Source organism: Streptomyces sp. 8N616 (assembly GCF_052246385.1).
Classification (GTDB): Bacteria; Actinomycetota; Actinomycetes; order Streptomycetales; family Streptomycetaceae; genus Streptomyces.
In genome coordinates this window covers 57,672-115,342 of sequence record NZ_JBQQBY010000024.1, presented here as the reverse complement: position 1 = coordinate 115,342, position 57,671 = coordinate 57,672, and the positions used below count along the sequence as shown (strand labels likewise).

Annotated in this window: 46 protein-coding genes and 1 pseudogene (2 of these 47 cut by a window edge); 32 read left to right on the top strand and 15 right to left on the bottom strand. The window is 72.9% G+C overall.

All coding sequences use genetic code 11. The annotated features are described in order from the left end of the window. From ACTWQC_RS22425 to ACTWQC_RS22415, 3 genes are all read right to left on the bottom strand, one after another. Window positions 1–789 carry the 5' portion of a SulP family inorganic anion transporter gene (locus ACTWQC_RS22425; protein WP_443317593.1) on the bottom strand. It extends 666 nt beyond the left edge of the window, so only the first 789 of its 1,455 coding nucleotides appear in the window; it begins with the start codon at window positions 787–789; the stop codon falls past the left edge of the window. A gap of 518 nt (window positions 790–1,307) precedes the next feature. Beyond that, window positions 1,308–1,901 carry a carbonic anhydrase gene (locus tag ACTWQC_RS22420; RefSeq protein WP_443317568.1) on the bottom strand — a complete coding sequence of 198 codons (594 nt, stop codon included), beginning with the start codon at window positions 1,899–1,901 and terminating at the stop codon, window positions 1,308–1,310. A 110-nt stretch (window positions 1,902–2,011) separates the two neighbouring features. Beyond that, window positions 2,012–2,413, bottom strand: a complete 402-nt coding sequence (locus ACTWQC_RS22415) for a hypothetical protein (RefSeq protein ID WP_443317567.1) — start codon at window positions 2,411–2,413, stop codon at window positions 2,012–2,014. A 326-nt stretch (window positions 2,414–2,739) separates the two neighbouring features. On the opposite strand from ACTWQC_RS22415, the gene ACTWQC_RS22410 reads away from it, so the two are divergent. Then, window positions 2,740–3,546, top strand: a complete 807-nt coding sequence (locus ACTWQC_RS22410) for a uracil-DNA glycosylase (protein ID WP_443317566.1) — start codon at window positions 2,740–2,742, stop codon at window positions 3,544–3,546. Window positions 3,547–3,703: 157 nt separating this feature from the next. On the opposite strand, the gene ACTWQC_RS22405 is transcribed toward ACTWQC_RS22410, so the two are convergent. Beyond that, on the bottom strand, window positions 3,704–4,792 hold the full coding sequence (locus ACTWQC_RS22405) for an MGDG synthase family glycosyltransferase (RefSeq protein WP_443317565.1): 1,089 nt from the start codon (window positions 4,790–4,792) through the stop codon (window positions 3,704–3,706). A 212-nt stretch (window positions 4,793–5,004) separates the two neighbouring features. On the opposite strand from ACTWQC_RS22405, the gene ACTWQC_RS22400 reads away from it, so the two are divergent. From ACTWQC_RS22400 to ACTWQC_RS22390, 3 genes are all read left to right on the top strand, one after another. Then, entirely contained in the window at window positions 5,005–5,799 is a 795-nt protein-coding gene (locus tag ACTWQC_RS22400; RefSeq protein WP_443317564.1) for an SDR family NAD(P)-dependent oxidoreductase, read from the top strand. 277 nt (window positions 5,800–6,076) lie between these two features. Continuing rightward, window positions 6,077–6,946, top strand: coding sequence for a DMT family transporter (locus ACTWQC_RS22395; RefSeq protein WP_443317592.1), 870 nt, complete (start codon window positions 6,077–6,079; stop codon window positions 6,944–6,946). After that, a complete protein-coding gene (locus ACTWQC_RS22390; protein WP_443317563.1) occupies window positions 6,940–7,683 on the top strand; it encodes a polysaccharide deacetylase family protein in 744 nt (247 codons plus the stop codon). The genes ACTWQC_RS22395 and ACTWQC_RS22390 overlap by 7 nt, the downstream gene beginning before the upstream one ends. 113 nt (window positions 7,684–7,796) lie before the next feature. Here ACTWQC_RS22390 and ACTWQC_RS22385 read toward each other — a convergent pair whose 3' ends face one another. Next, window positions 7,797–9,878, bottom strand: coding sequence for a PQQ-dependent sugar dehydrogenase (locus ACTWQC_RS22385; RefSeq protein ID WP_443317562.1), 2,082 nt, complete (start codon window positions 9,876–9,878; stop codon window positions 7,797–7,799). 363 nt (window positions 9,879–10,241) lie between these two features. Between ACTWQC_RS22385 and pqqA the strand changes: the two genes are divergently transcribed. From pqqA to ACTWQC_RS22345, 8 genes are all read left to right on the top strand, one after another. Continuing rightward, complete coding sequence (gene pqqA / locus ACTWQC_RS22380; RefSeq protein WP_443317561.1) at window positions 10,242–10,388, top strand: pyrroloquinoline quinone precursor peptide PqqA; 147 nt, start codon at window positions 10,242–10,244, stop codon at window positions 10,386–10,388. 10 nt (window positions 10,389–10,398) lie between these two features. After that, window positions 10,399–11,328, top strand: a complete 930-nt coding sequence (pqqB, locus tag ACTWQC_RS22375; RefSeq protein WP_443317560.1) for a pyrroloquinoline quinone biosynthesis protein PqqB — start codon at window positions 10,399–10,401, stop codon at window positions 11,326–11,328. Window positions 11,329–11,462: 134 nt separating this feature from the next. Continuing rightward, entirely contained in the window at window positions 11,463–12,125 is a 663-nt protein-coding gene (gene pqqC / locus ACTWQC_RS22370) for a pyrroloquinoline-quinone synthase PqqC (RefSeq protein WP_443317591.1), read from the top strand. Next, the gene (gene pqqD, locus ACTWQC_RS22365) at window positions 12,122–12,418 is read left to right on the top strand and encodes a pyrroloquinoline quinone biosynthesis peptide chaperone PqqD (RefSeq protein WP_443317559.1); all 297 of its coding nucleotides are present in this window, start codon (window positions 12,122–12,124) and stop codon (window positions 12,416–12,418) included. The genes pqqC and pqqD overlap by 4 nt, the downstream gene beginning before the upstream one ends. Next, window positions 12,415–13,551, top strand: a complete 1,137-nt coding sequence (gene pqqE, locus ACTWQC_RS22360; RefSeq protein ID WP_443317558.1) for a pyrroloquinoline quinone biosynthesis protein PqqE — start codon at window positions 12,415–12,417, stop codon at window positions 13,549–13,551. The genes pqqD and pqqE overlap by 4 nt, the downstream gene beginning before the upstream one ends. A 110-nt stretch (window positions 13,552–13,661) precedes the next feature. Beyond that, window positions 13,662–14,849, top strand: coding sequence for an acyl-CoA dehydrogenase family protein (locus ACTWQC_RS22355; RefSeq protein WP_443317557.1), 1,188 nt, complete (start codon window positions 13,662–13,664; stop codon window positions 14,847–14,849). Between the two features lie 81 nt (window positions 14,850–14,930). Continuing rightward, the gene (locus tag ACTWQC_RS22350) at window positions 14,931–15,857 is read left to right on the top strand and encodes an oxygenase MpaB family protein (protein ID WP_443317556.1); all 927 of its coding nucleotides are present in this window, start codon (window positions 14,931–14,933) and stop codon (window positions 15,855–15,857) included. After that, entirely contained in the window at window positions 15,839–18,151 is a 2,313-nt protein-coding gene (locus ACTWQC_RS22345) for a tetratricopeptide repeat protein (RefSeq protein WP_443317555.1), read from the top strand. Before ACTWQC_RS22350 ends, ACTWQC_RS22345 begins: the two co-directional genes overlap by 19 nt. Window positions 18,152–18,175: 24 nt before the next feature. On the opposite strand, the gene ACTWQC_RS22340 is transcribed toward ACTWQC_RS22345, so the two are convergent. Next, window positions 18,176–20,155, bottom strand: a complete 1,980-nt coding sequence (locus tag ACTWQC_RS22340; protein WP_443317554.1) for a sulfatase — start codon at window positions 20,153–20,155, stop codon at window positions 18,176–18,178. A gap of 190 nt (window positions 20,156–20,345) precedes the next feature. Between ACTWQC_RS22340 and ACTWQC_RS22335 the strand changes: the two genes are divergently transcribed. From ACTWQC_RS22335 to ACTWQC_RS22310, 6 genes are all read left to right on the top strand, one after another. Further along, the gene (locus ACTWQC_RS22335) at window positions 20,346–21,902 is read left to right on the top strand and encodes a phytoene desaturase family protein (protein WP_443317553.1); all 1,557 of its coding nucleotides are present in this window, start codon (window positions 20,346–20,348) and stop codon (window positions 21,900–21,902) included. Window positions 21,903–22,166: 264 nt separating this feature from the next. Further along, window positions 22,167–23,273, top strand: coding sequence for an NAD(P)H-dependent flavin oxidoreductase (locus ACTWQC_RS22330; RefSeq protein WP_443317552.1), 1,107 nt, complete (start codon window positions 22,167–22,169; stop codon window positions 23,271–23,273). A 43-nt stretch (window positions 23,274–23,316) separates the two neighbouring features. Then, on the top strand, window positions 23,317–24,867 hold the full coding sequence (locus ACTWQC_RS22325; RefSeq protein WP_443317551.1) for an acyl-CoA synthetase: 1,551 nt from the start codon (window positions 23,317–23,319) through the stop codon (window positions 24,865–24,867). 72 nt (window positions 24,868–24,939) lie between these two features. Then, entirely contained in the window at window positions 24,940–26,466 is a 1,527-nt protein-coding gene (locus ACTWQC_RS22320) for an acyl-CoA synthetase (protein WP_443317550.1), read from the top strand. Between the two features lie 219 nt (window positions 26,467–26,685). Next, a complete protein-coding gene (locus ACTWQC_RS22315; protein ID WP_443317549.1) occupies window positions 26,686–27,237 on the top strand; it encodes a VOC family protein in 552 nt (183 codons plus the stop codon). Window positions 27,238–27,404: 167 nt separating this feature from the next. Then, window positions 27,405–27,956, top strand: coding sequence for a type 1 glutamine amidotransferase domain-containing protein (locus ACTWQC_RS22310; protein ID WP_443317548.1), 552 nt, complete (start codon window positions 27,405–27,407; stop codon window positions 27,954–27,956). A 3-nt stretch (window positions 27,957–27,959) separates the two neighbouring features. Here ACTWQC_RS22310 and ACTWQC_RS22305 read toward each other — a convergent pair whose 3' ends face one another. Beyond that, window positions 27,960–29,579: an acyl-CoA synthetase gene (locus ACTWQC_RS22305; protein ID WP_443317547.1), complete on the bottom strand. Its 1,620-nt coding sequence runs from the start codon at window positions 29,577–29,579 to the stop codon at window positions 27,960–27,962. A 194-nt stretch (window positions 29,580–29,773) separates the two neighbouring features. Here ACTWQC_RS22305 and ACTWQC_RS22300 point away from each other — a divergent pair, with 194 nt between their 5' ends. From ACTWQC_RS22300 to ACTWQC_RS22280, 5 genes are all read left to right on the top strand, one after another. Continuing rightward, window positions 29,774–30,574 carry a crotonase/enoyl-CoA hydratase family protein gene (locus ACTWQC_RS22300; protein ID WP_443317546.1) on the top strand — a complete coding sequence of 267 codons (801 nt, stop codon included), beginning with the start codon at window positions 29,774–29,776 and terminating at the stop codon, window positions 30,572–30,574. A gap of 33 nt (window positions 30,575–30,607) precedes the next feature. Further along, on the top strand, window positions 30,608–31,588 hold the full coding sequence (locus ACTWQC_RS22295) for an OB-fold domain-containing protein (RefSeq protein ID WP_443317545.1): 981 nt from the start codon (window positions 30,608–30,610) through the stop codon (window positions 31,586–31,588). Then, a complete protein-coding gene (locus tag ACTWQC_RS22290) occupies window positions 31,585–32,676 on the top strand; it encodes a thiolase domain-containing protein (RefSeq protein WP_443317544.1) in 1,092 nt (363 codons plus the stop codon). Before ACTWQC_RS22295 ends, ACTWQC_RS22290 begins: the two co-directional genes overlap by 4 nt. Continuing rightward, complete coding sequence (locus ACTWQC_RS22285) at window positions 32,673–33,839, top strand: thiolase domain-containing protein (protein ID WP_443317543.1); 1,167 nt, start codon at window positions 32,673–32,675, stop codon at window positions 33,837–33,839. Before ACTWQC_RS22290 ends, ACTWQC_RS22285 begins: the two co-directional genes overlap by 4 nt. Window positions 33,840–33,914: 75 nt before the next feature. Continuing rightward, window positions 33,915–34,154 carry a DUF397 domain-containing protein gene (locus tag ACTWQC_RS22280; RefSeq protein WP_443317542.1) on the top strand — a complete coding sequence of 80 codons (240 nt, stop codon included), beginning with the start codon at window positions 33,915–33,917 and terminating at the stop codon, window positions 34,152–34,154. Between the two features lie 15 nt (window positions 34,155–34,169). Here the strand turns inward: ACTWQC_RS22280 and ACTWQC_RS22275 are convergent, their stop codons facing one another. Beyond that, window positions 34,170–34,898: a leucine-rich repeat domain-containing protein gene (locus tag ACTWQC_RS22275; RefSeq protein ID WP_443317541.1), complete on the bottom strand. Its 729-nt coding sequence runs from the start codon at window positions 34,896–34,898 to the stop codon at window positions 34,170–34,172. 146 nt (window positions 34,899–35,044) lie between these two features. Between ACTWQC_RS22275 and ACTWQC_RS22270 the strand changes: the two genes are divergently transcribed. Next, window positions 35,045–35,443, top strand: coding sequence for an ACT domain-containing protein (locus ACTWQC_RS22270; RefSeq protein WP_443317540.1), 399 nt, complete (start codon window positions 35,045–35,047; stop codon window positions 35,441–35,443). A gap of 116 nt (window positions 35,444–35,559) precedes the next feature. Further along, entirely contained in the window at window positions 35,560–36,060 is a 501-nt protein-coding gene (locus tag ACTWQC_RS22265) for a hypothetical protein (protein ID WP_443317539.1), read from the top strand. Between the two features lie 78 nt (window positions 36,061–36,138). Here the strand turns inward: ACTWQC_RS22265 and ACTWQC_RS22260 are convergent, their stop codons facing one another. Together ACTWQC_RS22260 and ACTWQC_RS22255 are read right to left on the bottom strand one after the other, a co-directional pair. Then, window positions 36,139–38,145 (bottom strand): N-acetylmuramoyl-L-alanine amidase, encoded by a 2,007-nt coding sequence (locus tag ACTWQC_RS22260; protein WP_443317538.1) that lies wholly within the window; start codon window positions 38,143–38,145, stop codon window positions 36,139–36,141. 292 nt (window positions 38,146–38,437) lie between these two features. Continuing rightward, window positions 38,438–39,562 carry an aminoglycoside phosphotransferase family protein gene (locus tag ACTWQC_RS22255; RefSeq protein ID WP_443317537.1) on the bottom strand — a complete coding sequence of 375 codons (1,125 nt, stop codon included), beginning with the start codon at window positions 39,560–39,562 and terminating at the stop codon, window positions 38,438–38,440. Window positions 39,563–39,796: 234 nt separating this feature from the next. Between ACTWQC_RS22255 and ACTWQC_RS22250 the strand changes: the two genes are divergently transcribed. Further along, window positions 39,797–41,278, top strand: coding sequence for a DNA-binding protein NsdB (locus tag ACTWQC_RS22250; RefSeq protein WP_443317536.1), 1,482 nt, complete (start codon window positions 39,797–39,799; stop codon window positions 41,276–41,278). A gap of 129 nt (window positions 41,279–41,407) precedes the next feature. Here ACTWQC_RS22250 and ACTWQC_RS22245 read toward each other — a convergent pair whose 3' ends face one another. Next, complete coding sequence (locus ACTWQC_RS22245; protein ID WP_443317535.1) at window positions 41,408–42,925, bottom strand: PP2C family protein-serine/threonine phosphatase; 1,518 nt, start codon at window positions 42,923–42,925, stop codon at window positions 41,408–41,410. Between the two features lie 329 nt (window positions 42,926–43,254). Between ACTWQC_RS22245 and ACTWQC_RS22240 the strand changes: the two genes are divergently transcribed. From ACTWQC_RS22240 to ACTWQC_RS22220, 5 genes and pseudogenes are all read left to right on the top strand, one after another. Further along, a complete protein-coding gene (locus ACTWQC_RS22240; RefSeq protein WP_443317534.1) occupies window positions 43,255–44,682 on the top strand; it encodes a HEAT repeat domain-containing protein in 1,428 nt (475 codons plus the stop codon). 100 nt (window positions 44,683–44,782) lie between these two features. Continuing rightward, a complete protein-coding gene (locus ACTWQC_RS22235) occupies window positions 44,783–45,931 on the top strand; it encodes a glycosyltransferase family 4 protein (protein ID WP_443317533.1) in 1,149 nt (382 codons plus the stop codon). An 80-nt stretch (window positions 45,932–46,011) separates the two neighbouring features. After that, window positions 46,012–47,139 (top strand): annotated as a pseudogene (locus ACTWQC_RS22230) (glycosyltransferase); the annotation flags it as partial. A 932-nt stretch (window positions 47,140–48,071) separates the two neighbouring features. Continuing rightward, the gene (locus tag ACTWQC_RS22225) at window positions 48,072–49,031 is read left to right on the top strand and encodes an SGNH/GDSL hydrolase family protein (protein WP_443317532.1); all 960 of its coding nucleotides are present in this window, start codon (window positions 48,072–48,074) and stop codon (window positions 49,029–49,031) included. Between the two features lie 115 nt (window positions 49,032–49,146). Beyond that, on the top strand, window positions 49,147–52,758 hold the full coding sequence (locus ACTWQC_RS22220; RefSeq protein ID WP_443317531.1) for a hydantoinase B/oxoprolinase family protein: 3,612 nt from the start codon (window positions 49,147–49,149) through the stop codon (window positions 52,756–52,758). A 196-nt stretch (window positions 52,759–52,954) separates the two neighbouring features. Here ACTWQC_RS22220 and ACTWQC_RS22215 read toward each other — a convergent pair whose 3' ends face one another. The 4 genes from ACTWQC_RS22215 to ACTWQC_RS22200 form a co-directional block, all read right to left on the bottom strand. Further along, on the bottom strand, window positions 52,955–53,821 hold the full coding sequence (locus tag ACTWQC_RS22215) for a biotin-dependent carboxyltransferase family protein (protein WP_443317530.1): 867 nt from the start codon (window positions 53,819–53,821) through the stop codon (window positions 52,955–52,957). Next, window positions 53,818–54,438, bottom strand: coding sequence for a 5-oxoprolinase subunit B family protein (locus tag ACTWQC_RS22210; protein ID WP_443317529.1), 621 nt, complete (start codon window positions 54,436–54,438; stop codon window positions 53,818–53,820). The genes ACTWQC_RS22215 and ACTWQC_RS22210 overlap by 4 nt, the downstream gene beginning before the upstream one ends. Window positions 54,439–54,511: 73 nt before the next feature. After that, window positions 54,512–55,348 (bottom strand): LamB/YcsF family protein, encoded by an 837-nt coding sequence (locus ACTWQC_RS22205; protein ID WP_443317528.1) that lies wholly within the window; start codon window positions 55,346–55,348, stop codon window positions 54,512–54,514. After that, window positions 55,345–56,004 (bottom strand): GntR family transcriptional regulator, encoded by a 660-nt coding sequence (locus ACTWQC_RS22200; protein ID WP_443317527.1) that lies wholly within the window; start codon window positions 56,002–56,004, stop codon window positions 55,345–55,347. The genes ACTWQC_RS22205 and ACTWQC_RS22200 overlap by 4 nt, the downstream gene beginning before the upstream one ends. A gap of 175 nt (window positions 56,005–56,179) precedes the next feature. On the opposite strand from ACTWQC_RS22200, the gene ACTWQC_RS22195 reads away from it, so the two are divergent. After that, a protein-coding gene (locus ACTWQC_RS22195) for a hypothetical protein (protein WP_443317526.1) crosses the window boundary here: on the top strand, window positions 56,180–57,671 show its 5' portion. 80 nt of this gene lie beyond the right edge of the window; the window shows 1,492 of its 1,572 coding nt (coding positions 1–1,492); it begins with the start codon at window positions 56,180–56,182; the stop codon falls past the right edge of the window.

Genomic DNA, 57,671 nt, shown 5'->3' with positions numbered 1-57,671 from the left:
GCCGCTGTGCAGCCGGTCGACCGCGGCGGCGCTGAACAGGCTCTCCGCCGACGCGATGAGGGTGATCGCGACGACGGTGCCGACCGCCCCGACGATTCCGGCCTCCATGATCCCGTCGAGGTCGTCGAGGCCCGGCGGCTGGATCGCGCCCAGGAGGCCCTTGACCTCCACCCGCTTCACGGGCAGCTGGAACAGCCCCACGGCGGCGGTGGTGAGCGCGACGGCCGCGAGCGGTGCGGGGAGCACGCGGACCTTCTCCGGCATGTGCTTCCAGCAGGCCATGATCACGACGGTGCCCACGCCGAGCGCGAAGGCCGTCAGCGCCGGCGGCGAACCGGCCGTCTTGGCGAACATCCCGGGCAGGCCCGCGATGTTGGCCGGCCCCGAGCCGGGCGCTTTCGCGTCCGCCATCGCGTAGAGCTGACCGGCGATCAGCACCAGACCGATGCCACCGAGCATGCCTTCCACGACGGCAATGGAGATGGCGCGGAACCAGCGGCCGAGGCGCAGCGCGCCCATCACCAGCTGGAGCACGCCCGCCGTCACGACGAACACGCCAAGGGCGCCGATACCGAACTCGGTGACGGCTTCGAGCATGAGGACGGTCAGGCCCGCGGCGGGGCCGCTGACCTGCAGGCTGCTCCCCGGGAGCATCCCGGTGACGATACCGCCCACGATGCCCGTCACCAGGCCGAGTTCGGCCGGGACTCCGGACGCGACGGCCACGCCCACGCACAGCGGTAGGGCGACGAGGAAGACGACGACCGACGCGGTGATGTCGGTCCGCAGGGTGGAGGTGGAGGGGCGGTCCCCGCGCTGCTGCGCCGCCCGCCGGTGGCGTCCGCGGTTGCCTGATCCCCGAGACCCTGGCCCGCCCCCGGGCCCGCTGCTTTCGCGCCTGCGGCTTTCCGGTTCGGGGCTTACGGTGCCGTGGGTTCCGGTGTCGTAGGTCGGCCGGCTGTGGGTTCCCGTGTCGTAGGCCGGGTGGCCGTGGGGCCCTGTGTCGTAGGTCGGGCGGCGGTGGGCTCCCGTGCCATCGGTTGCGGTGCCGTGGGTTCCTGTGTCGTAGGCCGGGTGGCCGTGGGGCCCTGTGTCGTAGGTCGGGCGGCGGTGGGTTCCTGTGCCATCGGTTGCGGTGCCGTGGGTTCCTGTGTCGTAGGCCGGGTGGCCGTGGGGCCCTGTGTCATAGGTTGCGTGGCCTTGGGCCTCCGTGTCGTAGGTTCCTGGGTCATAGGTCCCGGGGGCGTAGGTTCCCGGTCCGCGACTCTCCTGCTCGGGTATCCCGCTCACGCGGGTGGTCTCCGCGTTCATAGCGGAAGGAAGGCGTCGTCGTCGGCCCGGTGCGCGAGCACAGACCCCGTGGCTATCTCGTAGAACCAGCCGTGCAGGCGCAGCCGACCCTCGGCCATCCCCCGCGCGACGCACGGATAGTCGCGCAACTGCCGGAGCTGCCGGAGTACGTGGTCCTGGACGGCCTCGGCGATGTCGGGCGCCGAGGGGTCGACGAAGACCGGCGGAGGCGATGCGCTCTCCAGCCAGCCGCGGACGGCGGGGACGCCGGAGAGGTCCTCGCGGCGCACCATGGCGCCGACGGCCCCGCAGTGGGAGTGGCCGCAGACGACGATGTCCGCGACGCCGAGGACCTCGACGGCGTACTCGATCGTGGCCGCCTCGCTCGATGGTCGGTCCGGCCGGTGAGCGGGGATGATGCTGCCCGCCGTGCGGAGTTCGAAGAGCTCGCCGGGGCGGGCTCCGGTGATCAGCGAGGGGATCACCCGCGAGTCGGAGCAGGTGATGAACAGCGCTTCCGGGGACTGGCCTTCCGCCAGGCGGCCGAACTCGTCGGCCTGCGCGGCGGCCCGGTCCCGGAAGGCACGGGCGTTCTTCATAAGGGTGTGCATGGGGGTGTTCCTCCGGCGCGCCCGGTGAAGGGCGCGCAGTGGGGGTGGTCGTCCTGGTCGGATCGCAGGTACGCAGTGGGGGAAAGCCGTGCGGGAGCCGACTGGCCCGATCAGAGGCGGAACACCTGCAGTACGGCGGGGCGTGCTGCGGGGCCGAGGCCTGGTTGGCCGTGGGGAGGGCCGTGCGCCGTGGGCCGGGGAATGGAGCGGGCGGCTGGGCCGCCGTCGCTGGTGAAGACGCTGAGGGTGCGGCCGCCGGTGGGCGGCGGGAGCGCAATGGGCCGGTTGTACGGCCGGGTGGCGCTGGGATGCGGATGCGGCCCGTCGGCGGGATGGGGGTCGTCCCAGGACGGGCCGCCGGCTAAGGAGTCGGCTTCCTTCGGGGCTCCGCCGGCGCGGATGTCCCCGGCCTCCGCGGGAGTTGCGGCTGCCTGGCAGAACATCAGGACCGCGAGCAGAAGGGTGCTCAGCATGGCGAGAACGTCCGCTGCGGTCGCTCTGCGGAGTGCCATGGCACCTCCCAACTCTTTGGTCCAACCGGTCAGTAACTGCATCCTCGTGAGCAACTGTGACATCAAGAGGCTCAAAAATCAGCGATTCGTTAAACATTCGTGAGCGTCACGCCACTTGACACCTGTCACATGCGTCGCTACCGCCGGTCACACCTGCCGAGGCGTCAGCGCCCTTGGGCCCACAGGCGGGCCGGATCGCGCGATGATCGGAGTGGAGCCACGGATCCGTACGGAGCGCTCAACGGCGCGGCGTACGGAGCCGGTGCAGGGAGCCGGGGTAGGGAACCGGCGCAGGCATCCGGCCAGGTCTGCGAGGAGGCGGCGTCGTGCAGGGTGAGCAGCGGAAGCGAGGGACCGGGGGAGCACCGGGCCCCGATGCGCCGGACTTTCCGTCCCGCACGGCACCCCGGGCCGGTGACCTCGCCGCCCTGGACGACGAGCTGATCCGCTGCCGGGCCTGCCCGCGCCTGGTGGAGTGGCGGGAGGAGACCGCCCGGGTCAAGCGGCGGGCGTTCCAGGAGTGGGACTACTGGGCGCGCCCGGTGCCGGGGTTCGGGCCGCCCGATGCCGCACTCGCCGTCGTCGGGCTCGCCCCGGCGGCGCACGGCGGCAACCGCACCGGCCGGATCTTCACCGGCGACCGCTCGGGCGATGTCCTCTTCGCCGCGCTGCACGCCGTAGGGCTGGCGTCGCAGCCGGAATCGACGGCGCGCGGCGACGGCCTCGAGCTCTACGGGGTACGGGTGACCGCGCCGGTGCACTGCGCGCCGCCCGCCAACAAGCCGACGCCACAGGAGCGGCTCACCTGCCGTCCGTGGCTGGCCCGGGAGCTCGAGCTGCTGCGGCCGACCCTTCGGGCGGTCGTGGTGCTCGGTGCGTTCGGCTGGCAGGCGCTGCTGCCGGTGCTCGAGGAGGCCGGGTGGCAGGTGCCGCGCCCGCGCCCGCGGTTCGGCCACGGCGTGCACATCGAACTCCCCGACGCGGGCGGCGGGTCCACGCTGCACCTCCTCGGCTGCTACCACGTCAGCCAGCAGAACACCTTCACGGGCAGGCTCACGCCCGCCATGCTCCGCGAGGCGCTGGCGGAAGGTGCGGCGCTGGCCGGACTCGAGCCGTCCGGGAGCGGCGCCTGAACACCCCGGCGGATCACGCCATCGTCGAGGCCTGCCGACCGGGCTTACGCCTGACCCGGCTCTCCATCCGGCCGGCCTCGCCCCCGGTGGCCGTCACTCCCGTAAGGTCCCGTTCGGAGCCGTTGCCGGACGTCGTCAGCGACGCTGACGATCCCGGTCATCCGGCCAGATCGCAGAGGAGCTGGGCGGCGTCCGCTCTGAAGGCCGCCCTTCCCTCGGCGATACGCCGACTGCGCCCAGGACCGTCGAGGGCCAGTCGACCGACGGTGGCGAGCAGCTCGCCCGGCGACTCGGCGTACGCGGAGAGGCCGGCCGCCGCCATCTCCCGTACCCCTTCCGCCCCATGGCCGGGGATGGGGCGGTAACCGATCACGGGGAGTCCGGCAGCGAGCGCCTGCACCGCGGTCTGGCCCGCCGCGTTGTCGACCAGGACCCGGGCTGCCGACATCAGACCCGCCAGGTCGCCCACCCAGCCCAGCGCCAGCACACCCGGCAGCCGGGCCGCCCGTTGCCGCAGCCGCTCGTCCCGGCCGCACAGCAGCACGGGCAGGCAGCCGTGGTGGGACAGCGCCTGCGCCGTGGACTTCAGCCCCGAGCCGACTCCCCACGCACCCGCGGAGAGCAGGACCGCGGGACGGTCCGGCGCATGGCGGGTGAGCGTGGCGCGCCACCGCGCGTCCGGGGCGCCGGCGGCCGCGAGGAACTCCGGGGGCACCACGGGACCTGGCGCGGCGGCGGGGCGGCCGGTCCCCCGGCGCGCGGCCTCGGCCGCGGCCTCGGTGACGCAGAGGTGGAGGTCGTTGCCGGGATGCAGCCAACCCCGGTGCACGGCGAAGTCGATGACGACCACAGCGCTGGGGATCTCCAGGACCTTCCGTTCACGCATCCGACCGGTGATCTGCGCCGCCAGGTGGAAGGTGGACACCACGGCGTCGGCGCCTCGGCGCTCCACCAGGTCCGTCAGCCGGCGCTCGGCCAGCGCGGCCAGGGGAGAGGTGCCGGGCCGAGGCCCCTCGCCGGGCGACAGGAAGGCCGCGTAGATCCCCGCGTACAGCTGCGGGGCATAGCGGACCGAGGCGCGGTAGAAGGAGCGCAGGGCCGCCCCGGCGCCCGGCGGCAGCAGCGCGAGCACGTCCCGTACCAGGACGTCGTGGCCCCGGGCCCGCAATCGGCGCGCGAGTTCGCCGGCCACCGCGTCGTGGCCCGCGCCCATGCTCGCGCTGAGCACCACGAAACGCCGCTCCATGAGACTCCAGGGTCGAGGTCGGTCGGGACCGGGCTGGGGCCGCGGCTTGGGTGAGGCCGGGGCCGAGGGTCGTGCCGAAGGGCTGAATGCCGCACGGGCGGCGGCCTGAATCGAGCTGTTCGGGTGGATCGGACCGTGGGCTGTGAGGAGGCGGCCCAGCCGGGTAGCCAGGATGCTGGAAGCGCAGCTTCTGAAGACCCGGAGGACCCACGATGCCCCACAGGCCCCGGCGCCGTGCCGCTTCCGGCGCTGAGCGACCCGTAGCGCTCATCACGGGTGCGTCCTCAGGGATCGGCGCGGCGGTCGCCGAGCGGCTGGCCTCCGAGGGCGGCTGGCAGCTGCTGCTCAACGGGCGCGACGAGGAGCGGCTCGCCGGGGTGGCCAAGCTGACGGACGGCACCCCGCTGCCCGCCGACGTCACCGACAGCGGCGGCCGCGAGCGGCTCGCGGAAGAGGCTCTGGAGCGCGGTGGCCGGGTCGACGCGCTGGTCGCGGCCGCGGGGATCGGCTGGGCCGGACCGTTCACCGGGATGCCGCGGGAGGCCATCGACCGGGTCCTGTCGGTCAACCTGTCCGCCGTGGTCCACCTGGTGCGGCTCTTCCTGCCCGGGATGGTCAGCCGGGGAGCGGGGCGCGTGGTGATGCTCGGCTCCATGGCCGGGTGTGTGGGGGTGCGCGACGAGGCGGTGTACGCCGCCACGAAAGGGGGACTCATGGCCTTCGCGGACAGCCTGCGCTATGAGCTCCACGAGCTCGGCCTCACGGGCGTACGGGTGTCGATGGTCATGCCCGGCGCCGTGGACACCCCCTTCTTCAGCCGCCGGGGGGTGCCGTACCACCGCAGCAGGCCGCGGCCCGTGCCCCCGGGGCGGGTGGCGGACGCCGTGTGGCAGGCCCTCGTCACCGGGCGGGAGGAGGCCTTCGTACCGCCCTGGCTCGGCCTGCCCGCGCGCGTGCACGGTGCCGCACCCGGCGTCTTCCGTGCGCTCGCCAAGCGCTTCGGCTGAGGCGCGCTGCGAGGTCCGGAGAAGCCATGGACGGGACGAGGACGACTGAGCGAGCCAAGGGGCGCGCCGCCCGCGCCGGAGGCGCTATAAGACGCTGTGAAAGTGACGAGATCAAGCGAGGAACGAGCGCAGGTGTCGTGGGGGCACTCCCCCTGGCTTCGCCGGGGGCATCGCCACCCGGCCGAAGGCTGAGGGAGAGCGTCGGCACCGCCCGCGGCCGGAAGCCGCTGATCGAACACAGCAAGCGCCCGGAGGCGAGCGAGGTGGGCGTCGAGTGCTGACCGCCCTCTCGGTCGCCCTGGCGCTGCTCGGCGCGCTCGCCAACGCGGCCGCGTCCGTGCTGCAGCGCCGTGCCGCTGCCGAGGAGCAGCCCGCGGCCGCGGCCCGGCGGCTCGGCTGGCTGCTGCCCCTCCTCCGCCACCCGGTCTGGCTCTGGGGGGCGGGCACGCTCGTCCTGTCGGGGATCTGCCAGGCCGGCGCCCTCGCCGCCGGGCCACTGGCCGTGGTGCAGCCCGTGATGACCACGGAACTGCTGTTCACGCTGGTGGTGGGCAGCATGGTCTTCCACCACCGGCCGGATGTCCGCACCCGGTGGGCCTTCCTCGCCATGGCCGCGGGACTCGCCGCCTTCCTGCGCCTGGCCGAGCCCGCGGAGGGCAGCTCGACCGTGCCGGACGGCAGGTGGCTGCCGGTGGCCCTGTCGGTGCTGGTCGGGGTGGCCGTGCTGATCGCCGTGGGTCTCCGGCTGCCGTCCGCGCCGAAGGCCGCGGTGCTCGGTACTGCGACGGCCATCGGCTTCTCCTGCACCGCGGCGCTGATGAAGGACGCCATCGGGCGGCTGGCCGAGGGGGTGGGGGACTTCCTGACGGCGTGGCAGACGTATGCGGTCGCGGTCGTCGGGCTCGCCAGCTTCTTCCTGCTCCAGGTGACCCTGCACGCGGGCACGCTCGTGGCCTCGCAGCCCGCGCTCACCCTGGGCGACGCGCTCCTCAGCGTGATCCTCGGCGTCGTGCTCTTCGACGAGCACATCACCCTGGGACTGCGGATACTGCCGGAGGCCGTGGCACTCGCCGTGCTGGTGCTGGGCAGTGTGCAACTGGCCAGGTCACCGGTGGTCTCGGGGAAGAACGGGGAGCAGATGTGGTGACAGCGCGTACCACCGCCACGGTGACAGCCGTCGCGGCACTGGCCACCGCCGGCTGGCACTTCGGACCCGCGGCCACCTGGCTCCCGGCCCTGCGCCGGGCGGTGAGCCCCGCCCTCGACGGTCAGGGGGACCCGCGCCATGTGGCCCTCACCTTCGACGACGGGCCCGACCCGCGGAGCACCCCGCACTTCCTGCGGGAACTGGACCGGCTCTCCGTGCGGGCCACGTTCTTCGTCCTCGGCGCGGAACTCGAGCGGTACGCGGGGCTCGGCCGCCGGATCGTCGCCGAGGGCCATGAACTGGCCGTCCACGGCTGGCGGCACGAGTGGCCGTGGTACCCGAGGCCCCGGCGCGACCTCCGCGATGTGTCGCGCGCCGCGGATGCCGTCCTGCGCATCGGCGGCGTGCGGCCGCTGTGGTACCGGCCGGCGTACGGCGTCCTCACCGGAGGGCGCTGGGCCGCCGCCCGGCGGGCCGGGCTGCAGCCGGTGCTCTGGTCGGTCTGGGGCCACGACTGGACGGCGGAGGCGAATCCGGCCGGTGTGCTGTCCGAGATGACGCGGTCGCTGCGCGGCGGAGCGACCGTCCTGCTGCACGACTCCGACCGTACGAGCGCCCCGGACGCGTGGCGGGCAGCGCTGGGCGCCCTGCCCGGCCTGGTCACGGTCTGCCGGGAGCGCGGCCTGGAGGTCGGGCCGCTCGGCGGGCACGGGCTCCAGGCGCGCCGGATGCGGTAGTACCGCGGGCCGCGCCACTCCCGGACGAGAGGTCCGCCTGAGGCGGGGCGGGCCCGCGAGGGCCCGCAGGGGCGCGCTCGGCGAGAGCGCGCCCCCAGCGGACAGGCCGTGCGCTACTTCAGCTCGACCTGGAACACCTTGTCCGCACCGTCCGGTTCCCCTCCGTTGTTGTCGGCGTTGGTCGTGGACAGCCACAGGGCGTTCTTGCCCGGGACCTTCTCCACCGTCCGCAGCCGCCCGTACTGGTTGACGTAGTACGCGGCCGGGGTGCCCGCGTTGGAGCCGTCGACCGGTATCCGCCACAGCCGCTCACCGCGCAGCGCCGCCATGTAGATGGCGCCGTCTGCGTAGGCGACGGCGCTCGGCGAGGCCTCGCTCACGGCCCACTGCCGCTTGGGGTTGGTCATGCCGGAGTTGTCGCAGCTGCCCTCGCAGACCGGCCAGCCGTAGTTCTTGCCGGACTCGATCAGATTGAGCTCGTCGTACTTGCTGTTGCCGAACTCGGCTTCCCAGAGCCTGCCTTCCGGGTCCCAGGTGATGCCCTGCGGGTTGCGGTGGCCGAGGGAGTAGACGAGCGTGCCGAACGGGTTGCCCGGCGCGGGCTTTCCGTCCTTGGTCATCCGCAGGATCTTGCCGTTGAGGGAGTTCTTGTCCTGCGCGAGGTCCGGGGTCTGGCCGTCGCCCGTGGTGGCGTAGAGGTAGCCGTCGGGGCCGAACTTGATCCGGCCGCCGTTGTGGTACTTGTTCTTCTTGATGCCGGTGACCAGCACCGTGTAGTCGCTGAGCGAGGAGCCGTCGTACGTCATCCGCACGATCCGGTTGTCGCCCGAGGCCGAGTGCATCAGATAGATGTGGTGGTCGCTGTTCCAGTCCGGCGACACGGCGACGCCGAGCAGCCCGCCCTCACCCCCGGTGGTCACCACGTTGGGCACCTTGCCGACCTCGGTCTTCTGGCCTGCCTGGGTGAGCTTGTGCACCAGATACGTATCCCGCTCGGTGAAGAGCGCCGAGCCGTCCGGGAGCCAACTCAGTCCCCAGGGGATCGACCAGCCGGACGAGATCGTCTTGATGCCGGAGGGAACCGAGTCACCTCCGCCGGCCGGCTTCGTCTTCGCGCTGACCTCGTTGCTCGGGTCCGAGACGTTGCCCGAGGTGTCCTTGGCCCGGACGGTGAACCTGTACGTCGTGTCGGCCGCGAGACCGGTCACCTTCGCCGTCGTGCCCGCGACGTCGGGGGCGACGACGGTCGAGCCGCTGTAGACGTCGTAGCCCGCCACGGCCTCGTCGTCCGTCGCGGCGGTCCACTTCAGCGAGGCGCTGTCGGCCGCGGTGCCGGCGACGGTCAGGCCGGACGGCGTGGACGGCTTCGTGGTGTCGGAACTCGGCGGGGTGGTGACCGGCACCGCGTTGCTGGCCTGGGAGACATTGCCCGCCGCGTCGCGCGCGAAGACCGTGAAGCGGTAGTCGGTGCCGGGCTTCAGCCCGGTGACCTTCTTGGCCGTGGCGCTGCCCGCCGCCTCGGCGACCTTGTTGCCGTCGTGGTAGATGTCGTACGCCACGACGCCCACGTTGTCCTCGGCCGCCTCCCAGGCCAGCTCGACGCTGGTCGCGGTGGAGCCGGTGGAGCGCAGGTTCTGCGGGGTGGAGGGTGCCTGGCTGTCGCTGCCGCGGGTGCCGAAGACCTGGAACTCCTGCAGGGAGTAGCCCATGGCGGGGCGGCAGCGCACGGACCCGGTAGCCCGGACGTAGCGGGCGGTGCCCGAGGCGTCGATCTCGTCGGTGCCGCCGTCGCCCGCCGTCGTCGAATGCGCCGTCTTCCAGGTGGAGTTGTCGGTCGAGAACTCCACCTTGTACGACGAGGCGCAGGACTGGTCCCAGACGAGCTTGACCCGGCTGACGGTGGCCGTCTCGCCGAGGTCGACCTTGATCCACTGCGGGTCGGCATTGCGTACGCTCGCCCAGCGGGTGGCGGTGTCGCCGTCGACGGCGAACTTCGTGGCGTGACCGGCGCCGCCCTCGGAGGAGGCGGTCGCCGGCTTGCCCTGGCTGAGCAGCACGGGCGCCGCGTTCCCCGGCCCGGCCACCGCGACGAGCAGCCCTGCGGCGAGGGCGGTCGCGGCCGCGGCGGCGGTGAGCGCGTGCGGCGAGAGTCTTCTGGAGGTGCGCTTTGCGGAGGTGTGGGGGGTTGTTGCCATGGGGCGGTCCTCCTAGGAACAGCCTGGGTATGGCGGGCCCAAGTGGGGTTGTGGGGCAGGGGGTTGCGGAGAAGGGGGTGTGGAGCACGGGGGTTGTGCCGGTGCCGGTGAATGTAAGGAAACCTTCCTAACTCGTCAATAACTTGGTCCACACCATTGACCGAGGCTCGCCAGGTCCGCGATTCTGCGACCGATGTCAACCTGAACAGATGAACTCCCGCCGCTGTGACAGCTCCTGCATCAAGAGCACGCCGGGCGGGGAGTGATCCTTATGACCCCTGATAACCCTCATGGCCCCCGAGACGCCTCCCGGCACAGTTCCCGCAACGGGAAACCCCCCACCAGGAAAGGCAGGTATGGCCCATGACCGAATCCGTACAGCAGGCCGTGGAGCAGGCGCAGCACGCGGGACCCGGCGGTGAGGAGGCCGCGGCGGCCTGGCAGACCCCCGACTACGAGGTGGTCGAGACCGGACTCGAGGTCACCGCGTACTTCCTGAGCGACCGTTAGTCCCGCCGCCATGCTGCTGCAGGTGCTCGGCACCGCGGCGGGCGGCGGCGTACCCCAGTGGAACTGCGCGTGCCCCGGCTGCACCGGGGCACGCGCCCACCCGCGGTGGCGCCGCCGCCACGCCTCGCTCGCCGTACGGGCCTCGGACAGCCGCTGGTACGTCGTCAACGCCACCCCCGACATCGGCGATCAGATCGAGGACACCCCCTCGCTCCGCCCCGGGCCCGGCGCGCGGCGCACCCCGCTGGCGGGCCTGGTGCTGACCGACGCGGAGCTCGACCACACGCTGGGCATCGCGCGCCTCCGCGAGGCCCGTGGCCTGGAGGTGCTCGCCACGGGTGCCGTACGCGAGGCCCTGCTCACCGGGCTCCACCTGGGCGCGGTCCTCGGTCCGTACACCTCCCTCAACTGGCGGGAGTTGCCGCACGAGCCGCATGAGTCATCTGGGCCCCATGAGCTGCCCGAGCCGCTCGCCGCGGACTCCGCGATCGAGATCAGCGCCGTCCCCGTCTCCGCCAAGCGCCCCCGGTACGCGGCGGACATGACCGGTCCGGACGACCGGACCTGGGTCGTGGCGCTGCGCCTCACCGACCGCGCCACCGGTGCCACCGCCATCTACGCCCCGGCGCTCGCCTCCTGGCCCGATGCCCTCCAGAAGGCCGTCACCGACGCCGACTGCGTGATCGTCGACGGCACGTTCTGGGACGACGAGGAGCCCCGGCGCACCGGTGTCTCCGAGCGCACCGCGACCGGCATGGGGCACCTCCCGATCGACGGGCCCGGCGGCACTGCGGAGCGCCTGGCCCCGCTCGCCGCCCGCTGCCTCTACACCCATCTCAACAACACCAACCCCCTGGTCGACCCGGGCGCCTCGCAGTACGAGCTGCTGGCCGAGCGGGGCATCGAGGTCGCCGCCGACGGAATGGTCATCGAGCTGTGAGCACGCCAACGGAATCAGCGGCATCAACCGCACCCACCGCACCAACCGCACCCACCGCACCCACCGCACCCACCGCACCCGCCGCATCCACCGCACGGACCGCATCCCCCGCGTCAGCCGCCTTCGAGGACCGGCTGCGGGCCGTCGCACGGGAGCATTACCACGACCGGCACCCCTTCAACCTCCGTATGCACCAAGGAGACCTGACCCCCGACGAGCTGCGGCGCTGGATTCTCAACCGCTTCCACTACCAGCGCCATATCCCCGTCAAGGACGCCCTGATCACGGCCAAGTTCGGGACTCCGGAGCTGCGCCGCATGTGGCTGCGGCGGATCGAGGACCACGACGGGCGGGCCGCGGGGGAGGGCGGCATCGAGCGGTGGCTGCGGCTCGGCGAGGCCGCCGGAATCGACCGGGCCCGGCTCCTGTCGGGGGAGGGCGTCCTGCCCGGCGTGCGGCTCGCCGTGGACGGCTACGTCAACTTCTGCCGCCTGCACTCCCCGCTGGAGGCCGTGGCCGCCTCGCTCACCGAGCTGTCGGCCCCGGACATCATGCGCACCCGCATCGGTGCCTTCGAGCGCCACTACGGGTGGATCGCCCCTGAAGGACTCGCCTACTTCCGCACCCGCGAGACGCAAGGACGGCAGGACGGCGGGGAGGCGCTGGAACTGGTCCTGGACTGGGCGCGCACGGAGGATGACCAGGAGCGGGCGGTCGCGGCTCTCACCTTCAAGTGCGAGGTGCTGTGGTCGCTGCTCGACGCGGTGGACCACGGCGACTCCAAGGACGAGCCGTGAGCGCGGCCGACGGCGCAGTCGAGGGCGCGGCCGAGGGCGCCGAGTGGCGGCCCGCCCTGGCGCCGGGTGTGCTGTTCCGGTACGACCCGGTGCGCAGGGCCGTCCTCCTGGTGCTGCCGGAGCGGGTCGTCGTCCTCAACACCCAGGCCGGCGGCGTCATCCGGCTGTGCGACGGCCGGCGCGCGGTCGGCGAGATCGTCGAGGTCCTGGCGGCGCGCCACCCGGGCGCGCCCGTGGCCACCGAGGTCCCCGACTTCCTCCACCGGGTACGCGAGGAGGGCTGGCTGCGATGACCGACCCACCGCGCCCCTGGGCCCTGCTCGCCGAACTCACCCACGCCTGTCCGCTGCACTGCCCGTACTGCTCCAATCCGCTCGAACTGGTCCGCAGGTCGCGCGAGCTGGCCACCGCCGAGTGGGAGGAGGTCATGCGGCAGGCCGCGCGGTTCGGCGTCGTCCACACCCATCTCTCCGGCGGTGAGCCGCTGTTGCGCTCCGACCTGGAGGCGATCACCGCCGCGGCCGACTCCGCCGGGATCTACACCCAGCTGGTCACCAGCGGCGTCGGACTCGGCGCACCGAGACTGTCCGCCCTCGCGGCCGCCGGGCTGCGCAGCGTCCAGCTCTCCGTCCAGCACGCCGACCCGGCCGCCTCCGGCCGCATCGCCGGCAGCCCCTCCTTCGCCGCCAAGGAGCGGGCCGCCGCGCTCGTACGGGACGCGGGCCTGCCGCTGGGCCTCAACGTCGTCCTGCACCGCGACAACCTCGGCGCAATCGACGCCATCGTCGACCTGGGCGTGGCCTGGGGCGCCGACCGGATCGAGCTCGCCAACACCCAGTTCTACGGCTGGGCCCTGCGCAACAGGACCGCCCTGCTCCCCACCCGCGACCAGCTCGCCCGCGCCCGCGACACCGTCGAGCGCCGCCGGCGGCAACTCGCCGGCCGGACCGACCTGGTGTGGGTGGTGCCCGACTACTTCGACGGTGTCGCGAAGCCCTGTATGGGCGGCTGGGGGGCGGTCTCGCTGACCGTCGCCCCGGACGGAACCGTCCTGCCGTGTCCCGCGGCCGCCGCCCTGCCGGACCTGGACCCGCCGAACATCCGCGACCATCCGCTCGACTGGATCTGGAACCACTCCCTGGCCTTCAACCGCTACCGCGGCACCGGCTGGATGGCCGAGCCGTGCCGCAGCTGCGCCCGGCGCGAGAGCGACTTCGGCGGCTGCCGCTGCCAGGCGTACGCACTCACCGGCGACGCCACCCGCACCGACCCGGCGTGCGCACTGTCCCCCGACCACGGCCTCGTACGCGCCCTGGCGGACGACGCCCACGCGGACGAGGTTCCGGCGGACGCCGCCCCGGACGCAGCGCCCGCGTACGTCTACCGCAAGCCGGGGCCGGTCCCGGCAGAGAGGGGCATGAAGTAAGCGGCCCTGAGGCGGTGTCGCACTCTCCCTTCCAGATGAGTGGAACAGGTTCTAGTCTATGCGCGCCGCAGGGACGCGAGCGACGGACAGCGAGACTCCCAGGAGGGGCCGTGCACCTCGAATACACGCCCGAGCAGCAGCAGTTGCGCGCCGAGCTGCGTGCCTACTTCGCCGAGCTGGTGCCCGAGAACGCCTACGCGCGCTATGCCGACCCCGCCGACCAGAAGCGGTTCTACCGAAAGATCATCCGCCGCCTCGGGGCCGACGGCAGGCTCGGCGTCGGCTGGCCCACCGAGTACGGGGGCCGCGGCATGAGCCCGATGGAGCAGTTCATCTTCTTCGACGAGGCCGCCCAGGCGGGCGTACCACTGCCCCTGATGGCCCTCAACACCGTCGGCCCGACGATCATGCAGTTCGGCACCGACGAGCAGAAGGCGTACTTCCTGCCGAAGATCCTCTCCGGCGAGATCGACTTCGCCATCGGCTACAGCGAGCCCGACGCGGGCACCGACCTCGCCGCGCTCAAGACCCGGGCCGTACGGGACGGGGACACGTACGTCGTCAACGGCCAGAAGATCTGGACCACCAACGGCGACACGGCCGACTGGGTCTGGCTCGCCGTCCGCACCGCCTCCGTCGAAGAAGGAGTGCCGCCCCACAAGGGCATCTCCATCCTCCTCGTGCCGACCTCGGACCCCGGCTACTCCTGCACCCGCATCAACACCCTCGCCTCGCACGACACCACCGCCAGCTACTACGAGAACATCCGCGTCCCCGTCAGCCGCCGCGTCGGAGAAGAGAACAAGGGCTGGCGGCTCATCACCACCCAGCTCAACCACGAGCGCGTCACCCTCGCCGCGCACGGCACCATGGCCATTCGCGCGATGCACAACGTCCAGCGCTGGGCCGCCGACACCAAGCTCGCCGACGGCCGCCGCGTCATCGACCTCGGCTGGGTCCGCGGCCGCCTCGCCCGTACGCACGCCCGGCTCGACGCCATGAAACTGCTCAACTGGCAGATGGTGGACGCCCTCCAGCGCGGCGCGCTCACCCCGCAGGACGCCTCGGCCGTCAAGGTCTACGGCTCCGAGGCCCGCCGGGACGCGTACGCCTGGCTGATGGAGATCGTCGGCGCGGCCGCCCCGTTGAAGGAGGGCTCCGCCGGCGCGGTGCTCCACGGCGAGCTGGAACGCGGCTACCGCAGCGCCGTGATCTTCACCTTCGGCGGCGGCAACAACGAGATCCAGCGGGAGATCATCTCCTGGATCGGCCTGGGCATGCCAAGAGTTCGGCGCTAGCCGAGCGGACACGGGCCGCGATGCCCGCCGGGGCGCACCCCGCTACGCACGTCTTAGCCTGGTCATCGGGAGGTGGCGGCCATGGGTGATGGCGATGAAGGGCTCTTCGGCCCGGACTCGGTCACCTGGCAGATGCACGGCGACCCCGTGATGTGGATCGCGGGGGTGCGCGCCCTGTACTTCCAGGCGCTGCACCCGCGCGCCGTCCGCGGCGTCATCCAGAACTCCGACTTCAGGAAGGACGCCTGGGGCCGGCTGCTGCGCACCGCCAACTTCGTCGGCACCATCACCTACGGCACCACCGAGGCCGCCGAGAAGGCCGGGGCCCGGGTCCGTGCCATCCACCGGCACCTCACCGCGACCGACCCGGACAGCGGCGAGCGCTACGGCGTGGACGAGCCGGACCTGCTGCTGTGGGTTCACTGCGCGGAGATCGACTCGTATCTCCAGGTGGCGCGCCGCTCCGGGTTCCCGCTCACCGGCCGCCAGGCCGACGCCTATGTCGACGAGCAGCGCGAGGCGGCCCGCCTCGTCGGCCTCGACCCTGCCGCGGTCCCCGCGGACACGGCCGGGCTCGCCGCCTACTTCGAGCGCGTACGGCCCGAACTCGCCGCGGGCCCCGAGGCGTACGAGGTCGATGCCTTCCTCCGCCGCCCGCCCATCCACCCGCTGCTCGTCCCCGCGCGCGAGGTGCTCTGGCGGCGCGTCGCAGCACTCGCGTACGCGGCCCTGCCGCCCTACGCCCACCTCCTGTACGGCCGTCCCGCGCCCGCACCGGGGACCGTCACCAAGCGCCTGCGGGCCACCGGGAGCATCCTCCGCGCCGTGCCCGCCGAGCTGCGCTGGAAACTGCCGCCGGGACACATCCTCAAGGCCATGGCGCGGCTCGGCCCCCAGGCCCGTCCCTCGCCCTACAAGCTGCGCGGACCGGCCGCCATACTGGACGAAGCCGGGAGGGCGCGGCGAATCGACGGGGGCGGCGGTACGCGATGGGGGAAACCAGGCTGATCCACGGCCGGTACCGGCTGCTCGAGCTGATCGGGCGCGGCGGCATGGGCGAGGTGTGGCGGGCGCTCGACGAATCGCTCGGGCGGCGCGTGGCCGTCAAATGCCTCAAGCCGGTGGGCCCGCACCACGACCAGCAGCACGACCAGGCCTTCGGCCGGATGCGCCGCGAGCGGTTCCGGCGGGAGGCGCGGGTCGCCGCGGCCCTGCAGCACCGCGGGGTCACCGTCGTACACGACTTCGGCGAGCACGACGGGGTGCTCTATCTGGTGATGGAGCTGCTGGACGGGCGCAACCTCAGCCAGCTGCTGGCGGACAACGAGCAGCACCCACTGCCCGTACCGGACATCGTGGAGATCGCCGACCAGGTCGCGGCCGCCCTCGCCTACACCCACCGGCAGGGCATCGTGCACCGCGACCTCAAGCCCGCGAACATCATGCGGCTCCCCGACGGCACGGTGAAGATCTGCGACTTCGGCATCGCCCGGCTCGGCCACGACATCGGCTTCACGGCGCGCCTGACCGGTACCGGCGTCGCCATGGGCACCCCGGCCTACATGTCGCCCGAGCAGATCGCGGGCGACGCCCTCGACCACCGCAGCGATCTCTACTCGCTGGGGTGCGTGCTGTACGAGATGGCCACCGGAGCCCCGCCGTTCGATCACGGCGACGCCTGGGCGGTGCTGGTCGGCCACCGCGACACCGCGCCCGAGCCGCTGCGCACCCACCGGCCCGAACTCCCCGAATCCCTCGAGCGGATCGTCCTCGACCTGCTGGCCAAGGACCCCGAGGACCGCCCCGGCGACGCCGCGGAACTGGGCGAGCGGATCGTCACGGCGCGAGCCGCGGCAGGCCCTGGCGTCTCCGGGGACCGAGGCGCCGCCTGGGGTGGCGCTGCCTGGGGTGAAGCCGCCTGGGGTGGCGCCGACTCCGGGGCGCGACTCGCCGCGCTGCCGTACGTGGGGCCGGGACCGACGCGGCTGCCCGCGTGGGCGCGTGGCATGACCACCGGCTCCAAGGCGCATGCCGGCCGCGCTCCCGGAACCACCCCACCGGACCCGTCCGCCGGGCTCACCGGCGAGTGGACCGCCCGCGCCGACACCGGGCGGCCCGCGCCGCCGCCCTCAGGGCAGGAGCGGCCCGTACCGCCGCCCGGGCTCCTCGCCGCCCTCGCCGGCCGGCACAGCGCGGGGCTCAGCCTCGGCCGGCTCGGCCGCTGGGAGGAGGCCGGAGAGGTGCACCGCTCGGTCGCCGCCGAGCGCGAGCACGCCCTCGGCCCCGACCATCCCGACACGCTCGCCAGCCGCTATGAAGTCGCCTTCACCCTCAGCCGTCTGGGCCGCCCGGCCGACGCGCTCCGCGAGTTCAGCAGAGTCGCCGCGGGGCGCGAGCGGGTGCTCGGGGCGGACCACGCCGACACGCTCACCGCCCGTCAGGAGACCGCGTACGCGCTCGGGCGGCTCGGCCGCCACTTCGAGGCCCACGAGGTGTACGCGGCCGTGCTCGCCGCCCGCGAGCGGACTATGGGCCCCGACCACCCGGACACCCTGCGCTGCCGCCACGACGTCGCCTTCAACCTGGGGCGGCTCGGGCGGCTCGAGGACTCGTACGAGATGGCGCGCGAGGTGGCGGCCGACCGTGCCCGCGTCCTCGGCGGGCACCACCCGGACACGCTCGTGACCCGCTGCGAGGTCGCCCACGCCCTCGGGCAGCTGGGCCGCTGGCACGAGGCCCTCGAGGCGTACCGCGATGTCGCCGAGGCCCGCGGCCAGGCCCTGGGGCACGACCACCCCGACACGCTCGCCGCCCGCTACGAGGTTGGGATCACCCTGGGACGACTCGGGCGCAGCGCGGAAGCGCTGGCGCTGTACCGCGAGTTGGTGGAGGACCGTACCCGCGCCCAGGGGCCTGCCGACCCCGAGACGCTGCGGGCCCGGCACGGCCTCGGGGTCAACCTGGGACGCCTCGGCCGCTGGGAGGAGGCGCTCGCCGAGGCCGGCGAGGTATCCGCCATCCGCGAGAGCGTCCTTGGCCCGGACCACCCCGACACGCTCGCCAGTCGGCGCGAGGTGGCCGTCGGCCTCGGCCGGCTCGGGCGCTGGTCCGACGCGCTCGCCGTCTACCGGGAGGTCGCGGACGCGCGCGAGCACATCCTCGGGGCGGACCACCCCGACGCTCTGACCAGCCGCAACGATGAGGCCCACTGCCTGGAGCAGCTCGGCCGCCCGGCCGAGGCGGTCGAGCTCTACCACCGCGTCGCCGCCCTCCGCCGCCAGCAGCGCGGCACGCGTCCGTAGCCCCCTGATGTGTTCCCCCGGCGGTCACCGCTTCGACGGGGACGCGGACGGGGCGGAGCGGGGCTGCGGGCCGTAGGCGGTGAGGAAGCGGTCGCGGAAGGTGTCCATCCGCCAGACCGGCGCCTTCCGGCCGGGTTTGAGGCCGTCCTCCCAGCCCCAGCCGGAGATGCGGTCGAGCACGTCTTTGTCGTGGGCGACGATCGTGACGGGAACGTCCCGGCCGGCGGCCTCGCCGGTGACCCTCGGGGAGGGCTGGTGGTCGCCGAGGAAGACGAGCACGGTGTCCTTGGTGCCGTACTTCTCCACGTAGGAGATGAGGTTGTTCAGCGAGTACTCGATGGAGCGGCGGTACTCGGTGCGCAGCTGGGGGACGTCCTGCCACACCTCTTTGGGGTCCTTGCCCGCCTTTTCGATGGGGTCGTAGACCGTGCCGTCACCGAGCTCGTCCCAGCCGAGCATCTTGGGAAGAGGTGCCCAGGGGCCGTGGCTGGACGTGAGGATGATCTCCGCCATCATCGGCTTGCGGCCCGGCTCGCCGTGCTCCAGGCGCTCGAAGGCCGACAGGCTGAACTGATCGGGTACGGGCGACCAGCTGAACTTCGGGCCCTTGTACCCGAGTTGCCGGGAGTCGTAGATGTGGTCGAGCCCGAAGAACTTCCCCTCGGGCCAGGCCCGCGTGACGCCCGGCACGATGCCGACCGTCCGCCAGGCCTTGGTCCGCCGGAAGGCGCTGGTGAGGGTCATGCGGTCGGTCGATGTGAGGTTGCGGTAGCGCTGCTGGTTCTTGATCCACAGACCCGACAGGAAAGTGGAGTGGGCCAGCCAGCTGCCGGCGCCCGCCACCGGTGAGGTGAGCCAGGCGCTGCGGGACGAGTACCCGGCCTTGCGCAGCCGTTCGGTCCCGTCCGCGAGCACCGCGTCGACCTGCGGCGCCATCCCCGGGTCCTCGACCGCGCTGCGGCCGTAGCTCTCGATGAAGGTGATCAGGACGTCCTTGCCGCGCAGCCCGGTCAGCAGCTGGTCGGCCGGGGTGTCGTCGAAGGCGTCCACGGCGGCCTCCTTCGCGAACACCCGCTCGTCCCTCAGCCCCGCCCTGACCTGGTGCGCACGGTTCTCCATGAGCTGGATGTTGCTTCGGGAGGCGACCCGCACGTCGGCGATCTGCACGCCGAGCGCGGCGCAGGTGATCCAGGCGGTCCCGAGCACGAGCGTGATACGGGTCGCCCTCACTCGGTGCCGCACCATCAGGCTGCTCAGCCGGACGATAGCCAGCGCCGTGAGGACGAGCAGGGCGAGGGCGAGGACCGCGGCCCCGATCACGGCACCGATCGCACCGGCCGGGCCGACGGAGTCCCTGAGGAACGCCTGGGCGTCGTCGAAGAGGATCCAGTCGAGTACCAGGTCGAACGGCCGGTCCAGGACCGAGTAGAAGCCCATGTCGAGGAACTTGAGGATGGTCAGCAGGCCGAGGCCCGCCCCCACGGCCACCGCCACCACGCGTCGCGCCTTCGGCGCCAGCATGAGCAGCAGGGCCGCGCCGAGGAGCCCCTCCACCGGGATGCGCACGAACGCGCCGGGCGTGAGGCGCGCCAGGTCGTTCGGCAGCAGGAGGGCGAGGAGCACCAGTACGGCGGCGCAGACCGTGGTCACCCGCGCCACGGCCTGCGCCGCCGCGGGGTGCTCCTCCCGCCAGCCGCCGCCTGCGACGGCCTCGTTCGGGCCGTCCCCGTAGGTGCGGGCTTCGCCGGTCTCGGCTCCGTTGGCTTCGGCCTTGTCCGTGCCGGCCTCGTTCGCCTGGGCCTCGCTCGCCTCGGCCTCGCTCGCCTCGGCCTCGCTCGCCTCGGCCTTGTGCGCGTCGGACTCGTTCTTCGTCTCGCCCTTGTCCGGGTTGTCAGTGGCGGTGCCACCCGGTGTGCGCTCCGGGGGGCCGTCCGGTGCCGGGCCACCCTCCTCCGTGGGTGCCTTGCCCGTGTGCAGCCGAAGAGAGCGCGTGAAGAGCGACAACCCTCAGGTCCTTCCGTGCGAAGCCGACGGTGGCGCGGCGGACCGGGCCCGCGAGGCCGGGCCGCCGCTGCCCCATACGGCTCGCCGACGGCTTCTGTTCAACCGCTGTTCAAGTGGACCGGCCTCCCACCAGGGACCGCCCGGCAGGGGTCTGGCCTGCGCCGCTGGCAGGGCCGTGCTAACAAGGGGCATGCCCGCCATGGACTCGTACGACGCAGTGATCATCGGCGGTGGCCACAACGGCCTCACCGCCGCCGCCTATCTCGCCCGCGCCGGGCGCAGCGTGCTCGTGCTCGAGCGGCTCGACCACACCGGCGGCGCCGCCGTGTCCACCCGCCCCTTCGCCGGTGTCGACGCCCGGCTGTCCCGGTACTCCTACCTCGTCAGCCTGCTGCCGCAGAAGATCGTGCAGGACCTCGGCCTGCGCTTCGCGGTCGCCGGGCGGACCGTCTCCTCGTACACGCCGACCCTGCGCGGCGGCCGCGCGACCGGGCTGCTCGTGGACAGCGGCAGCCCGGCCCGTACGCGCGCCGCGTTCGCCGAACTCACCGGCTCCGACCGTGAATTCGAGGCCTGGCAGCGCTTCTACGGCATGACGCAGCGGTTGGCCGAGCGGGTGTTCCCGACCCTCACGGAGCCGCTGCCCACGCGTGCCGCGCTGCGCGAGCGTGTGGCGGACGAGGCCGCCTGGCAGGCGCTGTTCGAGCGGCCGCTGGGTAGGGCCGTCGAGGAGACCTTCGCGGACGACCTGGTGCGCGGCGTCGTCCTCACCGACGCGCTGATCGGCACCTTCGCCGACGCCCATGACGAGACCCTGCGGCAGAACCGCTGCTTCCTCTACCACGTGATCGGCGGCGGCACCGGCGACTGGAACGTGCCGGTCGGCGGCATGGGCGCGCTCACCGACGCCCTCGCCGACGTGGCCCGCACCGCCGGAGCCGAGATCGTCACGGGCCATGAGGCGACCGCCATCGCCACCGACGGCACCCGGGCCGAAGTCACCTACCGCACCGCCGACATGGAGGGGACCGTCGCGGCCCGGCACGTCCTCGTGGGCGCCGCCCCGCACGCCCTGGCCGCGCTGCTCGGCGAGGAGCCACCGGCTCCGAAGCCGGAGGGCGCGCAGCTCAAGGTGAACATGCTGCTGCGCCGCCTGCCGCGGCTGCGTGACCGGGACGCCGACCCGCGTGAGGCGTTCTCCGGCACCTTCCACATCGCCGAGGGCTACAGGCAGTTGGCGACGGCGTACGAGCAGGCGGCGGCCGGGGAGCTGCCCAGCGCACCGCCCTCCGAGATCTACTGCCACTCGCTGACCGACCCGTCGATCCTCGGCCCGGAGCTGGTCGCCCAGGGCTACCAGACCCTGACGCTGTTCGGACTGCACACCCCGGCCCGGCTGTTCGAGCGGGACAACGACGCCGTGCGCGAGGAACTGCTGAAGTCGACCCTGGCCCAGTTGGACGCCTGCCTCGACGAGCCGATCGCCGACTGCCTGGCGACCGACGCCGACGGCAGGCCGTGCATCGAGGCGAAGTCCCCGCTGGACCTGGAGCGCGACCTGGGTCTGCCCGGCGGGAACATCTTCCACCGGGAGCTCGCCTTCCCGTACGCGACCGAGGGCACTGGGCGGTGGGGCGTGGAGACCGGCCACTCCAACGTCCTGCTGTGCGGCGCGGGTGCGGTCCGCGGCGGCGGGGTGAGCGGCATCCCGGGCCACAACGCGGCGATGGCGGTGCTGGGGGAGTAGCCCGGGCCGCCCGGCGGCGGTCTCCGTCCTCGGAGGCGGACCAGCCCGACAGCTCGATACGCGCGCGGGCGGGGAGGTCAGGACGAACGCTCCGCAGAGCGCCAGCACTCCGGTTCCGAACTGACGCCACTTCACAAGACCTCCTGAAGGTATCTTTCGATCGGCCAACCGGAACGTTGAAACTTTCTTCCCGTCATGAGCGCAATCTGACGTAGCATCAGAAAATCTCTTCCCTCGTCCCGCCCGCTGCGGCATCCTGCGCCCATGCAGACGGAGCTGAGCAAGCGACTGGGTGCGGAGCACGCCGTCTTCGGGTTCACGCCGTTCCCCGCCGTGGCCGCGGCCATCAGCCGGGCCGGCGGCTTCGGCGTGCTGGGCGCGGTCCGTTACGGCGCCCCCGAGGAGCTGGCCCGCGACCTCGACTGGATGCAGGACCACACCGGTGGCAGACCGTACGGCCTGGACGTCGTCATGCCCGCCAAGAAGGTCGAGGGGGTGTCCGAGGCCGACGTCGAGGCGATGATCCCCGAGGCTCACCGCCAGTACGTGGGCGACGTCCTCGCCAAGCACGGCGTCCCCGAGCTCGCCGAGGGCGAGGCCTCCGGGTGGCGCATCACCGGCTGGATGGAGCAGGTCGCCCGCTCCCAGCTGGACGTCGCGTTCGACTACCCGATCAGACTGCTCGCCAACGCACTCGGCTCCCCGCCCGCCGACGTCATCGCCCGCGCCCACGACCACGGCATCCTCGTCGCCGCCCTCGCCGGCAGCGCCAAACACGCCAGGCGGCACGCGGACGCGGGCATCGACATCGTCGTCGCCCAGGGGTACGAGGCAGGCGGCCACACGGGCGAGATCGCCTCCATGGTCCTCACGCCCGAGGTCGTACGCGCCGTGGACCCGCTGCCCGTGCTCGCCGCGGGCGGCATCGGCTCCGGCGAGCAGATCGCCGCCGGGCTCGCGCTCGGCGCCCAGGGGGTCTGGCTCGGCTCCGTCTGGCTCACCACGGAGGAAGCCGACCTCCACTCGCGCGCACTGACGCGCAAACTCCTCGCGGCCGGGTCCGGCGACACCGTGCGCTCCCGCGCGCTCACCGGCAAGCCCGCCCGCCAGCTGCGCACCGAGTGGACCGACGCCTGGGACGATCCGGCGGGTCCGGGGCCGCTGCCGATGCCGCTGCAGGGGCTGCTGGTCGCCGAAGCCGTCTCCCGTATCCAGAAGTACGAGGTGGAGCCGCTGCTCGGTACGCCGGTTGGCCAGATCGTGGGCTCGATGAACTACGAGCGCAGCGTGCAGGCTGTCTTCGACGACCTCACCCGGGGCTTCGAGCGCGCCGTCGACCGCATCAACCGCATCGCCGGGCGCGCCGTCTGACCCGCCCTCACTCGCCGAACTCCCCCGGAAGGAGATCCGAGCCATGTCGGAAGCCCCCAATGGATTCTGGGCGCAGGCGGCCCAGGACCCGGACCGTACGGTTCTCATCGCCCCCGACGGCGAGGAGTGGACCGCGGGCCGGCTGCACGCCGCGTGCAACCGGCTGGTGCACGGGCTGCGCGCGGCCGGGCTCGGGCGGGGCGACGCGTTCGCCGCCGTCCTGCCCAACGGCGTCGAGTTCTTCACCGCGTACCTCGCCGCCTCCCAGGCCGGGCTCTACCTCGTGCCCGTCAACCACCACCTCGTAGGACCCGAGATCGCCTGGATCGTGGCCGACTCCGGGGCGAAGGCGCTGATCGCCCACGAGCGGTTCGGCGAGCAGGCCACCAGGGCGGCCGACGAGGCCGGGCTGCCCGCCGAGCGGCGCTACGCCGTCGGCCGCATCGACGGCTTCCGGCCGTACGACGACCTCCTCGCCGGGCAGCCGGACACCCCGCCCTCGGAGCGCACGCTCGGCTGGGTCATGAACTACACCTCGGGCACCACGGGCCGCCCGCGCGGCATCCGTAGGCCGCTGCCCGGCCAGCCGCCGGAGGAGTACGCTCTCGGCGGCCTCCTCGGCATCTTCGGCATCCAGCCCTTCGACGGCAACGTCCACCTCGTCGGCTCGCCGCTCTACCACACCGCGGTGCTGCAGTTCGCGGGCGCGTCCCTGCACATCGGCCACCGGGTCGTCGTGATGGACAAGTGGACGCCGGAGGAGATGCTGCGGATGATCGACCGGCACCGCTGCACGCACACGCACATGGTGCCCACCCAGTTCCACCGCCTGCTCGCCCTGCCGGAGGAGGTCAGGGCCTCGTACGACCTCTCCGCCATGCGGCACGCCATCCACGGCGCCGCACCCTGCCCCGACCACGTCAAGCGAGCCATGATCGACTGGTGGGGCCACTGCGTCGAGGAGTACTACGCGGCGAGCGAGGGCGGCGGCACCGTCGCGACCGCCGAGGAGTGGCTCAAGAGGCCAAGGACCGTCGGCAAGGCGTGGCCGGTCAGCGAGATCGCCGTCTTCGACGACGACGGCAATCGGCTGCCGGCCGGTGAGCTCGGCACGGTCTACATGACGATGAGCACCGGCACCTTCAGCTATCACAAGGACGAGGCCAAGACGCGGAAGAACCGCATCGGCGACTTCTTCACCGTCGGCGACCTCGGCTATCTGGACGAGGACGGCTACCTCTACCTCCGCGACCGCAAGATCGACATGATCATCTCCGGCGGGGTCAACATCTACCCGGCGGAGATCGAGTCCGCCCTCCTCACACACCCGGCCGTCGCGGACGCCGCCGCCTTCGGCATCCCGCACGACGACTGGGGCGAGGAGGTCAAGGCGGTCGTCGAGCCCGCGGAGGGACACGAGCCGGGGGAGGCCCTCGCCGCCGGCATCCTGGCTCACTGCGCGGAGCGGCTCGCGGCCTACAAGCGGCCGCGGTCCGTCGACTTCATCGCGACGATGCCCCGCGACCCCAACGGCAAGCTCTACAAGCGGCGGCTGCGCGAGCCGTACTGGGAGGGGCGCGAACGCACCGTGTGACGCACGCGGTCCGCGGCCCGTGACCGGGCACGCCACCTTGACCCGGCCGCGTCCGCCACACAGGATCGCGCCATGACCGGTGTACGGAGCAGCACGGTGGACGGCGTTCTGCGGCGCAGCGCACGGCGGGTGCCGGACCGTACGGCCGTGCGGTACGAGGACCGCGCCTGGACGTATCGCGAGCTGGACGAGGCCGTGTCCGCGGCGGCCGGCGTCCTGCGCGAGCACGGACCGCGGCCCGGCGACCGCGTCGCGTCGTACGGCCACAACTCCGACGCGTATCTGATCGGCTTCCTCGCCTGCGCTCGCGCGGGACTCGTCCACGTGCCGGTCAACCACGGCCTCACCGGGGAGGATCTGCACTACATCCTCCGGCAGTCGGGGAGCTCGCTGGTGCTGGCCGACCCGGGCCTGCGGCACGAGATTCCGGACACGTGCGGCGTACAACTGCTGCGCGACAGCGACGACTCGCTGCTTGCGCGGCTGCGCACCGCCCGTCCGTACGCCGCGGGCGCGGGACCGGACGCGGAACCGGGCATGGAACCGGACGCCGGTGACCTCGTCCAGCTGCTCTACACCTCCGGCACCACCGCGTTGCCCAAGGGCGCGATGATGACGCACCGCGCGCTGGTCCACGAGTACGTCAGTGCCATCACCGCGCTCGACCTCAAGGAGACGGACCGGCCGGTCCATGCGCTGCCGCTGTACCACTCGGCGCAGATGCACGTGTTCCTGCTGCCCTACCTCGCCGTGGGCGCGGAGAACACCATCCTCGACGCGCCGGTCGCCGCGCGGATCTTCGACCTGGTGGAGGCGGGCCGGGCGGACAGCCTCTTCGCCCCGCCCACCGTGTGGATCGGTCTCGCGGGCCACCCCGGGTTCGACGAACGCGATCTGACGGGTCTGCACAAGGCGTACTACGGGGCGTCGATCATGCCCGTACCGGTGCTGGAGCGGCTCCGCGCCCGCCTCGACGGCCTGGCCTTCTACAACTGCTTCGGCCAGAGCGAGATCGGCCCGCTCGCGACCGTGCTCGGCCCCGGCGAGCACGAGGGACGGATGGACTCCTGCGGGCGCCCGGTGCTCTTCGTCGAGGCCCGCGTCGTCGACGAGTCGGGCCAAGAGGTGCCGGACGGCACCCCGGGCGAGGTCGTCTACCGCTCCCCGCAGCTGTGCGAGGGCTACTGGGAGAAGCCGGAGGAGACCGCCGAGGCCTTCCGGGACGGGTGGTTTCGCTCCGGCGACCTCGCCGTGCGCGACTCCGAGGGCTTCTTCACCGTCGTCGACCGGGTGAAGGACGTCATCAACTCCGGGGGAGTCCTGGTCGCGTCGCGCCAGGTGGAGGACGCGCTGTACGAGCACCCCGGGGTCGCCGAGGTGGCGGTGATCGGCCTGCCGGACGACCGGTGGATCGAAGCGGTCACGGCCGTCGTCGTGCCGCGCGGGGAGGTCGAACCGCAGGAGCTCGTCGATCACGCGCGAGAGCGGTTGGCCCACTTCAAGGCGCCCAAGCGGGTGATCCTGGTGGAGGAGCTGCCGCGGAACGCCAGCGGAAAGATCCTCAAGCGCGAGCTGCGCGACCGCTTCGCCGCCTCGTAACGCCACCTGCCGGGACCGGGCCCTGGTGAGCGTTCCTCACCGCGGCCAGGAGGCAGGATGGAGGTTGAAGCCCCAATCAATCGGCCGGGAATCTGTCAGGAATCCGCGAGGAATCCGCGGGGGATCCGCGAGGAATCCGCGGGGGATCCGCGAGGAATCCGCGAGGAACCGTCAGGAATCTGCCAGGTTTCTGCCATCACATCCGCAGGAGGAACCGGGATGCCCCAGCCCGAGGGAGCCGCGCTGGAGGCCGTGCGAGCGCGCCGTGAGAAGCTGCGCGCTCGGTACCTCCGCACGGGCGAGGACCGGTCCGAGACCACCGCCCGCGGCATTCACCACATCGCGTTCATCTGCCGGGACGTCGAGGAGACCATCCGCTTCCACCAGGGGTTCCTCGGCTTCCCGCTGGTCGAGATCGTGGAGAACCGCGACTACCGCGGCTCGACCCACTTCTTCTTCGACATCGGCCATGGCAATCTGCTTGGCTTCTTCGACTTCCCCGGCCACGACCACCCGCCGTTCACCGAGACGATCGGCGGTGTGCAGCACCTGGCCCTGTCGGTGGGTGACGAGCAGTTCGACGAGGCGCGCCAGGCGCTCGACGCGGCCCGCATCCCGTACGCGGGCCCGGACCGGGGAGTGGAGGACAGCCTCTATCTGCGCGATCCGAACGGGGTGCCGATCGAGCTCTACCGGGAGCGGCTCGGCATCTTCAACGGGCACCGGGTCGTCGGCGACACCTCCCGGGAGCCACCCCGGACCCGGGCCTGAACGCCTCGGAGCCACGGGTCACGGCCCGTGGCTCTGTGTAGGGGTCGTGAGACAAAGGGCAACCTCCTTGCGCCAGCGGGCGCCGAAGGGTCGTTTTATCCCGCTTTACGCGGGCAGTCGTGCGGTCGTAGGCGAAAGAGCCAACGGTCCGAGAGGACGTGAAGATCGTGAAGGTAGCCTTCCTCGTGGCCCCGGAGGGTGTCGAACAGATCGAGCTGACCGACCCGTGGCAGGCGGTGAAGGACGCGGGCGGCACGCCCGAGCTGGTCTCCACCAAGAACGGCAAGATCCAGGCGTTCGACCACCTCGACAGGGCCGACACTTTCCCGGTGGACAAGGCGGTCGCCGACACCTCGCCGGAGGAGTACGACGGCCTGGTTCTGCCCGGAGGCGTCGCCAACCCCGACTTCCTGCGCCTGAACGGCAAGGCCGTCGCCTTCGTCAGGGGCTTCTTCGACGCGGGCAAGCCGGTGGCGGCGATCTGCCATGCGCCATGGACCCTGGTCGAGGCCGACGTGGTCCGCGGCCGCACCCTGACATCCTGGCCCAGCCTGCGGACCGACATCCGCAACGCCGGCGGCACCTGGGTCGACGAGCAGGTCCACATCTGCGACCGGGGCCCGGCCACCCTGGTCACCAGCCGCAAACCGGGCGACCTGAAGGCGTTCAACGACGCCGTCGCCACCGAGTTCGCCAAGGCCGCCGCCAAGAGCCAGTAGGCGTCACACCCTGCCGTTGGCGGCGACCTTGCGGGCCCAGCGGTAGTCCGCCTTGCCGCTGGGGGAGCGCTGGATCCGGGGGGCGATGACCAGGCCCCGCGGGATCTTGTAGCCCGCGAGCCTGGCCCTGCAGTGGGCCTGGATGTCCTTCAGCGTCGGCTCCGCCGCGCCCTCCCGCAGCTGGACCACCGCCGAGACCCGGTTGCCCCAGGTCCCGTCCAGTACGCCCGTGACCAGCGCGTCGTACACGTCCGGGTGCGCCTTCAGCGCCTGTTCGACCTCTTCCGGGTAGACCTTCTCGCCCCCGGTGTTGATGCACTGCGAGCCGCGGCCGAGTACGGTCACGACCCCGTCGGCGTCCACGGTCGCCATGTCGCCGAGCAGCACCCACCGGGCGCCGTCCAGTTCGAAGAACGTCTCGTCGGTCTTCGCCGGGTCGTTGTAGTAGCCGAGCGGCACATGGCCGCACTGCGCCATCCTGCCGGGCTCGCCCGCCGCCACCGGCTTCAGCGTGGCCGGGTCCACCACGGTCGTACGGTGGTTGACCTGGACCCGGAAACCCTTGGCGGAGTCGTCGGTCGCCGTGCCGTTGAATCCGGACTCCGACGAGCCGAAGTTGTTCAGCAGCATCGTGTGCGGTACGAGCTCGCGGAACCGGTCCCGTATCGCCTCGGAGAGGATCGCGCCCGAGCTGCTGACGCTGAACAGCGAGGAGGTGTCGGTCCCCTTCATCGGGCCCGCAAGGGCGTCGACCAGCGGCCGCAGCATCGCGTCGCCGACGAGCGAGATGCTGCTCACCCTCTCCCGCTCGACGGTCCGGAGCACCTCCTCCGGCACGTACTTGCGGTGCAGAACCACCTTCTGCCCGAAGTGGAAGCCGATGAACGCGGTGAGGGTGGAGGTGCCGTGCATCAGCGGCGGAGTGGGGAAGAAGACGAGGCCCTCGCCGCCCGCGGCCACCCGCTCGGCCAGCTCCTCGGGCCGCGTGACCGGTGCGCCGGTCGGCGCGCCGCCGCCCATGCCGGCGAAGAACAGGTCCTCCTGGCGCCACATCACGCCCTTGGGCATGCCGGTGGTGCCGCCGGTGTAGATGATGAACTGGTCGTCGGCGGAGCGCGGTCCGAAGTCCCGCGCGCCGGAACCGGACGCCTCGGCCTCGGCGAAGTCCACTGGGGCGATGTGTGGTTCGGGGTCACCGGCGGGGGGCGTGCCGACGCGGACGAGGTGGCGCAGCCTCGTCGTCCGCGGCAGCGCCGCCGCGACGCGGCCCGTGAACTCGGCGTCGAAGACCAGCGCGGCCAGGTCGGCGTCCCGGTAGAGGTGGACCAGTTCGTCCTCCACGTACCGGTAGTTGACGTTGACCGGCACGGCCCGGGTCTTCAGGCAGGCCAGCAGGGTCTGGAGGTACTCGACGCCGTTGTAGAGGTGCAGGCCGACGTGCTCGCCCGTGCCGATGCCGCTGTCCGCGAGGTGGTGGGCGATCCGGTTGGCCGCCGCGTCGAGTTCGGCGTACGTGAGCCGACGCTCGGCGCCGGTTCCCGGGTGGTCGATGTACACCAGCGCCTCGCGGTCGGGGACCGCGTCGGCGATCGACTCGAACAGGTCGGCAAGGTTGAACTCCACCGCTCCTCCTGATCCCGCCGGGGCTCTGGGGCGTCCCCCGGAAGCGCGTCACTGGCCTGGGCGGTCATTAGAGCGCCAGTGGCGGCAGGTGGGAAGAGACCTCGCCGAAGAAATCTGACTGAGAGTCAGAAAACTCTTGAACTGACCCTCCGCCTCCTGCAACCTGTTCTAGGTCTCGAGACGGGAGGACTGTCATGGGCGGGACCAAGCACCTCACCGTGCAGCGCGAAGGCGCCACGCTGGTGCTCACTCTCAACCGGCCGGAGGCGAAGAACGCGCTCTCGCTGCCGATGCTCGTCGGGCTGTACGACGGCTGGCTGGAGGCCGACGAGGACGACGCCATCCGGTCGGTCGTGCTCACCGGCGCGGGAGGCGCCTTCTGCGCGGGCATGGACCTCAAAGCCCTCGCGGGCCAGGGGATGGACGGCCGGCAGTACCGGGACCGGATGAAAGCCGACCCCGACCTCCACTGGAAGGCCATGCTCCGGCACCACCGCCCCCGGAAACCCGTGATCGCCGCCGTCGAGGGCCATTGCGTCGCGGGCGGCACCGAGATCCTCCAGGGCACCGACATCCGTATCGCGGGCGAGAGCGCCACCTTCGGCCTCTTCGAGGTCAGGCGCGGACTCTTCCCGATCGGCGGCTCCACCGTCCGCCTCCAGCGCCAGATCCCCCGCACGCACGCCCTGGAAATGCTGCTCACCGGCCGCCCGTACAGCGCCGCGGAGGCCGAGCGCATCGGCCTCGTCGGTCAGGTCGTCCCCGACGGCACCGCGCTGGACAAGGCGCTGGAGACCGCCGAGCTGATCAACGCCAACGGGCCGCTCGCGGTCGAGGCCGTCAAGGCCAGCGTGTACGAGAGCGCGGACCTCACCGAGGAGGAGGGCCTGAAGCTCGAACTCGAGCGCGGCTGGCCCATCTTCGACACCGCCGACGCGAAGGAGGGCTCCACGGCCTTCGCGGAGAAGCGCCCGCCCGCCTTCCGGCGGGCGTAGTCCCACCGACCCGCGACGGAGGACACAAACCCCATGACAGCCACCCCCGCACCGGAGGTGCTCCGCGCACCGCTGGTCGTGGAATTCCCCTTCACCCGCTCCCTCGGGCCGGTCCAGAGCGCCTTCCTCACCGGGCTGCGCGAGCGCACCGTACTCGGCGTGCGGACCAGCGCAGGCCGGGTGCTCGTACCGCCCGTCGAGTACGACCCGGTCACCGCGGACGAGTTGCGCGAACTCGTCGAGGTCGGCACCACGGGCACCGTCACCACCTGGGCCTGGAACCCGGCACCCCGCCCGGACCAGCCGCTGGCCACCCCGTTCGCCTGGGTCCTCGTCCGCCTCGACGGCGCCGACACCGCCCTGCTGCACGCCCTCGACGCGCCGGGCCCGGAGGCCGTACGGACCGGGCTCCGGGTGCGCATCCGGTGGGCCGCCGAGCGTACGGGTGCCATCACCGACATCGCCTGCTTCGAGCCGTACGAGGGCCTGCACGAGAACGGAACGGGCGCCGAAGCCGCCCCGCACAGCGGCGAGTTCGCCGACCCCGTCAGCGGCATCGTCGCCCCCGCCCGGCTCGAGTACAGTTACTCGCCCGGCCGCGCCCAGACCCGCTATCTCGCCGCCCTGGCCGACCGCCGCATGGTGGGCGAGCGCTGCCCCTCCTGCCGGAAGGTCTACGTGCCGCCGCGCGGCGCCTGCCCCACCTGCGGCGTCGCCACGGCCGAGCAGGTCGAGACCGGGCCGCGCGGCACGGTCACCACCTTCTGCATCGTCAACATCAAGTCTCGTCACCCGGCGAATCTCGACATCGAAGTGCCCTACGTCTACGCCCACATCGCGCTGGACGGCGCCGACCTCGCGCTGCACGGCCGCATTGCGGGCATCCCGTACGACCAGGTGCGCATGGGGCTGCGCGTCGAACCCGTATGGACCGAGGGCGGCCGCTACCCCGACCACTACCGCCCCACCGGCGAGCCCGACGCGGACTACGACACGTACAAGGAGCTGCTGTGACGCGGGACTCCAGCGAAGACAGGGACGACAGGGGTGTTGCCATCGTCGCCTTCGCCCAGACCGGCCACCGCGCCGACACGGCCGAGGTGTCCGAGGTCGAGATGCTGATCCCCGTCCTCCAGGACGTACTGGGCCAGGTCGGCCTCAAGGCGGGCGAGATCGGCTTCACCTGCTCCGGTTCGAGCGACTATCTCGCGGGCCGGGCCTTCTCGTTCACCATGGCCCTCGACGGCGTCGGCGCCTGGCCGCCGATCTCCGAGTCCCATGTCGAGATGGACGGCGCCTGGGCGCTCTACGAGGCCTGGGTCGAACTCCTCACGGGCGAGGCCGATACGGCGCTCGTCTACGCCTACGGCAAGTCCTCGCCCGGCCGGCTGCGCGACGTGCTGACCCGCCAGCTCGACCCGTACTACGTGGCCCCGCTGTGGCCCGACTCCGTCTCCCTCGCGGCGCTCCAGGCCCAGGCGCTGATCGACGCGGGGGACACGGACGAGCGGGAGCTCGCCGGGGTCGCCGCGCGCAGCCGTACGTCCGCCGCGGACAACCCGCACGCGCAGCTCCGCGGCTCGGCCGAGCCCGGTCAACTCCTCGGCGGCGACTACCTCGTACAGCCGCTGCGCTCGCACGATGCGCCGCCCGTCGGCGACGGCGCGGCCGCCGTCGTCCTCGCCGCCGGGGACGCGGCGCGCAGGCTGTGCTCCCGGCCCGCCTGGATCCGCGGCATGGACCACCGCATCGAAGCCCACAGCCTCGGCGTACGAGACCTCACCGACTCGCCCTCCACCCGCCTCGCCGCCGAGCGGGCCGGCGCCTTCCAACGGCCCCTGGACACGGCCGAACTGCACGCCCCCTTCACCTCCCAGGAGATCGTGCTGCGCAAGGCGCTGCGGCTCGACCCCAGCGTGAACGTCAACCCGTCCGGCGGGGCGCTCGCCGCCAACCCGGTCATGGCGGCCGGGCTCATCCGCCTCGGCGAGGCCGCCGCCCGCATCCACCGCGGCGCCTCCGACCGCGCCCTCGCCCACGCCACCTCCGGCCCCTGCCTCCAGCAGAACCTGGTCGCCGTCCTGGAAGGGGAACCGGCATGAGCAAGGAGCCCGTCGCCGTCGTCGGCATCGGCCAGACCAAACACGTCGCCGCGCGCCGCGACGTGTCCATCGCCGGGCTCGTACGGGAAGCCGCCGTGACAGCCCTCGAGGATGCCCAGTTGACCTGGGCGGACATCGACGCCGTCGTCATCGGCAAGGCCCCCGACTTCTTCGAGGGCGTGATGATGCCGGAGCTCTACCTCGCCGACGCGCTCGGCGCGGTGGGCAAGCCGATGCTGCGCGTGCACACGGCCGGATCCGTCGGCGGCTCCACGGCGCTCGTCGCCGCGAACCTGGTCGCCGCACGCGTCCACCCGACCGTCCTCACCCTCGCCTTCGAGAAGCAGTCCGAGTCCAACGCCATGTGGGGCCTGTCCCTGCCCATCCCGTTCCAGCAGCCGCTGCTCGCGGGCGCGGGCGGCTTCTTCGCCCCGCACGTCCGGGCGTACATGCGCCGCACCGGCGCGCCCGACACCATCGGCTCGCTGGTCGCCTACAAGGACCGCCGCAACGCCCTCAAGAACGCCCTCGCCCACCTCCACGAGCACGACATCACCCTGGAGAAGGTGCAGTCCTCGCCCATGCTCTGGGACCCCATCCGCTACTCCGAGACCTGCCCGTCCTCCGACGGCGCCTGTGCGATGGTCCTCACCGGCCGGGCGGGCGCTGCCCGGGCCCCGTATCCGCCCGCATGGGTGCACGGCGGGGCGATGCGCAGCGAGCCGACGATGTTCGCAGGCAAGGACTACGTCTCCCCGCGCGCCGGGAAGGATTGCGCCGCCGACGTCTACCGGCAGGCCGGGATCACCGACCCGCGCCGCGAGATCGACGCGGTCGAGATGTACGTGCCCTTCTCCTGGTACGAGCCGATGTGGCTGGAGAACCTGGGTTTCGCGGCCGAGGGAGAGGGCTGGAAACTCACCGAATCGGGTGTCACGGAAATCGACGGTGACCTGCCCGTCAACCCTTCTGGCGGAGTCCTGTCCACCAACCCCATCGGCGCGTCCGGAATGATCCGTTTCGCCGAGGCGGCGCTGCAGGTCAGGGGCCGCGCGGGCGAGCACCAGGTGGAGGGAGTACACCGGGCGCTCGGACACGCCTACGGCGGCGGCTCGCAGTTCTTCTCCATGTGGCTGGTCGGCGCCGAACCGCCCGGTGCGTAATGTGCTCGCGGCCTGTGCTGCACCCGTCACGATCGCTAGGCTGACCGGGGTAGACGAACCGGGAGGAGCACGGACGTGGCCGACAGCACCACACAACAGCCGCCGGCGGGGTTCAAGAAGCCCAAGCTCGACCTGAGCAACGCCGAGTGGCAGTCCAGCAGCCAGGGCACGGGCGATGTCCAGATCGCCTTCGTCGAGGGCTATATCGCGATGCGGGACGGCCGCAACCCGGAAGGACCAGCACTCATCTTCACGCCCGGGGAGTGGCGCGCCTTCGTCCTCGGCGCGCGCGACGGCGAATTCGACCTCACCTGACGCGCGCGGAGAACCTCAGGTCAGGACCACGCACCCGCGCCGCGCCAGCTCATCGAGCAGGCGGGGCGCGGGTGCGATGTCGTTCCAGCGCAGATCCAGTTTCTCGAGGGCCGGGAGCCCGGCGAGCCAGTCCGGCAGCGCGCGGATGCGGTTGCTCCGCAGATCGATATGGCGGAGCAGGGGGAGACCCGCCATCGCATCGGGCAGTCCGGTCAGCGAGTTCTCCCGCAGGTCCAGATGCCGGAGCTCGGTCAGCCCGCCGGCGCTGTCCGGCAGCCGCACGAGCCCGTTGCCGCGCAGCCACAGCTCGCGCAGTCTGCCCAGCGACCCGACCGACTCCGGCAGGTCCTTCAACCGGTTGTGCTGCGCCCGCAGTTCGACGAGCCCCGACATTCCGCCGACGGTGTCCGGGAGCCGGGTGAGGGCGTTCTCGCCGATGTTGAGGTAGCGCAGCCGCGTCAGCCGCCCCAGCGACCGCGGCAGCTCCGCCAGCCGGTTGTCGTGCAGATAGAGATACCGGTCCAGGCCGGTCAGCTCGCCCAGCTCATCGGGGACGGCGGTCAGCGCGTTGTGCCCCAGATCGAGGGTGTGCAGCCGGCGCAGCCGGCCGATTCGCGGCGAGATCTCCGTCAGCCCGTTCTCCGCCAGGATCAGCACCCGCAGTTCCGTCCGCAGCCATACGGAGTCGGGCACGGTGCCGAGCCCGCGCCGCCAGTGGTTCAGCTTCTGCGATGTCACCGCCACAGCGGCATCCCCCTCTGTCCCGCGGAAGAGACACGGTCTTCATCGCCGACGGCGAGGCTAGCACCGGCTGCTAGCGCCCGCCGTGGCGCCGCGGCCGCCCCAGGGACCGCGGCAGGCGCGGCCGGGCAGGCCTAGGGTGGAGGACCGTGACGGGTGAACGAAATCTGGCGCAGCTGCTCAGCGGCATGCGGCCGCGCCTCAACCCCGGGCGGTACGTCTTCACGTCCGTGCAGGACGGGCCCCCGGAAGGCACCGCGCCCCTCGTGACCGTGGCCGAGGACGAAGGGCTGACCCTGGTCGTACGGCAGGAGGAGGCCGATGCGGCAGGGCTGCCCTATGACTATGTGGCGGGCTGGATCACCCTGCGCGTTCACTCGGCGCTGGACGCCGTCGGGCTGACCGCCGCCGTCGCGGCCGAGCTGGCCGAGGCGGGCCTCAGCTGCAACGTCGTGGCGGGCTTCCACCACGACCACTTGTTCGTGCCGTACGACCGTGTCACGCAGGCGGTCGAGCTGCTGGACGCTCTCGCGGCCCGCTCCGTCTAGCCCTGCAACCCCAGGTCCGCGCCCAGGTCCGCGCCCGGATACGCCCTGCCGGCCGGACACGTCCGGGGCCGCCCGCCCGGGAACGCGTGCGGCATGCGGGCACGTACCATGTCCGCATGTCGTTCCTCCGCCGCCGCAGCGCTGCCACGCCCACCGGGCCGGACTTCGACGTCCTGGCGATGGACCCCAGCGACTGGCCGGGCAATCTCGGCGCGGGCCTGCTGCCCGCCCCTGACGGCAGCTGCCAGGGCGTCTTCCTCCGCTACGACCTGTTCGGCGGGCGCGGCCCGGCGATGATCATCGGGAATCTCCCCGAGGGATCCCCGGCCCGGGAACTCGGCGAGGGCCAGGCGCCGTTCGAGGTGGCGCAGCTGCTCGCCGCGCTCGGCAACGACGAGCCGGTGCATGTGGTCGAGACCGAGGACACGCCGGTGATGCAGGAGGACAACCTCCTCATCGTGAAGCGCATCAAGCTGTCGGAGGAGCGGATCTCCTGCGTGCAGTTCGACCGCAGCGACGGCGTGCTCGTCACCATCGCCAGCTGGGACCGGCCGATCACGGAGGATCTGTACGCCCTGCTCAAGCCGTTGCCCGCGGAGATGTTCCAGCAGCGCTGAAGCGACCGGAAACAGCCGTGAACAGCGGCGAGCCACCGCCCGGCACCCCGGACGGCGGCTCGTGTCCATGTGCATCCGTCAGCTGGAATAGCGCAGGGTCACGTCCTCGGCCTTCACGAACGCCACCCGGTGCCCGAGCTGGATCTGGTAGTACTGCTGCTTGCCCCGCACCACCTTGTGACCCGACGGGTCGAAGGTGACGGCCCAGTAGTACTCGCCCCGCGTCTTCAGCCCCATGGCGTACGTCTGGCCCGCCAGGACCTTGTACGGCAGCGGGTCGTGCGGCTGCACGGGGATGCCCTCCGGGTAGGCCTCCTTCTCCGGGTAGGCCCTCCCGTACACCGGGACCTCCTTCGTCCCGGCCTTCGGGGTCACGACCCACCCCCGGGACGGCACGGCCACCGGCTGCGTCCGCGGATTGTGGAACCACGCCTTCTGGCCGAGGTACCAGATCGCCGTCCAGTCGCCCTCGCTGCCCGCGACCGCGTACTGCTGGCCCGTGGACGCCCGGGCTCCCGTGTCGTTGACCCCGGTCGTCGAGGCCGAACCGTCCGGCCGCAGCCCCGCGTCCTTCACCAGCGGCGCGTCCTTCCGCGGCTCGGTGTGCAGCCGGACGGCGCCAGAGCCGTGTGCCGGACAGGTCTCGCCCGCCTTGGTGCAGCCGGTGTAGACGGGCTTGTTCTCCTCGTACTCCGGCAGGATGGTCACCAGGCCGCTGCGCGCGCCCGCGGTGGCCCGCACCGGCGCGTCGATCAGCTGGAAGTAGTGGGCCCAGTCCCAGTACGGCCCGGGGTCGGTGTGCATCGCCGGGATCGTCATCCTGGTCGGACCCGGGACGTTGTCGTGGCCCAGGATGTGCTGGCGGTCCAGCGGGATCCGGTACTTCCCCGCCAGGTAGCGCACCAGCCGCGCCGACGTCCGGTACATCGCCTCCGTGTACCAGGCGTCGGGCCGCGTCAGGAAGCCCTCGTGCTCCAGGCCGATGGACTTCGAGTTCACGAACCAGTTGCCCGCGTGCCAGGCGACGTCCTTGTTGGCCACGTGCTGCGCGATGTGTCCGTCGGAGGAGCGCAGCGAGTACTGCCAGGAGACGTAGGTCGGGTCCTGGACGAGCTTGAGCGTCGTCTCCCAGGTCGCCTCGGTGTCGTGGATGATGATGTAGTCGATCTTCTGGCTGCGGGGGCGGTCGGCCTTGTCGTGGTTGCCGTAGTCCCGCTCGTCTCCCTCCCCGAACTCCTCGTACGGCGCCGGGATCCACTCGCAGGACACCGCCCTCGGGCAGTCCGCCTTGCCGGCGTCCGCGTCCGCGGACCGCAGGTCGGGCCCCCTGGTCCGCGCGGTGTCGGGGGCCAGGCCGGGCGAGGCCGGGAGGACGATGCGCTGCCCGCTGTCGGTGGTCCGCGACTCGCCGCCGCGGATGACGTCGAAGACGTCGGTCGCGTACCGGGACGCGGTGGCCCGGTCGTCGGCGCCCGAGTAGCGCGCCACCGCGCCGTACCACTGCGCCGGGTCGCCGCCCAGCGGCAGGCCGAGCTTCTTCTGGGCGGAGGCGAGCAGCGCGGCACCGCCCCGGATGTTCGCGGCCGGGTCCTCGCGCAGCTCGCTCGGGGCGATGCCGGTCAGAGAGGCGGCCCGGTCCACGGTGCGCAGCCGGGCCGGAAGCTCGGAGGGCTCGGGTACGTCCTCGGGCAGCGCCCTGATGGGGCGGGAGCCGTCGCCGCGCGGGTCCTCGGCGCCGTGGCTGTGGTGGGGTGCCTCGGCCAGGGCCGTGTATGCGTCGGTGAGATGCATCGGGCCGTAACCGCCGGAGACGCTGGGCGCGCCGCCGTGCGTGTCCCAGCGGGACTGCAGATACGAGACGCCGAGTAGCACGCTCTGCGGCACCCGGTACTGCTCGGCCGCCGCGGCGAACGCCCGCTGCAGGGAGCCGGGCGCACCGGGAGAACCGGAGACGGCGAGGGTGGACGTCGCGGGCGGTGCGGCGGAGATCAGGGGGAACAGCAGGGCGGCGGTCGCCATGGCGCCCGCCGCCCGCGGCATACGGCGGCGCTCGGTTCTCGCGCTGTCGGGAGCGGATCCTCGCATGCAGCCTCCTCGGGCCGGGCTGCCAGGTGATGCGCAGACAGATGGGTGGGGGTGAACCCGACTAGAGCTATCGGTTGCCCGACGATCCGTCAATCGTGCCGCGCGGATGGAACATCGCACGTCACGCACTATCCCGAGGGTTTGCGGATGGGGTTGCTCCGACCTGCGGCACTTCAGTGGAGTAGACCACTAGTGCTACGGCGTCATGGTCCGGACAGCACCGTGCGGCGCGCCCGGTCCACGGGCACGCCGCACAAGTGCTGTCGTCCTCTACCCCAGCACGCTGCTTCCTTCAGCGGGTGCCGACGGCTGCCCTGACGGCCCGGCGGGCCATGGCGCAGTCGTCGTAGAGCCTGCGCAGCAGCAGCCGTTGCTCCTCGCCCGAAGAGCCGGGCGCACCGGTCACCGCCGGAGCCGGGTCGTGCATCGTGCGCTGCACGGCCGTCTCGTAAGTGCGGATCTCCCGGGTGAGCACCAGCATCAGGTTCACCAGGAAGGCGTCCCGCGCTGCCGGTCCCGGGGCCTGGGCCAGCTGGCTGATCTGGCGGCGGGCCAACGGCGCGTCCCCGAGGACCGCCCAGAGGGTGGCCAGGTCGTAGCCCGGCAGATACCAGCCCGCGTGTTCCCAGTCGACCAGCACCGCCCCTGCGGGGGACAGCAGGAAGTTCGACAACTGGGCGTCGCCATGGCAGAACTGGCCCTGGTTCTGCTTGCCCGACGCGTGCGCCACCCCGTGCAGCAGCTTCTGCAGGTCGCCCATGTCACGGTCGGTGAGCAGACCGAGCTCGTGATAGCGCGTCAGCCGGCTGGCGTAGTCGATCGGCGCGTCGAACATGCCGGGCGGCGGCCGCCACTGGTTCACGCGGCAGATCGCGCCCAGCGCCGCCCGCACATCGGCACGCGGCGGAGGCTCCGCCGGATGCCGCTGCAGCGAGGCCACCCGCCCCGCCATCCGCTCGATCACCAGGGTGCAGTTCTCCGGATCCGCGGCGATCAACCGGGGCACCCGCACGGGCGGGCGGTGCCGGACGAACGCGCGGTATGCCGCTATTTCGTGGCGGAACCGTTCTGCCCAAGCCGGGGAGTGGTCCACCAGGCACTTCGCGACGGCGGTGGCGCGGCCTGTCGTGCCGACGAGCAGCACTGAGCGGCCACTTCGCCGGAGCACCTGCACGGGGTTGAACTCCGGGCAGATCCGGTGCACCGACGCGATCACGGTGCGCAGCTGTGCGCCCTGGGAGCCTGACAAGTCGATTCTCCCGCTGAGCGGCCCAGGCCCGAGCCCCGGTGCCCGCCGAGTGCGCCCGCCGATCGCCGCCCCCGCGGCGTGTGTGGGGTCGAGATACGGGCCACCGCCGGTCTGCTGCGGGCGGTAGGGCCGGGTCGGGGCGGACACGGAGGACGATGCTGCGTACATGGGAGATACAGATCCCTTCGCGTGCCGACGAGGTGTACGCGCCCCCGGCACCGGAGGACGGACCGCACCCTGGGGAATGCGGTCCGACCGCCGGGGCGGGGAGGCGCGTTTCTAACAGACACCCGGCCGCGGGTGGCACACCATCTGGCGGACCCTGGCGAACCCTGGCGAATAGTCGCCTGGCCCGTGACTGGCCGTTACTGTCAACTCAGCCGAGGAACCTGGGGGCTTGACGTGACCAAGGAACCCAACACCCGACTCTCGGATCTGTTCGGCCTCGCCGGCTGGTCCAAGGGCGAACTCGCGCGGTTGGTCAACCGGCAGGCGGCAGCCATGGGTTACCCGCAGCTGGCGACCGACACCTCGCGGGTGCGGCGTTGGATCGACACCGGCGAAGTGCCGCGCGATCCCGTGCCGAAGGTACTGGCGTCCCTGTTCACCGAGCGACTCGGCCGTGTCGTGACCATCGAGGACCTCGGGTTCGCCAGGCACGGGCGCGCAGGGAAACGGCAGTCCGCCGACGGACTGCCGTGGGCACCCGACCGGACCGCCGCGGTCCTCACCGAATTCACGGGAATGGACCTCATGCTCAACCGACGCGGCTTGGTGGGCGCGGGCGCCGCGCTCGCCGCAGGCTCAGCACTCACCAGTGCCATGTACGACTGGCTTCACACCGACCCCGCCCTGGCAGCCGACGGCCCCCGCATCGGCGACCCCCTGAGCGCGGATCCCGCAACCTTCGACCGTTACGAGGCGGCCCCCGTGGGCTCGCAGGAGATCGAGGCGCTCGAGCGCTCGGTCGAGGTCTTCCGCGCCTGGGACGCGGCCCGCGGCGGCGGACTGCAGCGCAAGGCCGTGGTCGGCCAGCTCAACGAGGTGGGCGGCATGCTCGCCTACCGGCACCCGGATCACCTCCAGCGCAGGCTGTGGGGCGTGGCGGCCAACCTCGCCGTGCTCGCAGGCTGGATGTCCCACGACGTGGGCATGGAGCCGACCGCGCAGAAGTACTTCGTGATCGCGGCCCACGCGGCACGGGAGGGCGGCGACCGGCCGCGCGCCGCGGAGGCGCTCTCCCGCGCCGCCCGCCAGATGGTGCACCTCGGCCGCCCCGACGACGCTCTGGACCTGATGAAGCTGGCCAAGTCCGGTGCCGGCGAGGAGACGCTGCCGCGGACCCGCGCCATGTTCCACACCATCGAGGCCTGGGCGCAGGCGTCGAAGGGACAGGGCCAGGCGGTGCGCCGCACGCTGGGCGAGGCGGAGGAGCTCTTCGTCTCGGACAAGCGCGATGTGCCGCCGCCCAGTTGGATGCAGCTGTTCAACGAGGCGGATCTGCACGGGATGCAGGGGCTGGTCTACCGTACGCTCGCGGAGCACGAGCCGACGGCCGCGGCCATCGCGCAGAACCACGCCAAACAGGCCCTGGACATGCGGGAGAACGGCCGTCAGCGTTCGCAGATCTTCGATCACATCTCGATCGCCTCGGCGTGCTTCATCGCCGACGATCCGGAACAGGCGGACAGGTACGCCCGGATGGCACTGCTGAGCATCGGAGACACCTCTTCGCACCGCACATGGGACCGGCTGCGCGAGATGTACCGGCTGACCGGGCGCTACGGCAGCTACTCCAAGATCGACGACCTGCGCGAGGAGATCCAGCAGGCGCTCCCGAAGGCCCCCGGCAAGGGCGCCAGGGGAAGGATCACGGGCGTATGACGGGGTTATCCACTGCACTCATCGGTGGATAACTCGGTGGATAACCCCGCCGGTGCACACGTACGAGTTCGTGCCCGTACGAGTATTGGTGCGCCTACGAGTTGGTGCTGCGCATGTCCCGAGTCGGTGCTAGGAACCGACCCGGGCGACCAGCACGCACGCGTCGCACTCACGCTCTGCGTCGCCGAACTCCTCGGCCATGATCCGTACGCACTCCTGGGCACTGCGGGCCGCCGACAGCCGCGGTGCGAGGCCCAGCAACCGCTGCGCCCCCGAGGAGTTCTCGTCCGAGCCGGTGAGTTCCGTGCGGGGCGGCAGTCCCGTGCTGGGCGTCAGTTCCGTGCTGGGCGTCAGTTCCGTGCTGGGCGGCACGAGTCCGTCGGTGTGCAGCACCAGTACGTCGCCGGGGTGCAGTTGCTCCTCGGCCTGGCCGTACGCCGCACCGGAGGCCGCACCGAGCAGCACCCCTTCCGGCGCCGGCAGCGCGCGTCCCGTCCCGTCGCGGAACAGCAGCGGGGCGGGGTGGCCCGCCTGCGACCAGGTCAGCGAGCCGGTCCGCGGGTCGTACCGGCAGCAGACGGCGGTGCCGAGCGCCGGCTGGGAGGCGGCGTCGAGCAGGTGGTTGAGGCAGCCCATCACCTGTCCGGGCGCCACGCCGGCGACGGCCATGCCGCGCAGCGCGCCGAGCAGCATCGCCATGCCGGAGGTGGCGGTCACGCCGTGCCCGGTGAGGTCGCCGACGCTGAGCAGCGTCCGGCCGTCGGGCAGCGGCATCGCGTCGTACCAGTCGCCGCCGATGTGAGCGCTGCTCGCGGACGGCAGATAGTGGGCGGCCACGTCGAGACTCGCGGGGCCGGTGTGCGGGAACCGCAGGGAGCCGCGCCACGGGGGCAGTACGGCCTCCTGCAGCTCCACCGCGAGCCGGCGCTCGGTCTGCGCGAAGTGCCGCAGGCGCTGCAGGGAGTCATGGGTCTCGTGCACCGCCTGCTGGCTGCGCCGCAGCTCGCTGACGTCCCGCAGAACGGCCCACATCGAGGCCGTACAGCCGTCGGCGTCGAGCACCGGCTCGCCCATCATGTGCACCGTGCACTCGGCGCCGTCGGGGCGGACGATCCTGAACTCCCCGTCGATCGGCTTCCCTTCCACCAGGCAGTCGGTGACCATCGCGGTCAGCTGCGGATGGTCGGCGGGGAGCACGACCGATGGCAGCTCATCCAGGGAGAGTGCCCCGTCCTCCGGGGCGCGGCCGAAGATCCGGAACAGCTCGTCCGACCAGTCGACCTCATCCGTGAGGAAGTTCCACTCGGCGCTGCCGACCCGGCTGAGCAGCGAGCCGCGGCCGGGCTGCTGGGGCACACCGGGCAGCGGAATGGCCGCGGCGACCGCGCTGTCCGGCACTTCGGGCTCGGGCGGAAGCCCTTCGCGCAGCTGCCCGAGCTGCTGGCCCAGGTCGTCGAGGTGGTGGACGGCGAGATCGCAGAGCGCGCGCTGCCAGCGGAGCCGGGGGTCGTCCTCGTCGGACCAGGTGTCCCGGCGCACGGCGTCGACACTGCCGCGCAGTTGGCGGGTCTGCGAGATCAGCGCATCGACCGAGCCGCGCTCGGGCGGCTCGGCGGCGGAACTGTCCGCAAAAGTGGGGGACGGCATCGCGTACTCCGATACATGCACGGCCGACTCTGACGGAAAGGGCCGGTTACGACTCTTGCACAGGGAGCGACGGCCCGTAAGGGATTTGGCAACACCCGTTTCGGTGGTGCTTCCGGCATATGTCTCAGGCCTCCTGGCCCGGGTCCGCCCACGGGTCCGCCCCGGGTCCTCGGGGCTCCGCGGAAGGCTTCCTTCCGGGTAGGCTGCGGCCCTCGGAGGCCCCGGAAATCCGCGCCGTTCACCAGGCGTGGACCCCGTGGTCACCGGCAAGGATGCCGGTCACGGGAAATCCCGTTGCCAGCGAACCCACCGCACCGGATGCTGACCTCATGTTCGATCCAGACATAGCGCCCAGTGGCACCCTGCTCGGCCTCCTGCAGCGAGGCCGCGGCGACGGGACCCTGCACGCCCTCGCGGCCCCGCGGGCCGAGGCGCTCGCCGCGCTGCACCACTGCGTGCTGCACGACCCCCGGCGCGACTGGCAGATCGAGAACCGCTCCCTCTATTACGCCCGGCTCTTCCTCGACCTGGACGGCGGCCTCGACGCGATCGAACAGCACCTCTTCGACCCCGACGACCTGGTGGACACCGGTGAGGAGCGCACCGGCCTCGCCCTCGCCGTCCTCGGTCACCTCGCCTCGTACGGCCGCGAGGACGCCCTGCTGCTGCTCCGCCGCTACGCCGCCACCGGCTCCAACTGGACCTGGGCGCTCGACGAGCTGGCCCTCCGCGACGACGACGCGGCGCTGCGGGCCCTCGGCGGTCCGGTCCTCGCCCGGTTCCCCGGTACCCGTGAGGGGGAGGCCGAGCTCGCCGCCGCCGTGCGGGACGCCTTCGAGCCCCGTCCGTGGCGGCTGTGGGCGGAGAACCCGGACGACCCGGCCGGCGCCGCCCGGGTGCGCGCCGCCGGGGAGCAGGGGTGCTTCGACCGCTGGCAGCGCCAGCTCCGGCCGAGCGGGCCACGCCCCGGCTGGAGCGTCCGCGAGGTCCTGGAGTGGGCCCAGCAGGGCCTCGACCAGTACCCCGCCCAGCCCCGCCATGTCGCCGCCGCCCGCTGCCTGGCCGCCGTGGCGTCACCGGACGACCGCCCCGAGATCGTCGAGGCCGCCCGCGGCGGTCCCGACGGCGCCCGCTGCACCGCCCTGCGCTTCCTCGCCGAGCAGCAGGATCCCGAGGCCCTCGACCTGCTCGACGCGGCCGCCGCGAGCCCGTCGGCCGTCGTCGCCGACGCCGCCGTGACCTCCTTCGAGCGCATGCGCAGCCTGGCGGCCCTGGAGCGGGCCCGCGGCTGGGCCCGCCACACGGACGCGCTGGGCAGAGCCGCCGCCGCCATGCTCGCCTGCCGGGGCGGCCACAAGGACGCCGACCTCGTCCTCGCCGCGCTGCGCAGGACCGTACGGACCGAGGGCGCGGACGCCGACCACCTGTGCGCGCTGATCGACGGCACCGGGCGGCTGTCGATCGCCTGCGCCGCACCCGTGCTGCGCCATATCTACCGGGAGACCGCCTCCTCGCATCTGCGCGGCCGCGCCGCCCGCGCCCTCGCCGCCACCGACCCGTCCTTCGCATCCGGCTTCGCCGTCGAGTGCCTGTGGGACTGCGAGGAGACCACCCGGGAGCTGGCCGCGCGCCACGCGGCGACCGGCGACAAGCGGGTCGTCGAGCAGCTGCGGCGGCTGGCGGCCGATCCTGCCGAGGAAGCGGAGGTCCAGACGGCCGTCCGGAGCCGCATCGGGCCCGATATGCCCGCCGTTTGACGACACCGGCAGGGGGCGTGGTGAAAACGCTCATGGGACGTTTCACCGGGGGAAAGATCCACGACGCCCGGTAAACGCTCCAGACGTCGACAACACCCGTATGCGTGTCGTCATCGTCACCGAATCCTTTCCGCCCGACGTCAACGGCGTGGCCCACTGCGCCGTACAGACCGCCCGGCATCTCGTCCGGCGCGGTCACGAACCCCTGGTGATCGCTCCCGCCGTGCCCGCTGCCCTGCAGGAGGCACCACCGGCGGGACCCGATGGCCTGTCCATCGACCCGTGCCCCGTCGTCCGGGTGCCCTCGATTCCGCTCCCCGGCTACCCGCAGGTGCGGGTGGCGCTGCCGAGCCGGCGGCTCGCCGCGTCGCTGGCCGCGCACCGCGCCGACGTCGTCCACCTCGCGAGCCCCTTCGTCCTCGGCTTCCGCGGCATGGCCGCCGCCGCCAAGCTCGGCATCCCCGCCGTCGCCGTCTACCAGACCGACCTGGGCGGCTACGCCCGTACGTACGTGGGTGCGGGCGAGGCGGCGGCCTGGCGGCGGATCCGCTCCGTGCACAAGGCCGCCGACCGCACTCTGGCCCCGTCCTCCGCCGCCGTCCGTGACCTGGTCGAGCACGGGGTGCCCCGCGTCCAGCTCTGGCCGCGCGGGGTGGACACCGAGCGCTTCCGGCCGGACCTGCGCGACCACGAGCTGCGCCGCTCGCTCGCCCCCGGCGGGGAGCTGCTCGTCGGGTACATCGGCCGGCTGGCGCCCGAGAAGCACGTCGACCTGCTGGCCGCGGCCGCGATCCCGGGCGTACGGCTGGTGGTCGTCGGCGATGGGCCCAGCGAACCCGGGCTCCGCACGGCCCTGCCGGGCACCACGCACTTCCTGGGCCGCCGCACCGGCGACGAACTCGCCCGCATCTTCGCGTCGCTGGACACGTTCGTGCACACCGGTCCCTACGAGACCTTCTGCCAGACGGTGCAGGAGGCCATGGCCAGTGGGGTGCCGGTCGTCGCACCGGCGGCGGGCGGACCGCTCGACCTGGTCGACCACGGCCGTACGGGCCTGCTGGTCGCGCCGCGCGACGCCGGCGCCGTACGGGACGCGGTGCGGTCGCTCGTGGCCGACCCCGCGCTCAGGGCCGAGTACGGGAAGGCAGGCCGCGCGGCGGTCGAAGGGCGGACGTGGGAGGCCGTCGGGGACCGGCTCCTGCGGCACTACGCCGAGGTGATCGCGGCGCGTACGGCGGTGGCGGCATGAGCGGGCCGACCACGCGGATGGAGACCGGGACGGCGGCGCGGCCGGGCAACGAGCCGGTGACGCAGCCCGGCGGCGGGCCCATGGCGCTTACGGCCGGGCTGCGCATCGTCCGGGTCGCGAACTTCGTCACCCCGGCGTCGGGCGGTCTGCGGACCGCACTGCGGGAGCTCGGCGCGGGCTACAGGGCGGCGGGGCACGAGCCCGTGCTCGTCATCCCCGGTGAGCGGGAGAGCGACGAACTCACCGAGCAGGGACGGGTGATCACGCTGCCGGGACCTGTCGTTCCCGGCACCGGCGGCTACCGGGTCCTGACCGACCGCCGGAGCGTGGCGCGGCGGCTGGAGGAACTCGTCCCGGACCGGCTGGAGGTGTCCGACCGCACCACGCTGCGCTGGACGGGGGAGTGGGCGCGCCGCGCGCGCGTGCCCGCCGTGATGGTCTCCCACGAGTCCGTGGACGGGGTCCTCGGTACGTGGGGTCTGCCGGAGGGGCCGGCCCAGCGGGTGGCCGACCGGCTCAACCGGCGCAGCGCGCGGGCCTATTCGCGCATTGTCTGCACGACGGCATGGGCGGAGCGCGAGTTCAGCAGGATCGGCGCACGCAATGTCGTACGCGCTCCCCTCGGCGTCGACCTGGAGGCGAGGCGGCCGGACGCGGGCAGCGCCGCGCTGCGCGCCCGGTACGCGGCTTCCGGCGAGACGCTGCTCGTGCTGTGCTCGCGGCTGTCGGTCGAGAAGCGGCCGGGCATCGCGCTCGACGCGCTCGCCGAGTTGCGCGGGCGGGGGGTGCGCGCGGTTCTGGTGGTGGCCGGGGACGGGCCGCTCCGGTCCCGTCTGGCCGAGCGCGCCCACACGGAGCGGCTGCCGGTGACCTTCCTCGGGCACGTGGGGGAGGTGGCCGAGGTGGCGGCCCTCCAGGCGTCGGCCGATGTGTGCCTGGCGCCGGGGCCGGTCGAGACCTTCGGGCTCGCCGCACTCGAAGCGCTGGCCTGCGGCACGCCGGTGGTCGCGAACGCGGCCTCCGCCCTGCCCGCGATCATCGGCTCGGCCGGCGCCGTCGCGCCCGGCGAGGGGGCCGCCTTCGCCGACGCGGTGCAGCGGCTTCTCGACCTCCCGGAGGCGGACCGCCGCGCGGCGGCCCGCGCTCGGGCGGAACGGTTCGGCTGGGCCGAGGCGGCGGAGGCGTTCCTCGCCGCCCACGATGCCGAGTTCCGGCCCCTGCGCGAGGCGGACGACAGGGGCGCGGACGCGGGCGCGGACGTTGCGGGGGTCGCGGATGTCGCGGGGGCGGAGGTCGCGGACGTCGCGGGGGCTGCGGACGTTGCTGACGTTGCGGCGGCACGCTGCACGCCCGGCACCTGGGCCGCCCCGGCGGCGGGAACCGGCACTGGGAGCAGCACTGGGACGGGAACGGGGACGAGCACTGGGACCGGAACGGGGACGAGCACTGGGACCGGAACGGGGACCGTGGGCGACGCGACAACCGAGGGAGCCGCCGCATGACCCGCCACGCCCGCGCCCAGCCGCAGCAACCCGCGGCCGCGCAGAGCCCGGCAGCCCCCGTACCGACCGCAGCCGAGGCACATGCCGTCCGGGCGACGAACGGGCCCGCTCCGGCGGGTGCCTGCGATCAGCTGCTCCGGGAGGCCGTGCCCCACGACGGGCCGCCCGACCCTGGCGATCAGGCCTCCACGCATGCGAGCGCGTGTACCGGTGTCGGTGCCTCGCGAGCGGCGTCTGAGTCCGCGCTGTCGGCCGACTCAGCGCCCCATCAGACCGCCGGCCCCCGCGCGCGTGGGGCTGATGCCGCGTCCCGCGCGGCCGCGGGTGGCTCGTCGCAGGCGTTCGGGCGGGCCGTGGTGAATGGTTCACCGGCAGGTGGGGTTGTCGGTTCCGGCATTGGCGACGATCGGGTGGGCTGTGGGGAGGGTGCATCCGCCGCCCCTGCACGTGCCCGGGCTGCTGTCGGTGCCCCGCAGCAGGCGGTTGCGCCTGCGGCGTGGGCTGGTTCTGCGGCCGATGAGGTTGGGGCCCCGCGCGCGCGTGGTGCTGATGCCGCGTCCCGCGCGGCCACGGGTGGCTCGTCGCAGGCGGCTCGGGGTGCGGCGGCGGGTGGTGAGTCGGCCGGTGGAGGCGACTTCGTGCCGGGCGGGCAGCGGGCCGTACCGCGCGCGCGTGCGGCGGCCCAAGCGACACGCGCGCGTGTCGCCGACGAGCGCTCGCCGCAGGCGATCCGGTACGCCGCGCTCGGGGATTCGCTCACCGAAGGGGTCGGTGACCCCATCCCGGGCGGCGGTTGGCGCGGGTGGGCCGCGCTGTTGGCCGGCGGGCTGGGGGAACGGGCCGAATTCGTCAACGCCGCGCGCAGCGGGGCCCTCACCGCCGATGTGGCGACGGAGCAATTGACGCTCGCCCTCGACCACCGCCCCCACGTCGCGTCCGTCATCGCCGGCGGCAATGACACCCTGCGTGCCAGCTTCGACATCGACCGGGTCGCCGACCACCTCGACACCGTCCTGCGCACATTCCACGCCAACGGCACCGTCGTCCTCACCGCCTGCCTGCCCGACCCGGGGCGGTTGCTGCGCCTGCCCGCGCTGCTGGCCCACCCGCTCGCCCGGCGCATGCAGGCGGTCAACACCGTGGTCCACGCGCTCTCCCACCGCTACGGCGCCCTGCACCTGCACGCCGCCGCACAGCCGTGGTTCGCCGAGCGCGCCGCCCTGAGCGTCGACCGCCTGCACCCCAACGAGCTCGGCCACCGCGCCCTCGCCCGCCAGTTCCACGCCCTGCTCACCGAGGCAGGCCTCACCGACAGCCCGCCGCCGTCCGCCGAATCCGACACCCCCGCCCCCGGCCGTCTGGCACAGGCCCTGTGGATGGCCACCAAGGGCACCCAGTGGGTGGTGGCCCGCTGTCAGGACCTGCTGCCCGACCTGATGCGGCTCGCGGCCGCGGAGGGCAGGCACCGGCTCGCCGGGACGGCCGCGGTCCTGGACCTCCGCTCCCACCGCGCGGCCCTCCACGCCCTCGCCGCCCTCGCCCCCGCCCAGCCCCTCGACACCTCGGCGAGCGAAGGGGCGTACAGCCTCCGTGCGTGATGTCCGGAGCCTGCATGGCAGTGAGAGGTGGCAGGTGCATGGCGGCCCGCAGTTCCGTGGGGGGCCCGCAGGTCCATGGCGGCCGATCCCCACCCGCCGCTGCGACAATGGACGGATGACAGGACGCTGGGAGTTCTGGATCGACCGCGGCGGCACGTTCACCGATGTGGTCGGAAGGCGGCCGGACGGCCGCCTCGTCACCCGCAAGCTGCTGTCGCACAACCCCGGCCGGTACGAGGACGCGGCCGTCGCCGGAGTGCGGCTCATGCTGGAGCTCCGGCCCGACGAACCCGTGCCGGCCGAGCGGATCGCCGTCGTCAAGATGGGCACGACCGTCGCCACCAACGCCCTCCTCGAGCGGAAGGGCGAGCCGACGGTCCTGGTCGTCACCGAGGGTTTCCGCGACGCGCTGCGCATCGCGTACCAGAACCGGCCGCGGCTCTTCGACCGCCGGATCGTCCTGCCCGAGGCGCTGTACGAGCGGGTCGTCGAGGTGCCGGAGCGGGTCGACGCGCACGGCGGGGTCGTACGGGAGCCGGATCTGGCCGCCGTCGCGGAAGCGCTCCGGGGCGCACGGGACGACGGCTTCCGCAGCGCGGCCGTCGTCTTCCTGCACGGCTACCGCCATGCCGCGCACGAGCGGGCGGTCGGCGAGCTGGCCAGACAGCTCGGCTTCACACAGGTGAGCTGCTCCCACGAGGTCAGCCCGCTGATGAAGCTCGTGTCGCGCGGTGACACCACGGTCGTGGACGCGTATCTGTCGCCGATCCTGCGCCGCTACGTCGACGGCGTGGCCAAGGAACTGCAGGGCACCCGGCTGATGTTCATGCAGTCCAACGGCGGGCTGCGCGAAGCCGCGCACTTCAGGGGCAAGGACGCGGTCCTGTCGGGCCCCGCGGGCGGTGTCGTCGGCATGGTACGGTCCGCCGCCGAGGCGGGGCACGACCGCGTCATCGGCTTCGACATGGGCGGCACCTCCACGGATGTCTCGCACTACGCGGGCGAGTTCGAGCGGATCTTCGGCACCGAGGTCGCGGGCGTGCGCATGCGCGCCCCCATGATGAACATCCACACCGTCGCAGCGGGCGGCGGCTCCATCCTGCACTTCGACGGGCGGCGCTACCGCGTGGGACCCGACTCCGCGGGCGCGGTCCCAGGACCCGCCTGCTACCGAGGCGGCGGACCGCTGACCGTGACCGACGCCAATGTGATGCTCGGCCGCGTCCAACCAGCCCATTTCCCGGCCGTGTTCGGCCCCGACGGCGACCAGCCGCTCGACGCGGACACCGTCCGCCGGAAGTTCGCCGAGCTCGCGCGGGAGGCCGCGGACGCGACCGGCGACCGGCGCAGCCCCGAGGAAGTCGCCGCCGGATACCTCGACATCGCCGTGCTCAACATGGCCAACGCCGTCAAGAAGATCTCCGTGCAGCGCGGCCACGACGTCACCCGCTACGCCCTCACCAGCTTCGGCGGCGCGGGCGGCCAGCACGCGTGCGCCGTCGCCGACGCCCTCGGCATCGGCACCGTGATCGTCCCGCCCCTCGCCGGACTGCTGTCCGCGTACGGGATCGGGGTCGCCGACGCCACCGCCATGCGCGAGCAGGCCGTCGAGACCGAGCTCGGCGAGGACGCCATGCCACGCATCCGCGAGGTGTGCGACGGGCTCGCCGAGCAGACCCGCGCCGAACTGCTCGCGGACGGCGTCCCGGAGGACACCGTCGCCACCTCGGCCCGGGTCCACCTGCGCTATGCGGGCACCGACTCCAGCATCCCCGTACCGCTCGGCACCGCGGCCGCGATGCGCGAGGACTTCGTCACCGCCCACCGCACCCGGTACGCGTTCACCATGGACAAGCCGCTCGTCGCCGAGGCCGTGTCGGTCGAGGCCGTCGGCTCCTCGGGCGAGACCGCCGGACACGCGGTCGAGCTGCCGCGGCGCGAGGGGGACTTGGGCCCGGCCGCTGTGGTGCGCATGTTCACCGAGGGCCGCTGGCAGGACACGGAGCTCTACGAGCGGGACGACCTGCGCCGCGGGGACAGCGTCACCGGGCCCGCGATCATCGCCGAGGCGGACGCCACCACCGTCGTCGACCCCGGCTGGCAGGCCACCGCGGGCGAGCACGGACACCTCCTCCTCACCCGCGTCCGGCCCCGGCCCCGCACGGTCGCGGTGGGCACCGACGTCGACCCGGTCATGCTCGAGGTCTTCAACAGCCTCTTCATGGCCATCGCCGAGCAGATGGGCCTGCGCCTGGAGAACACCGCCCACTCCGTCAACATCAAGGAGCGCCTGGACTTCTCCTGCGCGCTGTTCGACGCCGAGGGCAACCTCATCGCCAACGCCCCCCACATTCCCGTGCACTTGGGGTCCATGGGCGAGTCCATCAAGGAGGTGCTGCGGCGCAGGCGCCGCGAGGGCGTGATGCGGCCGGGCGACGTTTACGCGATCAACGACCCGTATCACGGGGGCACGCACCTGCCCGATGTCACGGTCGTCACCCCGGTGTTCGACGAGCCTGGACGTGACCTGCTCTTTCTCGTCGCCTCGCGCGGCCACCACGCCGAGATCGGCGGCATCACCCCCGGCTCCATGCCCGCCTTCAGCCGCACCATCCAGGAGGAGGGCGTCCTCTTCGACAACTGGCTCCTGGTACGGGATGGTCATCTGAGGGAGGACGAGACCCGCGAGCTGCTGACCAAGGGCCCGTACCCTTCCCGCGCCCCGGACGCCAACCTCGCCGACCTCCGAGCCCAGATCGCCGCCAACGAGAAGGGCATCCACGAACTGCGGCGGATGATCGAGCAGTTCGGGCTCGACGTGGTGCAGGCGTACATGCGGCACGTCCAGGACAACGCCGAGGAGTCCGTGCGCCGGATCCTCGCCGGGCTCGCCGACGGCTCGTACCGCTACGAGACCGACAGCGGCGCCGTCATCCAGCTGTCCCTGCGCGTCGACCGCGAGGCCCGCAGCGCCGTCCTGGACTTCACCGGGACCTCGCCGCAGCAGCCGGGCAACGCCAACGCGCCCAGCTCGGTGGTGATGGCCGCCGTCCTCTACGTCTTCCGGACGCTGGTCGCCGAGGACATCCCGCTCAACAGCGGCTGCCTCAAACCCCTGGAGGTCCGCATCCCGGAGGGCTCGATGCTCGCACCCGCTTACCCGGCCGCGACCGTCGCGGGCAACGTCGAGACCTCGCAGGCGGTGACCGGCACGCTCTACGCGGCGCTGGGCGTTCAGGCCGAGGGCTCCGGCACCATGAACAACGTCACCTTCGGCAACGCGCGCGTGCAGTACTACGAGACGGTGGCGAGCGGCTCGGGCGCGGGGGACGGCTTCGACGGGGCCGACGCCGTACAGACCCACATGACCAACTCGCGGCTCACCGACCCCGAAGTCCTGGAGTGGCGCTACCCGGTGCGGGTGGAGAGCTTCGCCGTGCGCGAGGGCAGCGGCGGGCGCGGGCGGTGGCGCGGCGGCTGCGGTGTCACCCGGCGGATCCGCTTCCTGGAGCCGATGACCGTCGCGCTGCTCACCGGACACCGCCGGGTGCCGCCGTACGGGATGGCGGGCGGCGAGCCGGGCGCGCTCGGCGAGAACCTGATCGAGCGCGCCGACGGGACGGCGGAGGCGCTGGCCGGGTGCGATGTCGCCGACGTCGCGGCCGGCGACGTCCTGCTCGTCCGCACGCCGGGCGGCGGGGGTTACGGAGCGCCTCCGGCGGGGTGAAGGTTGTGGGCATTCGTTCCGCGGGGCGATGGGGGTGCCCCCATGCCGTTCAGGCTATGGGGCAGGGTGGGCACACCCGTCCCGCACCCGGCAACGGCGCGAACCCCCGCCGAAGGGTTGCCGCCTCGTACGCGGCTGCAGGCTGGTGGCCCTGTTGTGCCCACCCGTTCCGCCCCGCGGAACGAATGCCCACAACCTAGGCGCGATGCGGCAGGAAGCGTACCGGCGTCCCCGGGGCGGCCTGGGCCGCGGCAGCCAGGTGCCGCTCCGGGACGACGCCGACGACCGGGTAGCCGCCTGTCGTCGGGTGGTCGGCGAGAAAGAGCAGGGGACGGCCGTCCGGCGGCACCTGCACCGCCCCCAGCACCATGCCCTCACTGGGCAGTTCGCCGTCCTTCGCCCGCTCCAGAGGCGGGCCCTCGGTGCGCAGGCCGATGCGGTTGCTCGCGGACGAAACGACGTAGCCGCCGGTCGCCAGGGTGCGTACGGCCCCGGTGGTGAACCAGTCGTCACGCGGGCCCAGCACCACGGGCAGCACCAGCTCGCGCGGCGGGCCGGGACAGGGAAGCACATCGGTGCCGGACGGCGGGGCGTACGGCACGCCGAGCGGCAGCACGGCGCCGTCCGCGAGCGGTGCGGGACCGATGCCCGAGAGCAGGTCGGCCGAGCGGCTGCCGAGCACGGGCTCGACGGCGACGCCGCCCGCGAACGCCACGTAGCTGCGCACCCCGTAGGAGGCGGCTCCGACCGCGAACACCGAGCCGGGCCGCACCCGTACCGGCGCGCCCCACGGGGCCGGACGGCCGTCGACGGTGACCGGGCAGGGCGCGCCGGTGACGGCGGCGGTCGCCGCGCGCCGGACGCGTATGGCGCAGCCGTCGAGCGTCGTCTCGAGGGCCGCCGCCGAGGCGGGGTTGCCGACGAGGCGGTTGGCGAGCCGGTGCGCGGGCTGGTCCAGGGCGCCGGCCCGCGGTACGCCCAGGTGCGCGTGGCCGGTGCGGCCCAGGTCCTGGATGGTGGTGAGCGCGCCCGCCCGCACGACCGCGATGGCTCGGTCCGTCACGCCGCTCCCTCCGGCCTGAACCGCACCCGCGTTCCGGGCGCGAGCAGCGCCGCGGGCTGACGCGAGGTGTCCCACAGCACGGCGTCCGTGGTGCCGATGAGCTGCCAGCCGCCCGGCGAGGAGCGCGGGTAGACGCCGGTGTACGGCCCGGCGAGCGCGACCGAGCCGCTGGGCACGCTGGTCCTGGGCGTGGCCCTGCGGGGCACGTGGTAGCGCTCGGGCAGGCCGGTCAGATAGCCGAAGCCGGGCGCGAACCCGCAGAAGGCGACGCGGAAAAGGGTGCCGGAGTGGATGCGTACGACGTCCTGCGGGGTGACGCCCCACAGCCCGGCGACATCGGTGAGGTCGGGGCCGTCGTACCGCACCGGGATCTCGACGGCGTCCTGGCTCCCGGCGGCGAGTGGCGGGACCTGCCAGCCGCCCAACTCCTGGGCGAACCACCGGGGATCGCGGAGACCGGCCAGCAGGAGGGTGCGTGCGGCGGGCACGATCTCGCGCACCGCGGGCAGTTCGCCCGTCTCTGCCCGCCGCAGCACCTCGGCGTGCAGGGCCTCGACGGCCTCGCCGCTGCCGAGCTCGACGAGCAGCCCGTCGTCGCCCACCGGCAGGCTCCTCATGCGAACGCCTTCCTCAACGCTCGCGTCATGTGAAAGCCCCCCTCACGCGAAAGCCCCCTCACGCGAAAGCCCCTCATGCGAACGCCTCCACGCGCACGCCCGCGGCCTCCAGTCCGGCCCGTACGCGTCGGGCGAGGGCGGCGGCTCCCGGGGTGTCTCCGTGCAGGCACAGCGAGCGGACCTCCACCTCGACACGGCGGCCGCAGACCGAGGTCACGGCTCTGTCCTGCGCGAAGCCCAGGGCGCGGGCCACGACCTCGCCGGGGTCGGTGAGGACGGCGCCGGGCTCGCGGCGCGGTACGAGCGTGCCCGCGGCGGTGTACGCGCGGTCCGCGAACGCCTCGGCCACGACCGGCAGTCCGGCCTCTGCGGCCGCTTCGTGGAGCCGGGATCCGGGCAGCCCGAGGACGGGGAGCGAGTCCCCGGCGAGCCGCACTCCCCGGATCACGGCCGCTGCCTGCTCCTCGTCCTGGACGGTGCGGTTGTAGAGCGCGCCGTGGGGCTTGACGTACCGGACGCGCGCCCCCGCCGAGCGGGCGAAGACCTCCAGCGCGCCGATCTGGTAGGCGATCTCGTCGGCCAGCTCGTCGGGCGGCACGTCCATCGCGCGGCGCCCGAAGCCCGCCAGGTCGCGGTACGAGACCTGGGCGCCGATGCCCACGCCGCGCTCGGCGGCCAGCTCGCAGACCCGGCGCATCGTCGACGGGTCGCCGCCGTGGAAGCCGCAGGCCACGTTGGCGCTGGTGACGACGGACAGCAGGGCCTCGTCGTCGGTGAGCGTCCAGCGGCCGAAGCCCTCGCCGAGGTCGGCGTTGAGGTCGAGGACGGGCGGGGATGCGGTGGCCGTGGCGGGAGCGGGGGAGGCGGCGGGAGCGGGGGAGGCGGCGGTGGCTGGGGCGGTCGCGGTCACGTATCGGCCTTCATCATGATGTCGAGGATCATCTGCTGGGCGTCGCCGAGGTAGCGCTCCAACTCGGCTTCCGCCCGGTCGGTTTCGCCCGATTCGAGCAGGGCGGCGATGAGCCGGTTACGGCGCAGGAACGGCTCGTGCAGGTCGCGCGGCGAGGGCATCGCCAGGAAGGCGAGCCGCAGTTCGGCCATCAGCCGGGTCAGGTACTCGTCGATGCGGGGGCTTCCGGCCAGCCCGCCGAGCGCCTGGTGGAAGTGGAGGTCGGCGGTGCCGACCGTGGACCAGTCGCCCGACTCGGCCGCGGCCCCCGCGGCCGAGACGGCCTGGCGGAGTGCGCCGAAACGCTCAGGGGGCGCGTTGGGGGCGGCGCGAACCCCAGCCGTCTCCAGGGCGCGCCGGGTCGTGTAGATGTCGATCACGTCGCCGGGGCCGAGCACCCGGACGAACACGCCGCGGTTGAGTTCGTGCACGACCAGGCGGCCGTCGGCCAGCAGCCGGAAGGCCTCGCGCAGCGTGTTCCGCGAGACACCGAGCCCTGAGCCGAGCGACTCCTCGGAGAGGCGGGTGCCGGGCGGCAGCGTGCCGCGCGCGATGCGCTCGCGCAGCACGTCGGCGACGCGCTGCGCGGCACCGGAGGCGGTGCCGGCGGTCTCCATGGGACCTCCCGGGTTGTGGGGACCGAGCAGGACCGTACAGATGTACGCATCGGATTGTTGAACAATAGCCTAGCGTCCGCCTCGCCGGGCGTCGCGGTGACGCCGGTCACGGGCCGCCGCGGCCGCCGCCCCGTCCGTCGCCCCATCCGTCGCCCCATCCGTGCCGTTTCGGTCGATGTCAGTGCGAGGACCTAATCTGTGCGTCGTGACTTCGCACGCCTCGGACCTCGCTCCGCCCCAGCTCAGCGGGGCACAGCCCGGCTCGGCGGCCCGGCCCGCACCCGGCCCGGCCGCCGACGAGGGGCTGGCCCGGCGGCTGCGCGCCCTCGCCTGCACCGCCCCGCTGCACGATCTGGACGCGCGCAAGGCCAATCTCGCGGGCGAGTACTCGGTCTACGCGATGGCGGAGCTCGCGCTCGCCGCCATCGATCTCGTCACGCTCCACATGGACTTCGACACCGGCGCCGACCACGAGCAGATAGTGGCCAGGCTGCTGCCGCGCGCCGCCGCCCAGGCGCCCGCCAGGCCCGCCGCGGAACATGAACGGGTGGCCCGCTGGGTGCTGGAGAACCTCATCAACGTCGGCAGCGTGGACCGCGGATTCCGCGCCGTCTACGGCACGTTCGGGCCCGACGGCGCTTATGTGCGGCGCGACTACGACTTCAAGCTCATCGAGGAAGTGCCGGGCCCCGGCGGCGGCGTGTATCTGCGGACGACCGACGAGGCGGTCAACGTCCTGGTGGGCGCGCTCGACACCGATGTGACCAGCGCTCAGATCGCCGCCGAGGTGAAGCTGGAGGTGCTCATCAGCCGCGGCCGCCTCGCCGACGCCCAACTGGCCGCGGAGCAGGCCCGCTACCGCACGGTCCAGTACGCGGAGACGCTTCGCAGGACGCTCGACGCGACCCGGCGCAACGTGCGCGCCGTCGACTGGCTGTCCGCGGTCCCCGACATGATCGCCGAGGCTCTCGACCACGTCGCGGACCGCTACCGCCATGAGAACGCGATCCTCACCAACATCCGCCGGGCGCGGGACGAGGCGGAGGACGCTGAACACAAGCGGCGCGCCGCCGAGCTGGTCGACATCGTCAAGGACTGCATCCGCCGCCACACCCAGCTGCAGTCCCGGCTGCTGGAGGCGGGGCCGCTGTTCCGGGCCGAGCAGGACCGGCAGGCGTTCGCCGGCGCCGCTGCCGCCGGTGCCGGAATCGACCTCTACGGGCAGCTGGTGGCGCCGGTTCTGCCGTTGCCGGTCGAGCGGGCGACCCGGGTCACCGACGCGTTCTTCGCGCGCGGCACGGGCCTGCGTACCCCGCCGGCGGTACGGGTCGGGGACCTGGTGGACCTGCTGCTGACCCCGCCGGTCGAGCGCGAGCACCTCGGCGCGGAGATGCCGGAGCCCGATCTCGTCGCCACGCCGGACGACAGCCGGTTCAGCGAGGAGCAGCTGGCGGCCGCCCTGGAGCTTCTCGACCTCCCGGCGGATGCGCCGCGCCGCCTCTCCGGGCTGCTCGCCGACGCGCGCCGCCGCGACTCCGAACTCCCGTACCTCGTCGCGCTCCTCGCGGTCCACGCGGCGAGCCCGGCGGTGGGCACCGCCTACCGGCAGGGCGAGCAGCAGCTGCTGTTCGCCGTCGACGACGGCACGGAGCTGGACGACGCCGAGT

Bases quoted from the DNA above. Each gene is read 5' to 3' on its own strand.
- ACTWQC_RS22420 (WP_443317568.1), bottom strand. From the start codon at position 1,901: ATGCACACCCTTATGAAGAACGCCCGTGCCTTCCGGGACCGGGCCGCC.
- ACTWQC_RS22415 (WP_443317567.1), bottom strand. From the start codon at position 2,413: ATGGCACTCCGCAGAGCGACCGCAGCGGACGTTCTCGCCATGCTGAGC.
- ACTWQC_RS22405 (WP_443317565.1), bottom strand. From the start codon at position 4,792: ATGGAGCGGCGTTTCGTGGTGCTCAGCGCGAGCATGGGCGCGGGCCAC.
- ACTWQC_RS22400 (WP_443317564.1), top strand. From the start codon at position 5,005: ATGCCCCACAGGCCCCGGCGCCGTGCCGCTTCCGGCGCTGAGCGACCC.
- ACTWQC_RS22385 (WP_443317562.1), bottom strand. From the start codon at position 9,878: ATGGCAACAACCCCCCACACCTCCGCAAAGCGCACCTCCAGAAGACTC.
- pqqA (WP_443317561.1), top strand. From the start codon at position 10,242: ATGACCGAATCCGTACAGCAGGCCGTGGAGCAGGCGCAGCACGCGGGA.
- pqqB (WP_443317560.1), top strand. From the start codon at position 10,399: ATGCTGCTGCAGGTGCTCGGCACCGCGGCGGGCGGCGGCGTACCCCAG.
- pqqE (WP_443317558.1), top strand. From the start codon at position 12,415: ATGACCGACCCACCGCGCCCCTGGGCCCTGCTCGCCGAACTCACCCAC.
- ACTWQC_RS22350 (WP_443317556.1), top strand. From the start codon at position 14,931: ATGGGTGATGGCGATGAAGGGCTCTTCGGCCCGGACTCGGTCACCTGG.
- ACTWQC_RS22345 (WP_443317555.1), top strand. From the start codon at position 15,839: ATGGGGGAAACCAGGCTGATCCACGGCCGGTACCGGCTGCTCGAGCTG.
- ACTWQC_RS22335 (WP_443317553.1), top strand. From the start codon at position 20,346: ATGCCCGCCATGGACTCGTACGACGCAGTGATCATCGGCGGTGGCCAC.
- ACTWQC_RS22330 (WP_443317552.1), top strand. From the start codon at position 22,167: ATGCAGACGGAGCTGAGCAAGCGACTGGGTGCGGAGCACGCCGTCTTC.
- ACTWQC_RS22325 (WP_443317551.1), top strand. From the start codon at position 23,317: ATGTCGGAAGCCCCCAATGGATTCTGGGCGCAGGCGGCCCAGGACCCG.
- ACTWQC_RS22320 (WP_443317550.1), top strand. From the start codon at position 24,940: ATGACCGGTGTACGGAGCAGCACGGTGGACGGCGTTCTGCGGCGCAGC.
- ACTWQC_RS22315 (WP_443317549.1), top strand. From the start codon at position 26,686: ATGCCCCAGCCCGAGGGAGCCGCGCTGGAGGCCGTGCGAGCGCGCCGT.
- ACTWQC_RS22300 (WP_443317546.1), top strand. From the start codon at position 29,774: ATGGGCGGGACCAAGCACCTCACCGTGCAGCGCGAAGGCGCCACGCTG.
- ACTWQC_RS22295 (WP_443317545.1), top strand. From the start codon at position 30,608: ATGACAGCCACCCCCGCACCGGAGGTGCTCCGCGCACCGCTGGTCGTG.
- ACTWQC_RS22285 (WP_443317543.1), top strand. From the start codon at position 32,673: ATGAGCAAGGAGCCCGTCGCCGTCGTCGGCATCGGCCAGACCAAACAC.
- ACTWQC_RS22265 (WP_443317539.1), top strand. From the start codon at position 35,560: ATGTCGTTCCTCCGCCGCCGCAGCGCTGCCACGCCCACCGGGCCGGAC.
- ACTWQC_RS22260 (WP_443317538.1), bottom strand. From the start codon at position 38,145: ATGCGAGGATCCGCTCCCGACAGCGCGAGAACCGAGCGCCGCCGTATG.
- ACTWQC_RS22255 (WP_443317537.1), bottom strand. From the start codon at position 39,562: ATGTACGCAGCATCGTCCTCCGTGTCCGCCCCGACCCGGCCCTACCGC.
- ACTWQC_RS22245 (WP_443317535.1), bottom strand. From the start codon at position 42,925: ATGCCGTCCCCCACTTTTGCGGACAGTTCCGCCGCCGAGCCGCCCGAG.
- ACTWQC_RS22240 (WP_443317534.1), top strand. From the start codon at position 43,255: ATGTTCGATCCAGACATAGCGCCCAGTGGCACCCTGCTCGGCCTCCTG.
- ACTWQC_RS22235 (WP_443317533.1), top strand. From the start codon at position 44,783: ATGCGTGTCGTCATCGTCACCGAATCCTTTCCGCCCGACGTCAACGGC.
- ACTWQC_RS22220 (WP_443317531.1), top strand. From the start codon at position 49,147: ATGACAGGACGCTGGGAGTTCTGGATCGACCGCGGCGGCACGTTCACC.
- ACTWQC_RS22210 (WP_443317529.1), bottom strand. From the start codon at position 54,438: ATGAGGAGCCTGCCGGTGGGCGACGACGGGCTGCTCGTCGAGCTCGGC.
- ACTWQC_RS22200 (WP_443317527.1), bottom strand. From the start codon at position 56,004: ATGGAGACCGCCGGCACCGCCTCCGGTGCCGCGCAGCGCGTCGCCGAC.